This window comes from Micromonospora sp. NPDC048843 (genome assembly GCF_040649965.1).
Lineage (GTDB): Bacteria > Actinomycetota > Actinomycetes > Mycobacteriales > Micromonosporaceae > Micromonospora > Micromonospora hortensis.
The window spans coordinates 1-57,671 of record NZ_JBEZGJ010000002.1 but is presented as its reverse complement, the minus strand read 5'-3'; the positions used below and the strand labels follow the sequence as shown (position 1 = coordinate 57,671).

Below are 57,671 nucleotides of genomic sequence, written 5' to 3'. Positions count from 1 at the left end.
GACGCGCCCCAGATCTGGTCGAGGATGACGTCGCGGCTGACCACGTTGGGCGCCCGCCGGGCCAGGAGCAGGAGCAGTTCGAACTCCTTGCGGGTCAATGGCACGAGTGCGCCGTCGACGGTGACCTCGCGGGTACCGACGCCGATCCGCATCGGGCCGAGGACGAGTGGCTCGTCGGTCTGGCCGGTGGCGCGAGCGGCCCGGGTTCGCCGCAGGACGGCGTCGATCCGGGCGAGCAACTCGGGGACGCCGAACGGTTTGACGATGTAGTCGTCGGCGCCGGCGCGCAGGCCACGAACCCGCTCGTGCTCCTCGGATCGCGCGGTCACCGCGATCACTGCGGTCTGCGGGTGGTCGCGCAACTTGCGGATCACGTCGAGCCCGTCGCCGTCGGGCAGACCCAGGTCGACGAGGACCACGTCGGACGGCGCGGCGCGCTCGGCTTCCGCGGCGGTGGCGACGCGGTGAACCTCGAAGCCCGCCTGGGTCAGGACGGTCACCAGACCCCGCGCCACGCGGTCGTCATCCTCGATGACGGTTATCCGCATACCGGCGAAGTGTACGGCCCGGATCGGTGCTCGTGTCGGCCCGGGTTCTTGGGATTTTTCTGACACCATCCGGGCCCCGACCAGCCGAGACTGGGGGCCACTGACGCGCCGAGGGATGTCCATGCGTTGATGGGGAGGTCGCCATATGCGAACGACCAGCAGATACCGGGCCACCGCGCGGATGATCGCCGCGATCGGTGTCGTCGCGCTCACCGCCGCCTGTTCGGGTAACGGCGGTGCCGCCGGAGGAGGGGACGCCGCGAACTACCCGGACGAGAACATCACGATCGTCGTGCCGTTCAGCGCGGGTGGTCCGACGGACACTGTCACCCGGATGATCGCCGGACCGATGGCCGCGAAGCTCGGTGGCAAGATCGTCGTCCAGAACGTCGAGGGTGCCGGCGGCACGGTCGGCGCCGGCGATGTCGCGCGGGCCAGGCCGGACGGCTACACGGTGCTCATGCACCACATCGGCATGTCGACGGCGCCCGCCCTCTACAAGAGCCTGGGCTACAAGCCCCTGGAGGACTTCGAGACGGTCGGGCTCGTCACCGAGGTGCCGATGACTATCGTCGCGCGTAAGGACTTCGCGCCCGCGACACTCCAGGACCTGGTGACCCACGTGAAGGCGAACGCCAACAAGGTCACGCTGGCCAACGCCGGCATCGGCGCCGCGTCGCACCTGTGCGGTCTGCTGTTCCAGAGCACCACCGGTGTGAAGCTCCAGGAGGTCCCGTACCAGGGCACCGGTCCCGCGCTGACCGACCTCGTCGGCGGCCAGGTCGACTTCATGTGCGACCAGACGACAAACACCAGCGGCCAGATCGCCGCGGGAAAGGTGAAGGCGTACGCGGTCACCACACCCGAGCGCGTGAAGAGCCTTCCCGACCTGCCGACCACCACCGAGGCCGGGCTGCCGCAGCTGACGGTCAGCGTGTGGCACGGTCTCTACGTTCCGGCCGACACGCCGCCGGAGATCGTGCAGAAGCTGTCCGAGGCGTTGAAGGTGGCACTGGCCGACCAGGGGGTCATCGACCAGATGGCCAAGCTGGGCACCGCGCCGGTCCCGGCACAGGACGCGACCCCGGACGCGCACCGGGCGAAGCTCGACGAGCAGCTCGGCACCTGGGCGAAGATCATTGCCGACTCCGGGGTGAAGGTCTCCTGAGGTGGAGCGCCGTCGGTCGTTCCCGGACGTCCTCGCCGGGGGGATCTTCGTCCTGATCGGTGGCGCATTCGTGGTGGGGGCGCTCGGCTACGAGCTGGGCACCCCCACACGGATGGGCCCGGGCGCCTTCCCGCTGCTGGTAGGCGCGGCAGTGGTCGCCCTGGGCCTGGCGATCGCCGGCAAGGGGCTCATCGCCGGTGAGGTGATCGCGTTCGGGCCGGTCCCGTGGCGGGCGGTCGCCGTCATCGTGCTCGCGGTCCTGTTCTTCGGGTTCACCATCCGGCGACTCGGGTTCGTACCGACGACGGCGGTGACCGCACTGCTCACCACCCTGGCCAGCGCACGCGTACGGCTGCTCACCGCGGTGGCCGTGGCCGCCGGGCTGACAGTGGCCAGCACGCTCATCTTCGTCGTCGGACTTCAGCTGCGGATCCCGCTGTGGGGCCCCTGGCTGGGCTTCTGACGCGACAACCGGATTGAGGCATGGAACTCCTCGACAACCTCGCGCTGGGCTTCTCGACGGCCCTGCTGGTCCAGAACGTCCTCTACTGTTTCGTGGGAGTGCTGCTCGGGACCGCAGTCGGCGTGCTGCCCGGCATCGGGCCCACTGCCACCGTGGCGATGCTGCTACCGATCACGTTCAGCTTCGAGCCGGTCACCGCGCTGATCATGCTGGCCGGCATCTACTACGGGGCACAGTACGGCGGCTCGACGACCGCCATCCTGATCAACCTGCCCGGTGAGTCGTCAGCGGCGGTCACCGCGCTGGACGGGCACGAGATGGCCCGCCAGGGCCGGGCCGGCCCCGCCCTGGCGGCCGCGGCGATCGGGTCCTTCGTCGCGGGTACTGTCGCCACCGTCGCGCTGGCCGCCGCGGCCCCGCCCCTGGCCAGTGTCGCGTTGAAGTTCGGCCCTGCCGACTACTTCTCACTCGTGCTGTTCGGCCTGATCGTGTCGATCGCGCTGGCGCGGGGCACGGCGCTCAAGGCGCTGGCGATGATCGCGCTCGGCGTGCTGCTCGGCACCGTCGGCCAGGACATCTACACCGGAACGCCCCGCTTCGTGTTCGAGCAGCGCGAGCTGTACGGCGGCATCGACTTCGTGTCGGTCGCCGTGGGCCTGTTCGGGGTGGCCGAGATCCTGCGCAACCTGGAGAACGAGCAGACCCGCACGGCGATCGTCAGCAAGGTGACCAACCTCTGGCCGACCCGCGAGGACCGGCATCGGATCGTCGCCCCGATCCTGCGGGGCACCGGTCTCGGCGCCGCGCTCGGTGTCCTGCCCGGCGGCGGCCACGTGCTGGCCTCGTTCACCTCGTACGCCGTCGAGAAGCGCATTTCGAAGCGGCCGCAGGAGTTCGGGCGGGGCGCGATCGAGGGCGTCGCCGGCCCCGAGTCGGCGAACAACGCCGCCGCGCAGACGTCGTTCATTCCGCTGCTCACCCTGGGCCTGCCCGCCCACCCGGTGATGGCACTGATGATCGGCGCGTTCATCGTCCACGGCATCACCCCGGGCCCGAACGTCATCAACGACGAGCCGGCGCTGTTCTGGGGCCTGATCGCGTCGATGTGGATCGGCAACGTGCTCCTGCTGCTGCTGAACCTGCCGCTGATCGGCCTCTGGGTGCGCATGCTGCGCATCCCGTACCAGGTGCTCTTCCCGATGATCATCCTGTTCGCCGCGATCGGCACCTACTCGCTGAACTCCAACGCGTACGACGTCTACGCGATCGCGTTCTTCGGGATCCTGGGCTATGTCCTGATCAAGTGCGGGTGCGAGCCGGCGCCTCTGCTGCTCGGCTTCGTCCTCGGCCCGCTGCTGGAGGAGAACCTGCGCCGCGCGCTGATCATCTCCCGCGGCGACCCGTCGGTCTTCGTGACCCGGCCGATCTCCGCGGCGCTGCTGGCCCTGGCGCTCGTCGCGCTCGTCGTCGCCGTCCTGCCGACGATCCGACGGCGCCGCGCCGTCGTCTTCGCTGAGGAGGAGTAGCAATCCGGACCACGTGACGGTCAGGTCGACGAAGATTGTTTCCGTGACGAGCGACAACACGCCCCGGGGCTGGACCAGCCGGACCGTCTGGGACAGGCGGTTCAACGCCCCGCTGCGCTCGTTCCTGCGGACCGAGACCGGCGGCGCGCGGGTGGTGCTGATCGCCGCTGTGGCGGCTCTCGTCTGGGCGAACCTCAGCGCATCGTCGTACGAGTCGGTCTGGAGCACCCCCTTATCGGTCCGGCTCGGCGACTGGCAGGTCGCGCACGACGTGCGTACCTGGATCAACAGCGGCCTGATGACGTTCTTCTTCCTGGTCGCGGGGCTGGAGTTGCGCCGCGAGTTCGACATCGGCGAGCTGCGGGAGCGGCGTCGCCTGGCGTTGCCGATGCTGGCCGGGGTCGGCGGCATGCTCGTGCCGATCGCGATCTACCTCGCCATCAACGCCGGGCACACCACAGCGGCGGGCTGGGGCGCGGTGATGGCCACCGACACGGCGCTCGCGCTCGGCGCGCTGGCCGTCTTCGGGCCACGCTTCTCGGAACGGCTGAGGGGTTTCCTGTTGACCGTCTCCGTCGTCGACGATGTGGTGGCGATCGCGGTGCTGGCCATCGCGTACCCGCATCACCCCTCGCTGACGGCGCTGATCGTCGCGGCGGCGATCTTCGGCGTCGTGCTGCTCGTCCGGGGCTGCGGGGTGCGGTTCGGCCCGGTCTACGCGTTGCTCGGGGTGGCGGCCTGGCTCGCCGTCTCGATGTCCGGTGTCGACCCGGTCGCGGTGGGTCTGGTGATGGGGTTGCTGACCTACGCCTACGCACCCGGCCGAGGCGACCTGCAACGGGCCAGCGACCAGTTCCGCCTCTTCCGGGAACAGCCCACCCCGCAACTGGCCCGGATGGCCCGGGCCGGGCTCACCTCGGCGCTGTCGCCGAACGAACGGTTGCAGACGCTCTACCATCCGTTGGCGAGCTACGTGGTGGTGCCACTCTTCGCGCTGGCCAACGTCGGCATCGTGATCGACGGCGACCTGCTGGCCCGGGCCGTGACCTCTCCGGTCACGGTCGGCGTCGTGGTTGCGTACGTCGTCGGCAAGCCGGCCGGGATCGTGGCCACCGCGTGGTTGGTGACCCGGCTCAGCGGTAACCGGTTCCGGCCGCCCGTCGGGTGGGTCGCCGTCGCGGGGGTCGGCACGATCTCCGGCATCGGGTTCACAGTCGCGCTCCTGATCGCCACCCATGCCCTGGACGGCCCGGCCCTGGACGAGGCGAAGTTCGGCATCCTCGTGGCGACGCTCGGCGCGTCAATGGTCACCTGGCTGGTGTTCCGCTCCGTCGGACGGCTCTCGCCGGCGCGGCGGACCCGTGCGTTGCTGGGCGTCACCGAGGGGATAGTCGACCTGATGCTGCCTGTCGACGCGGATCGCGACCACGTGCGGGGGTCGCTCGATGCGCCGGTGACTGTGGTGGAGTACGGCGACTTCGAGTGCCCCTACTGCGGGCAGGCCGAGCCGGTGGTCCGAGAGTTGCTGGCGGACTTCGCCAACGTCCGGTACGTCTGGCGGCACCTGCCGCTCACCGACGTCCACCCGCATGCTCAACTCGCGGCCGAGGCCGCCGAGGCGGCGGGGGAGCAGGGCGCGTTCTGGGAGATGCACGACCTGCTGCTTGCCCACCAGGACGCTCTCAACCCCGCTGACGTGCTGGGTTACGCCGAACAGCTCGGCTTGGACCTGGACGGGTTCCGGGAGCACATGGTGAAGCGGATGGGCGTGGACCGGATCGCCGAGGATGTCGACTCGGCCGATCTCAGCGGTGTCACCGGCACCCCGACCTTCTTCATCAACGGCCGACGGCACCACGGCGCGTACGACATCGTCGCGCTCTCGGCGGCGGTGAAGGCGGCGTTCGCGAGCGCGAAGCTCCGCCCCGAGTACCACCCTCGGGACCCCGGCCGGCACGAGGCCGGTCCGGCGAGCTGACCGCGCGGCCGTCACCGGGCCAGGCGGTCGACGAGCGCAGCGGTCACCTCCCGCGCCCTCCGGCAGCGGCGGCGGCGCTGGATCAACGGGGTCCGCCGCCGTGACTTCCGATCCCGCCTCTGCGTTGCGGGGTGCGGAGGTGTTGGCCGGCTCCTTTGGAGCTGAATCGTTTGCGGCATCAGCTCCAAAGGCAGCACGCCAACCCATACAGCCCCGCAGCCCGCCGGCCCGCACAGCCCCTCGGGGCCCGCACGCTTAAGCCCTCCAGGCCTCAGCGCCGCCCGCCCCAGCGCCGCCCGCCCCAGCCCCGCCCGCCGGGGGCCCTGCAGCGCGCGCGGCCCCGGGCGCCCCCGGGGCGTTCAGGTGACCGGGAGGGCGGCGAGCCGGTTGGCGCGGCGGCCCGCGACGGCCACGACGACCGCGAGGGCCAGGGCGATCAGGAAGAAGACGTCCGCGCCGGTGAAGGCCGCGTGGAAGCCCGCGGTCGGGTCGGTGGCGGAGCTGGCGCGGGTGTACGCGATGGTGAGGATCGCGATGCCGAGCGAGCCGCCGAGTTGGTGGGCGACGTTGACGAGGCCGGACGCGGCGCCGGCGTCCTGTGGTTCGACTCCGGCGACGCCGCCCTGGGTCATCAGGATGATGGCGATGCCCTGGCCGATTCCGATCACCAGCAGGGGCAGCAGCACGTCCGGGAAGTAACTGGAGCCGGTCGAGATGCGCGACAGCCACGCCATGCCGGCGAGCGCGAGCACGAGGGACGCCACCAGCAGGATGGGGCGGCCGAGCCGGTTCTGCAGGGGCCGGATGGCGTACACCATGGCGAAGAACATGCCAGTGATGGGCACGTACGCGAAGCCGGTCTGCAGGGCGCTGAGGTGCAGCACCTCCTGGAGGTACTGGCTGAGGAAGTAGAAGGTGGAGAAGGTCGCGCCGACGATGAGGATCCGCCCGGCGTACGCCCCGGAGCGCTCCAGGCTGCGGAAGAGTCGCAGTGGGGTGATGGGCTGTGGTGCTCGGTGTTCGATCAGCACGAAGGCGGTCAGCAGGACGGCGCCGAGACCCAATGAGACAACGGTGCCCGGTGCGCTCCAGCCGGCTGCTGCGGCCTGGATGAAGCCGTACACCAGGGCGGTCATGCCACCGGTGGAGGTCAACGCCCCGCCAATGTCGAACGCACCGGCGCGGCGTTCGGTCTCGACCAGGAACCGTGGTGCGAGCAGCGCGATGGCGATGCCGATCGGAACGTTGACGAGCATTCCCCAGCGCCAGGAGAGCAGGTCGGTGAAGACGCCGCCGATGACGATGCCGACGCTCCCGCCGGCGCCGATGACCGCGCTGTAGAGGGCGATCACCCTGGCTCGGGCCCCCGGTTGGGGGTGGTCGGCGACCAGCAGCGCGAGCGTGGAGGGCACCGCGAGCGCGGCGGCGAGACCCTGCACGACGCGGGCGGTGATCAGCCAGCTGCCGCTCGGGGCGAGGCCGGCGGCGAGGGACGCCGCGGTGAACAGTGCGATCCCGGCGAGGAAGACGCGGCGGCGGCCGAGCAGGTCACCGGCTCGGGCGCCGAGCAGGAGCAGGCCGCCGAACGCCAGGACGTAGGCGTTCTGCACCCAGGAGAGCCCGGACTGGGAGAAGCCGAACTGCCGCTGCACGTGCGGCAACGCGGTCGTGATGATCGAGGTGTCCAGCGTCATCATCAGCTGTGAGCCGAGGATGAGCGCCAGGGCGGTCCCGCGACGGGTAGCGGGAGTCGGAGGCATGGTCCGCCTTCTTTCGGGCTAGACTGATAGGAGACCTCCGAATAAGTGGAGGCGCACTATCACTCTAGTGATAGCTGACCTCCGGTTGCTAGCGCTGGGAGACATCGGCATCGTGACGGCCCTCACCCACCTGCGCGTGGCCCGCCCGCACCGGGCCGACGCCGCCCGCAACTACGACGCGATCCTGGCGGCGGCCCGGGTCGCCTTCGCCGAGCAGGGCGCGGATGCTCCGCTGGAGGAGATCGCCCGCCGCGCCGAGGTGGGCATCGCGACGCTCTATCGCAACTTCCCGACGCGGGAGGTGCTGATCGAGAACGTCTACGTCACCGAGGTCGAGGCGGTGTGCGCGACTGCCGGGGAGGCCGAGAGCCTCGCCCCCCGCGACGGGCTGTACGCCTGGCTGCGGCGCTTCGTGGAATACATCGGGGCGAAGCAGCCGCTGGCCGCCGGCCTGAACCGAAAGTCCACTGCCTACCTGGAGTGCCGGCGGGCGCTCTACGCCGCCGGTGGACCACTGCTCGAGCGGGCCCAGCGGGCGCGTGAGGTGCGCGCCGATGTGACCATCGACGACGTCATGCGCCTGACCAGCGCCATTGCCTCCGGGCACTTTCCCCGTGCCGACCAGCGCGATCACGTGCTCACTGTCGCCCTCGACGGGTTGAGCGCGCAGCCGGAGTGACCTCTGTCGTCCCCCCGAGCGGCGATGTCCGAAGTGGAACAGCTGCGGAACGTGTTCGGGGAATCACGATGGACTCGGACCCTTGACTCTCGGGAAACATCGGGCCACCATCTGACAACGTTGTCACAGACCCTCGCCATCTGACAACGTTGTCATGTCTGGAGGCAAGATGTCCGAGCCATCGCCGATTTCCCGGCGTACCTTCCTCTCCGCCGGCGCGACGCTGCTGGCGTCGGTCGGGGTGACCGCGGCCCTCCCGGACGCCCACGCGTCCGCCGCCGGGCCGACGCCGACCGCCAACCCGACCGCCACCGACCTGGCCCGGTACCGCCCGGTGACGGTCTCCTCGACCGACTACGCGCCGACGCCGGCCACCTTCGCCGTGGACGGTCTGCCGCAGGTCGGCGTCCGGGGGAGTGGATGGCGCGCCGCCAAGGGTGATCCACAGTGGATCTCGGTGGACCTCCAGGCGCCGTGCCGGATCGAGGCCGTCTCCCTGGTCTTCGAGGCCACGCTCACCGACGGGCCGTTCGACGGCAACTACACCGACACCGACGGTGACGAGATCCTCTCCAGCGCCGCGACGGCGTACCGGATCGAGGTCTCCACCGACGGCCGTGCCTGGCGGTCGGTGTACGAGACCGGCGAGGGCCAGGGCGGCGCACAGACCATCAAGCTGCCCGAGCCGGTCACCGCCCGGTGGATCCGGATGACCGCCACGAAGCGCTCGAACAGCAACCCGGTGGGCCTCAACGGCTTCCAGGTCTACGGCGTACCGCTAGCCGGCCGGCCGAAGGCCGAGGGCTGGACCAGTTGGGAGGGCGGCAACACCGGCCCGGCCCCCGAGCTGCGGGTCGCCGCCGACGGCACGGTGCCGCTGGAGTCGGGCTGGTCGCTGACGATGGACGACTTCGCTGGCACCACCGACGGCGCCGAACTCTCCCGTGCCGGCGTCGACGTCCGGTCCTGGCTGCCGGCGACGGTACCCGGCACCGTGCTGGGCACTCTGGTGGAGCAGGGACACCTGCCCGACCCGGTGGCCGGCTTCAACAACATGCGCATCCCGGAGGCGCTGTCCCGGCACACCTGGTGGTACCGGCGCGCGCTGCGGCTGCCGCGCGACCTGGACACCTCGGTCGGCCGACGGATCTGGCTGGAGTTCGACGGGATCAACCACGAGGCGACCGCCTGGGTCAACGGGGTGCAGGTCGGCAGCGTCAATCACCCGTTCGCACGGGCTGCCTTCGACATCACCGACGCGTTGGCCGGTCACCGTGGCGAGCACGTCCTCGCCGTCCGGGTCACCCCGATGCCGCACCCGGGCACCCCCGGCGACAAGGGCCCCGACGGCCGTACCTTCCTCCAGTCGGCCCACCACTACCTTGACGCGCCGACCTACCTGGCGGTGTCCGGGTGGGACTGGATGCCTGCCGTCCGCGACCGGGTCACCGGCCTCTGGGACCACGTCCGCCTGCGCAGCACCGGCGCCGTGGTCATCGGCGACCCGCACGTGCAGACCACCCTGCCCGACCTGCCCGGCACCGACACCGCCGAGGTCACCATCCGGGTGCCGGTCCGCAACGCGGCGACCAGCGCGACCACCGTCACCGTCCGCGCGGAGTTCGACAAGGTACGCGTCGAGTCGACAGTGACCGTCCCCGCCGGCGGGAGCACCACAGTCACCTTCGCGCCGGAGCGTTTCCGCGCGCTGCGGCTGCGCAACCCCCGGCTCTGGTGGCCCAACGGCTACGGCGACCCCCACCTGTACGACCTCACGCTCACCGCCACCGTCAAGCGCGCGGTCAGCGACCGGCGTGCGCTCCGCTTCGGTGTCCGCGAGTTCGCCTACGACTGGCACCAGCCGGTCGTCATCTCGCCGCCCGGCAAGCCCGCGCTGGAGTTCGTGGACGGCGCGGCGACCCAGACGGTCACGTTCGACAGGCAGCACGCCCGGCACGTGCGTATCCAGGCCGGCCAGCGTGCCACCGGTTGGGGCATCTCGATGTTCTCGTTGTCGGTGGCCGACGGCACCGGCCCGGATCTCGCCCTGCGCCGCGAGGCCAGCGCGTCGTCCTCGGAGAACGACGGCAACGGGCCCGGCAAGGCCGTCGACGGCGACGCGGCGACCCGCTGGGCCTCGCAGGCCGAGGACGACCAGTGGATCCAGGTCGACCTCGGCGCGGCTGTGGACTTCGACCGGGTCACCATCGTGTGGGAGCAGGCGTACGCGCTGGACTACCGCGTGCAGGTCTCCGCCGACGGGGACGCCTGGAACGACGTGACGTCGGTCAGTAACGACACCCCGCTGGGCAGCCGCGCCACCCAGGTCGAGACGTTCGCGAGCCAGACCGCGCAGCACCTGCGCATCCAGACCGGCGCGCGGGTGACCTCGTGGGGCGTGTCCATGTGGGCGCTCTCGGTGCAGCGGCAGGCCGAGCCGGACGTCGACCTGGCCCTGCGTCGGACCGCCACCGCGTCGTCGTCCGACGGCGACTCGAACGGCCCCGACCGGGCCGTCGACGGCAACCCCCGCACCCGGTGGTCGTCGACCTTCGAGGACAACCAGTGGATCCAGGTGGACCTCGGCGCTCCGGTCAGCTTCGACCAGGTGACAATCGTCTGGGAGCAGGCGTACGCCCGCGACTTCGTCATTCAGGTCTCCGACGACGGGCAGCGCTGGACCGACGTCAAGGCGGTCAGCAACAAGATCACCGAGCTGAAGATCACTGTGAACGGTGTGCCGGTGTTCGCCCGGGGCGGCAACTGGGGCTGGGACGAACTGCTGCGTCGGGTGCTGCCCGACCGGCTGGCCGACACGGTCGAGATGCACCGCGACATGAACTTCACGATGATCCGCAACTGGCTCGGCAGTAGCAACCGGGAGGAGCTCTACCAGGCCTGCGACGAGCAGGGCATCCTGGTGTGGAACGACTTCTGGCAGGCCGGGGCGTTCCTGCCCAACCCGCCCGGCTACGTCGACATCGCCGCCGACACCATCCGGCGGTTCCGCCACCACCCGAGCATCGTCGTCTGGTGCGGCGCGAACGAGGGGGACCCGCCGCCGATCGTCGACGCCGGGCTCAAGCAGGCCGTCGCCACCGAGCACCCGGAGATCCTCTACATCCCCAACTCCGCCAGCGGCATCGTGAGCGGGCGTGGGCCGTACGGCTGGGTCGACCCGACGACCTACACCGACAAGACGATCTACGAGGCGGACTCGTTCGGCTTCCACACCGAGATCGGCATGCCGGTGGTGTCGGTGACCGAAAGCATGCGCAACCTCGTCGGGGACGCGCCGGAGTGGCCGATCGGTGAGGTGTGGAACTACCACGACTGGTCGACAATCGGTAACCAGCGCGTCGGCACGTACCAGGCGGCGATCGACGCGCGGCTCGGGGAGTCCGACTCGCTCGACGAGTTCGCCACCCGGGCACAGTTCGTCAACTACGAGAGCCACCGCGCCATGTTCGAGGCGTGGAACGCCAACCTGTGGCAGGACGCCACCGGTCTGCTGCTGTGGATGTCGCACCCGGCGTGGCACAGCACGGTCTGGCAGACCTACGACTACGACCTCGACGTGAACGGCGCCTACTACGGCGCCCGAAAGGGGTGCGAGCCGGTGCACGTCCAGGCCGACCCGGGCACCTGGCAGGTCCGGGTGGTCAACCACACCGCCGCGCCGTTGAGCGGGGTCACCGTGAGCGCCCGACGGTACGACCTGAACGGCCGGTCGCTGGGCGCGGCCCAGCGTCAGCGGGTGGACGTGGCCCGCTCGGCCACCACGGCGGCCTTCCCACTCGCCGCGCCGGACGGCGGCGGGCTGCACCTGGTACGACTGGAGCTTCGGGACAGCCGCGACCGGCTGCTCACGGAGAACACCTACTGGCGCTACGACAAGGCCGAGCAGTTGCGGGCGCTCAACGACGTGCCGAGCACCCGACTGTCGACGTCGTCGAGCACCGTACGCGTCGTGGACGGACGCAACACCGTCAACACGACGGTCCGCAACCAGGGCCGTACTGTCGCCGCGTTGGTGCGGCTCGCCGTGCGCGACCAGCGCGGTAAGCGGGTCCTGCCGGCCCGCTACGACGACAACTACTTCTGGCTCCTGCCGGGGGAGAGTCGCGAGGTGCGGGTCTCCTGGCCGGCCCGGTCGGGCCTCGCCCGCCAGGTGACGGTGACCGCGCAGGCGTACAACTCCTAGGAGTACGCGGTGGGAGGCGGCGGCGTGCTGCTCCGCCTCCCACCGTGGACCCGTGCGCTGCCACCTGATGCGGGCGTTTAGATCCGTTACCGCACCTCGGCGTGGGACCGAGATTCATGCTGTACGTGTGACACGGTCCGGTTCCACGTCCGGCGCGGTACGGGTCGCGTTCGCGTTCTGGATCACGCTCGTGGGCACCACGGTGCCGACGCCGCTCTACCCGCTCTACGAGCTGGAGTTCGGCTTCTCGTCGTTGACAGTGACGGTGGTCTACGCGCTGTATGCGCTGGGAGTCGTCGTCGGGTTGCTGGTCTTCGGTCGGCTCTCCGACCAGATCGGCCGACGTCCGGTCATCCTCATCGCGCTGCTGCTCTCGGTCGCCGCCGACGCCGTGTTCCTGGCCGCCGTGGACCTGGCGATGATCATCGTGGGTCGGATCCTCGCCGGGCTGTCCGCCGCGCTGATCATCGGTGCCGCGACCGCGGCGTTGGCGGAGCTGATCGACCCTCGGCACCCGAAGCGGGCCGCCACCGTGTCGATCTTCGCGAACCTGGGCGGCCTGGCCGCCGGCACCCTGCTGTCCGGGATCGTGTCGGACGTGGCACCCGATCCGCTCCGGCTGCCCTGGGTGATCGTGCTGATCCTGGCGGTGATCGCGATCATCGCGCTCCGCGGGGTGCCGGAGACGGTCCGGGAACGTTCGCCGGTGACTTTGCGGGTGCAGCGGTTGCACGTGCCGGCGACCATCCGCGGGGCCTTCGTCCGCTCGGCGCTCACCGCCGGCGCGGGCTTCGCCGCCCTCGGGGTGCTCACGTCGGTGAGTGGGCTGTTCCTCGGCATGGTCCTGCACGAGACCTCGCACACCCTTGCCGCGCTGGTGGTCTTCGTGGCGTTCACCGGCGCCGCGTTCGGTCAACTGCTGACCCGCGTGCTGTCCTCGCGCGCCGCGCTGGCCAGCGCCTGCGCCGGCCTCGTCGTGGGGGCGGGCCTGCTCGCGTTCAGCATGTGGATGGCGTTGCTGGCGACGCTCATCGTCAGCGCGGCGATCACCGGTGTCGCGTCCGGGGTGGCGGTCGGCGACGGCATCGCGACGATCACGATGAAGACCGAACCGCAGCACCGGGCCGAGGCGGTGTCGACCTTCTTCGCCATCCTGTTCGCCATGCTCGGTGTGCCAGCGGTCGGGGTCGGTCTGCTGATCCAGACGATCGGCCTGCGCCCGGCCGGCGAGGTCTTCAGCGCGGTGGTGGCGGTGCTCGCGCTGGTCGTCCTGCTCAGCCTGGTCCGGGGCGGCCGGACACGGCCCGCGAGCTGATCACCGGCGCGGCCAGTTCAGGGCAACCGGCGTGCCTGGCGGGCCATTCACTGAGGTCTTGCGGCGGTCATCGTATACAACATACGCTCCCCGAATCGCCCACCTGAGGAGCTCTCCATGACGAACCTCTCCGTCCGCGACACGAACCTGCCCCGCAGCCGGGTGCTCCGGGCCGCCGTGGCGGCGGCCGCCGTCGTCTGCACTGTCGTCGCCTGCTCACCGGTGTCGAACGACGAAGGCGGCGACCCGTCCGGCGGCGACCAGGCGGCAGGCCAGGATTCCTTCGGTACGCCCGCCGACCCCGCCGCCGTCAAGCAGGGCGGCAAGCTGGTCATCGCCCTCTCCGCCGAGCCCGACGCGCTGGACCCGACGCTGTCGAGAAGCCTCTACTCCCGCTACGTCTTCCAGGCGATGTGCCAGAAGCTCTACGACGTCAACGAGCAGGCGCAGGTCGTACCGCAGCTCGCGACGGCCCTGCCCACCACGAGCGGCGACGGCCGGACGGTGACCATTCCGCTGCGGCCCGGCGTGCGCTTCGCGGACGGCACGGCGTTCGACTCGGCCGCGGTGAAGGCCACCCTGCAACGCCACCTCACCAACGCCCGGTCGGCGCGCAAGAGCGAACTCGGCCCCATCGACGGCGTCGACACCCCTGACGCGCAGACAGTCGTCCTGCGGCTGAAGCAGCCGTTCGCACCACTGCTCGGGGCCCTCGCCGACCGGGCCGGCATGATCATGAGTGCGCAGGCGCTGCGGACCAAGGGCGACGACTTCGCCTCGGCGCCGGTCTGCGTCGGCCCCTTCAAGTTCGCGAAGCGGGTGCCGCAGAACTCCATCGAGGTGGTGCGGGACCCCAACTACTACGACGCGAGCAAGGTGCACCTGGACGGCATCTCGTGGCGGATCCTCACCGACGCCAGCATCCGCGCCGCCAACCTGCGCTCCGGTGACGCGCAGGTCGCCGACTCGGTCTCCACCCAGGACGTCGCCTCGCTCCGGCAGGACGCGGCGGTCTCCGTCCTCCAGTCGCAGTCCCTCGGCTACCAGGGCCTGACCATCAACGTCGGCAACGTCGACGGCGTCGGCACCGCAGCCAAGCCCATCAACCGCCCCCTCGCCCAGAACGCCAAGGTGCGACAGGCCTTCGAGCACGCCATCGACCGCAAGGCCCTCGTCGACGCGGTCTTCAACGGTCTGCACGCCGCCGCCTGCTCCCCGATCTCGCCGGCGAGCACGTTCTCGTCCCCCGAGGCGCAGACCTGCCCGGCGCACGACCCCGCCAAGGCCAAGCAGTTGCTGGCCGAAGCCGGCGTGCAGACGCCGTACACGGTCACGATGCTCGCCTCGAACACCCCTGACACGCTGCGTCTCGCGCAGGCGTTGCAGTCCATGGTCAAGGACGGCGGATTCGACCTGAAGATCAACCCGGTGGAGTACTCGTCGCTCCTCGACGAGCAGGACCGCGGCAACTTCGAGCTGCTGCAACTGGGGTGGAGCGGCCGGATCGACCCGGACGCCAACATTACGAACTTCGTCGGCACCGGCGCCAGCCAGAACGTCGCCGGCTACAGCAACCCGCAGCTCGACACAGTGCTGACCCAGGCCCGCCAGGCCGGTGACGTCGAGGAGCGCAGGAAGCTGTACGGGCAGGCGGTCGCACTGCTCCAGCAGGACGACGCCCTGATCTACCTCTACCGGCAGCGCAACCTGACCGCCGTCAGCAAGCAGATCCAGGGCCTCCAGGTCTACCCGGACGGCGTTATCCGGGCCGCCTTCGCCGGCTTCGGCAAGTAGGCCGTCGTGGCCCGATACCTGCTCACCCGCGCCTGGCAGTCGGCGCTGACCCTGCTGTTGTCGACGATCGTGGTCTTCGTCGGCGTACGGGCGCTCCCCGGCGATCCGGCCCTCGCCCTGGCCGGGGAGGACCGGTCGCCGGAGGCCCTGGAGGCCATCCGTCGGCACTACGGGCTGGACCAGCCGCTGCCGGTGCAGTTCGCCCAGTACGTGGAGCGCATGGCGCAGGGCGACTTCGGGGTGTCCATCCGCACCGGCACCCCGGTCTCCTCGATGCTCACGACAGCCCTGCCGGTGACCGTCGAGCTGTCCGTCCTGGCGATCCTCATCGCGGCGGCGCTCGGCGTCGGCGCCGGGGTGCTCGCGGCCGTCCGTCGTGGCCGTCCGGCGGAGTGGCTCGCCAACGGTCTGGCCCTGATCGGCCTGTCCGTGCCGCACTTCTGGCTCGGGCTGCTGGCGATCCTCTACCTGTCCGTGGCGACCGGGCTCTTCCCCGCCTCCGGCTTCGTGCCGATCCTGGAGGACCCGGTGGACAACCTGCACCACATCGTCCTGCCGGCGGTGATCCTCGGCACCGGCCTGGCCGCCATCATCATGCGGCAGACCCGCTCGGCGATGCTGGACTCGCTCTCCTCCGACTACGTACGGACGGCGAAGGCCAAGGGCCTGCGACCGCGCGCCGTCATCACCCGGCACGCCCTGCGGAACAGCCTCATCGTGGTGGTGACCGTCGTGGGTCTCCAACTCGGCGGGCTGATCTCGGGCGCAGTCGTCACCGAACAGATCTTCGGGCTGCCGGGCTTCGGCAAGATGACCATCGACGCGGTGTTCCAGCGGGACTACCCGGTGATCCAGGCCGTCGTCCTGCTCACCGCGGCGGCCTACATCGTGATCAACTTCTTCGTGGACCTGCTCTACTCGGTCATCGATCCACGCATCCGGGTGACGGGAGATCCGGCATGACCGTCCTCACCGTACCGATGGCGGAGACCGGCACCGCCGATATCACCCGGCGTACCCGGGTGTTGCGGCGGCTGCGGCGCAACCCGCTCGCCGTGGTGAGCTTCGTCGTCCTCGCGCTGGCGGGTGTCATAGCGCTGCTCTCGCCCTGGCTCGCGCCCTACTCGGTCGACCAGACCGACTTCGCCCGTACGTTCGCACCTCCCGGCACCGCCGGGCACCTGCTGGGCACCGACGACCTCGGCCGGGACGTCCTCTCCCGCATCATGCTCGGCGCTCGGGCGTCGCTGCAGGTCGGACTCCTGGCGGTGGCCACGTCGCTGGTGATCGGGGTGCCGCTCGGGCTGGCGGCCGGCTACTTCCGGGCCTGGGACGCGGTGATCTCGCGCTTCACCGACCTGCTGCTGGCGTTTCCGTTTCTGATCATGGCGGTGGGGTTGGCCGCCATCCGGGGCGCGAGTCTCGGCAACGCCGCGGTGGCCATCGGCATCGCCCAGATCCCCGGGGTGATCAGGGTCGTCCGCTCGGACACGCTGCGCCTCAAGTCGCTGGACTTCGTCGCGGCGGCGGTCGTGGACGGCGCGAGTGACCTGTGGGTGCTTGCCCGGCACATCCTGCCGAACGCGACCTCGGTGATCCTGGTGCAGGCCACTGTCGCCATCCCGGCCGCGATCCTCGGCGAGGCGGTGCTGTCCTTCCTCGGTCTCGGCATCCAGCCCCCGGCGCCCAGCCTCGGCACCATGCTGGCGACCGCCCAGCAGTTCGCCGCCCGCGCACCGTGGGCCGCCGTCTTCCCCGGCGTGGTGATCATGGGTCTGGCGCTGGCGTTCAACGTCTTCGGTGACGCCCTGCGCGACGCCCTCGACCCGAAGGGAGACCGGCGATGACCACCGCCTCCGCGCCCGTGCTGGAGATCCGCGACCTGTCGGTGTCGTTTCCGACCGAGACCGGCACCGTCTCGGCGGTCGACGGAGTCAGCCTGGACCTCGCAGCCGGAGAGATCGTCGGGATGGTGGGCGAGTCGGGGTGCGGAAAGAGCGTCACCGCGATGAGTCTCGCCGGGCTGCTCCCGGGCAGCGCCCGGGTCACCGGATCGGTGCGCCTGGACGGCACCCAGTTGGTCGGGGCCCGTGAGTCGGCCCTGCGGCGGGTCCGGGGCCGGGAGATCGCCTACATCTTCCAGGAACCGATGACGTCGTTGAACCCGGTCCTCACCGTCGGACGGCAGATCGGCGAGGTGCTCCAGGTCCACGAACGGATGTCCCGGCGGGCGGCGCGGGCCCGCGCCGTCGAGCTGTTGACGCTCGTCGGGATCCCGTCCGCCGCCCAGCGGGTCGACAACTATCCGCACCAACTCTCCGGCGGCATGCGGCAGCGCGTGATGATCGCGATGGCGGTGGCCTGCGGTCCGAAGGTGCTCGTGGCCGACGAGCCGACCACCGCGCTGGACGTCACCGTCCAGGCCGGCATCCTCCAGGTGCTGCGGGACCTGCGCGACCGGCTCGGCACGAGCGTCCTCATCATCACCCACGACCTCGGCGTGATCGCCGACATCGCGGACCGCGTCGTCGTCATGTACGCGGGCCGGGTGGTGGAACGGGCGCCGGTGGACGACCTGTTCGCCCACCCACGGCACCGGTACACGGCCGGGCTCCTGTCGGCGTCACCGCAGCCGGGCAGGCACGCCGGCACCGACCGGTTGACCGAGATCCCCGGGCTGGTGCCCGTCCTGGCCAGCCAACCCGACGCCTGCACCTTCGCGGACCGGTGCCCGGCCGCCGACGAGCAGTGCCGGGCGGCAGCCCCGCCGTTGGAGGATGTCGGTGGCACCGACCACGTCGCTGCCTGTTGGCACCCCTGCAGCACAGCACCGACGGCAGCTCAGGAGGCGAACCGATGACGCCGCAGCCGAACGCCCTGGAGATCGCGGACCTGGTGATGCACTTCGGCCCGGTGCGTGCCGTGGACGGGGTGTCCCTGACCATCCCGCGGGGCCGGGTCACGGCCCTGGTGGGGGAGAGCGGTTCCGGGAAGTCCACAGTGGGCCGATGCGTGGTGCGGCTCGTCGAACCGACAGCGGGAACTGTCCGGATCGCTGGCACCGACGTCACCCACCTCTCCCGACGGCGACTGCGTCCCCATCGCGGCGCGGTGTCGATCGTCTTCCAGGACCCGGCCGCGTCACTGGACCCGCGCATGCTGGTGGGCGAGATCGTGGCCGAACCGCTGCGGCTGGCCGGCAAGCGGATCTCCCGGCGCGAGCGGGACGCCCGCGTCGCCCCCCAACTCGAACGGGTGGGCCTGCGCGCCGAGGTGGCCCGTCGCTACCCCCACGAGTTGTCCGGCGGGCAACGCCAACGGGTCAGCATCGCGCGGGCCCTGATCTCCGAGCCCATGCTGCTCATCGCTGACGAACCCACCAGCGCACTCGACGTGTCAGTGCAGGCGTCGGTGCTCAACCTCCTCGCCGACCTGCAACGCGACATCGGGTTCGCCTGTCTCTTCATCACCCACGACCTCTCCGCCGTCGAGTACCTGGCCGACGACATCGCTGTCATGTACCTGGGTCAACTCGTCGAGACCGGCAGCCGCGAGCGGATCTTCGCCCGGCCCGCCCACCCGTACACGCAGGCACTGCTCTCCGCCGCGCCGGTGGCCGACCCGGTGCGTCAGCGCCTCCGTCAGCCGGTGCTGCTCGGCGACGACCTGCCGTCCGCGCTCGACCCGCCGTCCGGCTGCCGGTTCCGGACCCGGTGCCCGCTCGCCTTCGACAGGTGCGCGACGGAGGTGCCGGCGCAGACCGCCATCGCCGACGGGATGGCCGCGTGCCACCTGGTCCGGTCGGACGGCACCGGTCCCGACGTTCGTACCGCAGATCCCAGTGAGGTGTTGTCATGACGTTCACCACCCGACCCACGTTGCAGGGCACCTTCGGCATGGTGTCCTCCACCCACTGGCTCGCCAGCCAGTCGGCGATGGGCATCCTGGAGCGCGGGGGCAACGCCTTCGACGCCGCTGTCACCGCCGGTTTCGTCCTGCACGTCGTCGAGCCGCACCTGAACGGGCCGGGCGGCGAGGTGCCGGCCATCGTGGCCACCGCACGGGATCCCCGACCGAAGGTGCTGTGCGGGCAGGGACCGGCACCGGCCGGCGCCACCATCGCGCACTTCCGGTCCCTCGGGATGGACCTCATCCCGGGCGCCGGGCCGCTCGCGGCGGCCGTACCCGGCGCGGTGGACGCCTGGCTCCTGCTGCTGCGCGAGCACGGCACGCTCACCCTCGCTGAGGTGTTGGAGCCGGCGATCGGCTACGCCGGCGCCGGGCACCCGTTGGTGGGCCGGGTCGGTGACACGGTGGCGGCCGTCCGGTCGTTGTTCGAGGAACACTGGCCCACCTCGGCAGCGCTCTGGCTGCGCGGCGGCCGGCCACCGGCCGCGGGGGAGTTGGTCACCAACCCGGCGTACGCGGACACCCTGCGCCGACTCGTCGAGGCGGGACGGGCGGCCGGCGTCGATCGGGAGGCCCAGATCGAAGCCGCACGTCGGGCCTGGAGCACGGGTTTCGTCGCCGAGGCGATCGACGCGTTCAGCCGGCTACCGTTCCAGGACTCCAGTGGCAGCCCGCACGCCGGGCTGGTCACCGGCGACGACCTGGCCGCGTACTCGGCGAGCTGGGAGCCGCCCGCCACCCTTGACTGGCAGGGCTACTCGGTGGCGAAGACCGGTTTCTGGGGCCAGGGCCCGGTGCTGCTGGAGTCACTGGCCACCCTGGATGCCCTCGACGACCCGGGCGCGTACGACCCGACGACCGCGGCGGGTGTGCACGCCCAGGTCGAGGCGCTCAAGCTCGCCTTCGCCGACCGGGAGGCCTGGTACGGCGACGGGGCCGACGTGCCCGCCAAGGCGCTGCTCTCGCCGCAGTACGCGCGGGAGCGGGCCGCCCTGATCGGCGAACGCGCGTCGGCGGAGTTGCGGCCGGGGCGTCCGGACGGGGCGCAGCCGCGCCTGCCGGCGCACGTCCGACAGGGTGCCGGGCGGCGTACCGGGCCGACGGATGCCACAACGGGAGAGCCGACGGTGCAGTCGGACGGGGTGACCCGGGGCGACACGTGTCACGTGGACGTGGTCGACCGCTGGGGCAACATGATCTCCGCGACGCCCAGCGGTGGCTGGTTGCAGAGTTCTCCGACGATTCCGGAGCTGGGCTTTCCGCTGGGCAGCAGGTTGCAGATGTTCTGGCTGGAGGAGGGGCTCGCCTCGTCGCTGGCGCCGGGCCGCCGCCCGCGTACGACGTTGAGCCCGACGATGGTGCACCGCGACGGCGAGCCGGTGCTGGCCTGCGGCACCCCCGGTGGCGACCAGCAGGACCAGTGGCAGTTGCCGTTCCTGCTGCGGCACCTCGTCGGTGGGCAGAGCCTTCAGGAGGCCATCGACGCGCCGGCGTGGCACACGGTCAGCCTGCCGGGGTCGTTCTATCCCCGCGACATGGAGCCCGGTGTCCTGGTGGTGGAGGAACGGCTCGACGAGGGCGTGCTGGCGGCCCTGCGGGCGTACGGGCACGAGGTGCGGGTCACCGACGGGTGGAGCCTCGGTCGGCTCTGCGCGGTGACCCGTGACCCGGCGACGGGAGTGCTGGCGGCCGGTGCGAACCCCCGGGGGATGCAGGGCTACGCGTGCGGCCGGTAGTGGGTGCCGCAGCCGCACGCCCGTCAGCGGGTGCCGTAGCCGCCTTCGGCGTTCTCGTACGCCGCGGCGGAAGCCGCGCCGAGGTGGTCGAGCGCGGCCCGCTCGGCGCGGTCACCGTCGCCCGACTCGATGGCGTCGACGAGTTGGATGTGCTCGGCCCAGGAGTGTGGCGCGCGTTCGGCCGCCCCGAGCCGGAAGACCCACTGGACATGGAGGTAGAGCGACTTGGCGATCGACGACAGCCAGGGGTTTCCGCTGATCTGGAGGATGCGCAGGTGCAGCGTGCTGTTCAGTTCGGCGACCCGGGCCAGGTCGTGGCGCTGTGTCGCCTCGCGGCCCTGGTCGAGCAGGGCACGCAGGGACGCCACGTCGGCAGCAGTGGCCCGCTCGGCGGCCAGCCGGGCGGCCAGCGTCTCCAGGCGCTCGCGCACGGCGAACATGTCGGTGATGGTCCCGCTGCTCGGTGAGGCGACCACCGCTCCCCGGCGGGGGAGGATCACGACGAACCCCTCCGCCTCGGCGACGCGCAGCGCCTCCCGGACGGGGTTGCGGGAGACGCCGAAGTCCTCGGCGAGCCGGTCCTCGGTCAGCCGTTCCCCGGGCAGGTAGTCGCCGTCGATGATGGCGGTCCGCAGCGCGCCGAGGACCTGATCGCGCAGCGGCAGGTGTTGCGCGCCGAGCTTGTCCCGTAGGTCTTCAGCCACCTGGTCGCCTCTCCGTGAACGTGTCCGGACAAAGTGTATACGAAGAACAATTACTGGAAGGTGGCCGACAGTGTCGAGCACAGCGCCCCGCGTCACCCGCCCCCGCGCCGCCCCGCGCCGAAACGAGCGCCTGCTGCGGCGACGGCAGGCGCTCGTCGTCGTCCTCACCTTCCTCACCGGGAGCGCCGACGCTCTCGGGTTCCTCGCCCTCGGCGGCGCCTTCGCCAGCGTGATGACCGGCAACATGGTCCTGCTCGGGCTCTCGGCCGGCCGGGGCGAGGCCGACCTGGCGCTGACGTCGGGCTGCGCCATCGTCAGCTTCATCGTCGGTGTCCTCGCCGGCGCCCGCGTCGTCGGCTCGGCACAGCCCGACGATCCGGTCTGGCCCCGGCGGGTCACCTGGGCGCTGGTCCTGGAGCTGTCGGTGTTCGTCGTGTTCGCCGTCGTCTGGGAGATCACGCTGCACACGCCCGACGCGGGTGTCCACCTGGCGCTGCTGATGCTGTCAGCTGTCGCGCTGGGCGTGCAGAGCAGTGCCATCCAACGCTTCGGCGTGTCCGGCCTGTCCTCCACGTACCTGACCGGCACGCTCACCAGCCTGATCGCCGGGGTCGCCGCGCGCAGCCCGTGGGCCAGCCTGCGCCCCAAGGCCCAGGTGCTGTTGGCCCTCATGGTCGGCGCGGCGGTCGGCGCCCTTGTCGCCCTGCACCTGCCTGTCGTCGCCCCGGCCCTGCTGATCGTGCCGCTGGTGCTCGTCATCGCCGTGTCCGCCCGGATGCGGGCCTGAGCGTCAGACGCCGCGAGCGAACAGGGCCAGGCGTACCCGGTTGGGGCTGTCGGTCTTGGCCATCAGGCTGGTGATGTGGGTCTTGACGGTGGTGACACCGATGTGGAGCTGGTCGGCGATCTCGGTGTTGGACAGGCCCTCGGCGACCAGGTCGAGCACGTCGCGTTCCCGGGCGGTCAGGCCCGGCAGCGTCGGTGGTGACCCGGGGCGGGCGTGCACCGCGCGCTGCACGAGGCGGCGCAGCACCTCCGGGCTGAACGGGCTGTCACCGACGGCGGCCCTGCGGATGCCGTCCAGCAGCTCGGTCGGCGGCGCGTCCTTGAGCAGGAACCCGCACGCTCCGGCGGTCAGCGCGGGGTAGAGGTGGTCGTCATCGCCGAACGTGGTCAGCACAAGGACGCGCGTGGCGGGGCGGTCGGCGAGGATCCGGCTGGTCGCGGTGATCCCGTCGACACCGGGCATCCGCAGGTCCATGACGACGACGTCGGGAAGGAGCCGCCCGGCCAGCGGGATCGCCTCACGACCGTTGTCGGCCTCCCCGACGACCTCGATGTCGGGTTGGGCGTCGCAGAGCATGCGCAGCCCGGCACGGATGAGGTGCTGGTCGTCGACCAGCAGCACCCGGATCACGCCGGCTCCGGCGCGGGCGACCCGGCCGGGGCCTCCCGCTCGCGGGGCACCGATCCGACCGGCGCGTCGGCGGGCGCGGCGGCCACTGCCGGAAGGACGGTACGCACCCGCCACCCGGTGCCGGTCGGGCCCGCCTCCAACCGGCCGCCGAGGACCTCGACACGTTCGCGCATCCCGGTGATGCCGTGCCCGCCACCGGCCGGCACGCCCGCCGGCACCCCGCCGCGCCCGTTGTCGGTGACCTCCCAGTACACGCAGCCGTCCCGGACGGCCACCACGAGGTGCGCGAGCGCGGACGTCCCCGCGTGTTTGGCCACGTTGGTCAGCGCCTCCTGGGTCAGTCGCAGCACCGCCATGCCGCGCACCGCGTCGAGTGAACCGATCGCCGGGTCGAGGTCGGCCTCCACAGTGACACCCGCCTGCCGGGCCCGGTCGATGGACGCGCCGATCGCCGCCGGCAGCGCGGACGGTTCGATAGCGGTCAGCGCCGCGTCGCCGCGTACCCCGTCGGGGTTGCGCAGCACCGCGACCAGCCGGCGCAGCTCCGCGAGGGCCGAGGTGCCGGTGCCGTGCACGTCGTCGAAGACCTCGCCCACCCGGGGGTCCAGGTCGGTGAGCACGTGCCGGGCGACGCCGACCCGCAGGACCATCGACGCCACGTGGTGCGCGACGACGTCGTGCAGCTCGCGGGCGATGGCGCCGCGTTCGTCGGCGCGGGCCGCACGACTCTCCGACTCGTGCTGGCGTTGCTCGGCCACCGCCCGCTCCACGGCCTGCCGACTCAGCTCCCGGTTGGTGCGGATCACGAGGCCGAGCAGCACCGGCACACCGACCTCCAGGGCCAACCCGACGAGGCCCGAGGCGACCTGGCCGACCGGGTCGCCAACCGAGTCGGTCAGGTCGACCACTACCAGTAGCGCGGCGGACAGCCAGATGGTCCGGGGGCGGCGCGCCCGCATGGTGATCTCGAGCAGGGCCCAACTCGCGCCCACCTGGTTGATGGTGAAGTCGTCGACCAGGCGGATCGCGACCGTCAACAGGGCGGCCTGCGCCAGCAGGTTGACCACGGGCCAGCGGTGCACCGCCAGCCCGACTGTGAACGCGAGGATCGCGAGGATCCACTGTGTCGTCGTGGGCGTGCTGGCGGAGTGCGGGACGACGAGCAGGTAGCCCAGCCCGGCGAGGTCGAGCAGCACCATCCGCACGAGCGTTTCCCGCATGTCGAACAGTCGCCCCGGCCAGCTCACGGTGGTCAGCCTAGGTGCTGCGGGCCGGTGGCGACGGCTGCCGGCCGCCGCCACCGGGTCCGGACCGCGAGGTACGCGGCCAAACCGAGCGGTCCGAGCAGGATGGTCAGCAGCAGCACCGGAGCCATCACCAGCGCCGGCACCCCCCGATCGCGGCTGTCCAACCACGCCCACCGCCCGACGAACAGATCGAACGCGATCATGTGCGCCCAACCCGCCGCGGCCCCGGCGGAGGTGCCGAGCAGGTCGCGCACCCCGGCCAGGGTCGGCGACGCCACTGCCGGCAGCACGTCGCCGAACGCCGGGAGCACCAGCAGCGCGTAGATCACCACGACCGGCAGCACGATCAGCGGCGAGGCGATGATCCGGGCGGTCCACGACCAGCGCGGCAGCAGGATCATCAGCGCCCAGAACGGCGCGGCCACGGCGAACGTCAGGGAGAACAGCGTCGCTGTCACGCGGCCAGCGCCAGTTCCGGGCGACGTCGGCGGGCCAGCACCAGGCCGGTCGCGGTCGCCGTCGCGACCACCAGGGCCGCGACCGCGGCGAGCGTGACCGCGTCGGGCCGCAGCAGCGGCTGCTCGCGCAGGGCCTGCCAGGTCAACAACACGGTGAGTACGCCGTACGCGCCGCCCGCGACGACCAGCAGCCGGGCGCGGGTGCGCTCGTCCCACCGCGCCGCGAACCGGCTCAGCAGGATCGCCAGGATCGGCAACGCCTGGAGGGCGTGCAGCCCCACGAAGTGCCCGATCCGCAGGTCACCGCCGGTGGTGCTCCAGCCGACGATCGGCAACCCCGGCCCACCGTCGGGCACGCCGACGCTGTGCGCCCCACCGATCCCCTCGATCCCCGGGTCCTGCGTCGGCAGCGCCATCGGCACCGCCGCGAGCATGCCCAGCAGGGACAGGCCGAGCCCCCACCCGACGGCGGTCGCGGCGACCCGATCGGGGATCCGCTGGATCAGGACCACGATCCCGATGACGAGGTGCGCGAAGAACAGCACCATGATGGCCGCGCCCATCGCCGCGAACAGCGCGGTGTTCAGCGGGGTGCTGTCGTTGAAGTGGCTGGCCTGCCCGCGTATCACCTGACCAACGATCCACGCGTTCTCGACGACCGCCACCGCGACGATGACGACGACAGCCCTCTCGACGGCCCGGCTGCGTCGCGGCAGCAGGGAGAGCATCCAGGCGAGCGTCGCGCCGTACAGCACGAACGACACAGCGAACTTGAACGGCTTGAGCCAGATCGGCGCCCCGATGAGGACGCGCGGGTCGGCGAGGATGCCGACGACGGCGACGACGCCGAGCACCGCCATCACGGATACCAGGACCATCAGTGGGCGGTTCCAGCGCGTCGCCCGGCGCACAACGGTAGTCATGTCTGTAGATGTTCGTGGCCGCGCCCGCCGATCGCGTCCGACCGCGAGCCCCGGTTGCGGCCGGTGGTCGGAGTGCGCCTCCTCCCTGGGTAGGAGACAAAAGTGGTCGAGGCCGCTCGGTGGTGCTGGCACAATGGCCGGCCTGCCGACCGGACCGGGAGTGACGATGACGACCAACGAGGACCGTGTCCGACCGAACGAGACCACGGTGCCGCTGTTGCACTGCGCGGCCCCGGAGGAGACCCTGGCGTTCTGGCGAGCCCTCGGGTTCGAGGTGGCTTATGAACAACTCAGGCCATATGTGTACCTGGCCCTCACTTGGAGTGGGTTCCAGCTGCACTACGGCCCGGCGCCCAAAGACCTGGACCCGGCGAAGGAGCACTCCGGCGGCTGCCTGGTGATGGTGGACGCGGTGGCGCCGTACCACGCGGCGTTCGCCCAGGCGATGCGCCGCAGCTACGGCAAGGTGCTGGTCAAGGGTCTACCCCGGATGACCCGCTACCGCGCCGGGTCGTCGCGGTTCAGCATCGTCGACCCGTCGGGCAACTCCATCGTCTTCATCCAGCGGGACGAGCCGGAGGACGTGGAGTACGGCGGGTCGAAGGAGCTTGACGGGCTGGCCCGGGTGCTCGACAACGCGCGGATCCTGCGCGAGTTCAAGATGGACGACAGGGCGGCCTACCGGGCGCTCGACTCGGGGATGCGCCGCCGCGCCGAGGACGCCCCGGTGGTCGAGCAGGCGATGGCGCTGGCCGGCCTGATCGAGCTGGCCACCGCGTTGGACAAGGCCGACCGGGTGCCCGAGTGGGGCGCCCGACTCCAGGCGCTGTCCCTGACCCCTGAGCAGCGGACGCAGGTGGCGCAGTACGTCGCCGACCCCACCCTCCTCGAACCGTGGTGGCCCGACCCACGCTGACCCCGGACCTCCCCGCGCCTCATCGGGCTTGCGGCGCTGCGCTGTGGCGGAACAGCGCCGCCACGCCGGCGAGCATGACCAGTAGCAACCCGGTGAACCAGTTCATCGCCGTGCCGGCGGTGACGGCCTGGGTGGCGACGCCGATGCCGACGGACGGCAGGATCATCCCCAGGTAGCCGATGAGGAACAGCCCGGCCAGGGCCTCGCCGCGCTGGGCGGGTGCGGCCATCGCCGCGACGGCGCCGACTGCGGCCTTGAAGAGCACGCCGGCGCCGATGCCGGCGACCACCCCGCCGACCAGGAACACCGGGAGGCTGGCGGTGTGCATCCCCACCAGCAGGACGGGCACGCCGAAGGCCTGGGCGAGCAGCCCCAGGCGCACCTTCGCCGGGGCGGCCAGCCGGCTGGTGAGGGTCTGCGCCACTGCCGCACCGCCGAACACGGCGAACACGATCGCGCCGGCCAGGGCCCGCGACGGAAGGTGCAGGGCACCCGCGACGAAACCCGGGGCGACAGAGGTGAACAGGCCGAACACGGCGAAGGAGGCGAACCCGGCGGCTGCCGCGGCCAGGTAGCCGGCCCGGTCCCCGTGGTCGGCGCTGATCCGCTGGGGCCGGTAGGTGGGCTTGACCAGCCGCTCCTCGACGGTCTCCGGGGTCAGGGCGACCGCCACGATGCTCGCCGCCAACAGGACGGCGAACACCAGGTACGGCGTACGCAGCGGCGCGTCGACGTACTGGGCGAGGACGCCGGCGACCAACGCGCCCACGCCCAGCCCGCCGATGTTGGCGGCGGTGGAGACCATCTCGAAGCGCTGGCGGGACGAGCCGGGCCGGTGTGCGGCGTGCAGCTCCTGGAGGTATGCGGTGGCGGTCGCGGTGATCAGGCCGATGCCCAGCCCGCTCACCAGCCGGGCGACCAGCAGCACCGGCAGGGACGGGTCACCCAGGAACAGGGCGGCGGCCACCAGCTCCAACGCCAACGCGGGAATGAGGATCTTCTTGCGGCCGACCCAGTCCGAGACGTGACCGGCGAGCAGCAGGCTGATCACCACGCCCACCGCGTAGACCGCGAAGACGATGGTGCCCATGAACGTGGAGAAACCGTCCCGCGCCATGTAGAGCGGGTAGAGCGGGGCAGGCACTGTGCAGAACGCCATAGCGGTCAGGAACGCCAGGGCGATCGCCCAGAAGCCACGGCCGTGCCGGCGGGACGAGCCGTCGCGGTGGTCGGACGTGGTGGGGCGGGGTGTCAGTGTCGACAAGGACATGAGCCCACTCTTGCCTCGCCCAAGCATCAGGTCCAACGAAAGTTGATGTTCGCGACGATCGCGATCGGTGATACTTGGTGGTGTGGAGCTCCGCCAACTTGAGTACTTCGTCGCCGTGGCCGAGGAACAGAACTTCACCCGCGCCGCCGCCCGCCTGCACGTCGTCCAGTCCGCCGTCTCCGCCGCGGTCAAGACCCTCGAACGCGAACTGGGCGCGTCACTGCTGGACCGCAACTCCAAGCGCGTACGCCTCACCGACGCCGGTGCCGCTCTCCTGCCGCGCGCCCGGATCGCCCTCGACGCGGCCCGCGATGCCCGCGACGCGGTCGCCGAGGTGCACGGCGGCCTGCGCGGCACCCTGCGCATCGGCACGATGACCTCGATCAGACTCCTTCACCTGCCGGCCCTGCTCGGCGAGTTCCACCGCCGGCACCCCGGAGTGCTGCTGCACACCAGCGTCGCCCCGCACGGCTCCCAGGGGCTCATCGACGCCCTCGCGGAACGCCGCCTCGACCTCGCGTTCGTCTCGCTGCCCGGCACACCTCCTGCGGAGATCCACCTCACCGAGCTGGCCAGCTCGGTCCTCGATCTCGTCGTCCCGGACGACCACCCGCTGGCGACCCGCGAGGCGGTCACCCTCGCCGACATCGCCGGGTTGGACTTCATCGACTCCCCGGTCGGCTACGGCAACCGGGCCGTTACCGACAGGGCGTTCGCGGCCGCCGGTCTGTCCCGGCGCGTCACGATCGAGATCCCCGACATCGCCACCGGCGCCGACCACGTGCGGCACGGGCTCGGCATCGCGCTGCTGCCCCGCTTCGCCGTCGCCGACGACCACGGGGTGCGCCTACTGAGCGTCACCGGCGCCGACCTGAACTGGACAGCCTCGCTTGCCACCCCGGTGGACCGCCCGGTCGGGGCCGCCGCCCGTGCGCTGATCAGCCTGACCGCCGAGTTCCTGCCCTGACGACCTGCTCGGCTGGCCTGGCTGGTCGATGTCCGGGTCCTCGGCAACGAGCAACCGAACCAACTCCGGAGTCCGGTAGCGCACCGCCTGGGACGTCGGTTCGGACATCGTCACGAGGTGTGCGTCGGCGAGCTGTTCGAGCACCAGCTCCACACCGGTTTCGGCCAGCCCCAGCGGTCGGGCGAGCGGTCCGGCCGGGATCCCCGCCGCGCCGGCCGCGCTGACCAGGTGCAGGGCTCGTCGTTGCAGCGCACCCACCGCGCGGTAGGACACCGCGACGCGCGCACGGACCGACAGGTCGTCAAGCACCAGTTCGTCGAGGTGCCGGCGCTCGTCGCGCAGCGCGAGCGCGAGTCTGCGGATCATGGCCGGTGGGCGTCCGGCCAGGCGGCCGGCGGTGATCAGCAGCGCCAGCGGCAGACCCGCGCAGGACGCGACAACCGAACGGGTCGACTCGTCAGCGCTGACCAGACCGGTCCTGGTGCGGAACATCAGCTCGGCTGCGACCGGATCAAGCGGGCCGAGGTCGACGCGGTGCACGTCCGTGAGCCCGGCCAGTCGATGAAGGCTGGTCACGATGACAGTGCACGCCGCGTCGCCCGGCAGCAACGCCCGGATCTGCGCCAGGTCGGTCGCGTCGTCCAGGATGAGCAGCGCGCGACTCTCGGCGAGACAGCCGCGCAGCAACGCGTGCCGGTCGGCGGGCAGTACGGGGAGCCGCTCCCCGGTCACCCCGAAGGCGTGCAGCAGACGGATCACCACCGGGTCCAGCGCATCGGCGACGGTGTCCTGCGGTGGCCGAGGCGATGCCGGCACCGGTCCACCAAGGTCGACGAAGAGGTGGGCACCGTGCCCGGCCGGGCGTAGCAGGTGGGCGAGGTGGATCGCGAGGGCGGTCTTGCCGACACCGGCCGGTCCCACGACGACCGCGACCCGACAGCGGCCGGGGACCACCGGCGAATGGCTCAGCGCGTCGAGCAGCCCGCGTACCGTCGTTTCCCGACCGAACAGCACGGGCAGGTCGGCCGGTAGTTGCCGCAGCGGGCCGGCCGGTCCGACGACCGACACCCGTTCACGCCTCGCTGTGGACTCGTGCGGCGGGGTCATCTCCGGCTCGCGCCGCAGCACCGCCCGGTACAGGGCGGTCAGGTCGGCGCCCGGCTCCATGCCGAACCCCTCCACCAACGCCGTCCGGGCCGCGCGGTAGGTCGCGACCGCGCCGGTGGTGTCCCCGCCGCGAGCACAGGCGGCCATCAGCTGGCCCCAGGCCCGCTCCCGTCCCGGATGCTGCCCGACGAAACCCTGGAGTAGCTCCCGGACCGCGCCGAACCGCTCGGTTCGCAGCAGGACCTCGGCGTACCCCTCGGTCGCCTCCACCCACCGGTTGTGCAGGAGCACCGCCCAGCCGGACAGCACCGGCCCCTGCGGCACGTTCAGCAGAGGAACGCCCCGGTAGGCCTGCGTCGCGTGGTGCAGATGCCATGTCGCCGACGCCAGATCGGCGTCGGTCAGTGCCCGAAGGCCAGCCGCCACGTCCCGTTCGAAGGTCACCACGTCGAGTGCCAGCGGTGTGTCGTCCACCAGCCGCAGCGCCCACCCGGCCCCGTTGCGGACCAGCTGACCGCCCGCGCCGGTGACCCGGGCCAGCCAGCTCCGCAACCCCCACGCGTAGGTTCGCAGGTTCACCGCGGCGGACTGGGGTGGGGCGCTCGGCCACAACTCCGCCATCACCCGGTCCCGGCTGACCATCCGCTTCCCGTCCATCAGCAGCAGGGCCAGCAGGGAGCGTTGCCGCCCGGACGGCAGCACCACCGCCTCGCCATCGACAACCACCCGCATCGTGCCGAGCAACTCGACCGACAGACCCATTACCCCACCCGCCCCCGTGCCTCCCCGGCCGCGAGGCGACGGACTGCCGCCTCACACCCACGCCGGAGATCGTTGGGCCCAGTCTCAGTGCGAGGAGCTCGACGGTCACCGCACCGGGCAGTGCGGAACAGACCCGAACGCCGCGGACGCGCGACTCCCGGCGCATGGGCGGGGCGGCGCGGCCCGGCGCACGGGCACCACGAGTACGGCGACGTGTACGGCCCGTCGTACGGCGGTCAGCGAGCGTTCCAGCGAGCCGACCGTCGGCCAACTCGTCACTTTGGAGTCTTCGTGACCGATCGATCGAGACCCGGACGTCTACGTCGCGGGGTCCTGCTGCTGCTAGCGGTGGTGGTGGCCGTGCCCGGGAGCGCGGTGGCGCCGCTGTCGCCACCGAAACCGGCCTCAGCGGCCCCGTTCCGCCCGGCCGGGGACGCGGTACCGACCAGCGCGGTGCCGACCCGACCCCGCCCCGCCGACCGTACTCCGCTGGTCACCAAGGCGCCCAGCACTACCTGGCCGAAGGCCGAGGTGGCTGTGGTGAACCCGCCCTCTCCGGAGGATCGCGCCGCGGCCAGGGCCGATCGCGCGCTGACCGCGCCGAGCCTGCGTCGGGCCGGCAAGACTCCGGTCTCGGTGGCCGCGGACAGCCCGGTACGGGTGGAGGTGCTGGACCGTTCCGCCGTCGCCCGGCGAGGCCCGGCGGGTCTGCTGCTGCGCCTCAGCCACACGGATCAGAAGACGCGTGACCTCGGCGTCAGTGTGGACTACTCCGGGTTCCGCAGTGCTTTCGGCGGTGACTACGGCGCACGACTGCGCCTGGTCCGGGTGCCGGAGTGCGCCGCCACCGAGGGCGTCGGGTGCGGCCGGGCGCAATCGGTGGCGACCCGCAACAACGCCCGGGCGGGCACCGTCAGCGCCCAGGTCACCGACGGCCTCTACGCGCTGACCGCCGGAGCGGCGGGCTCGACCGGCAGCTACGGGCCCACCTCGTTGGCGCCGTCGGCGACCTGGCAGGTGGGCCTGCAGTCCGGCGACTTCACCTGGTCGTACCCGATGCAGGTGCCGTCGGTGCCGGGCATCGAGCCGGACCTCGGCCTGAGCTACTCGTCGGGAGCGGTGGACGGGAAGACCGCCTCCACCAACAACCAGCCCTCCTGGATCGGCGAGGGCTTCGACCTGCAACCCGGCTTCATCGAGCGGTCCTACAAGGCGTGCGCCGAGGACGGACAGACCGGGGTCAACGACCAGTGCTGGGAGACGGAGAACGCGGTGGTGTCACTGCCGGGTGTCTCCGGCGAGCTGGTCCGCGACCAGACCACCGGCGTCTGGCGTGCCGAGGAGGACGACGGCTGGCGGATCGAGCGGCTGACCGGCGCCGTCAACGGCGACGAGGGCTCGGCCACCCCGAACGACCGCGGTGAGCACTGGAAGCTGACCGCCCAGGACGGCACGCAGTACTTCTTCGGCCTGAACCGGCTGCCCGGCTGGTCCTCGGGTCGCGGCGAGACCAACTCCACCTACACGATGCCGGTCTTCGGCAACGAGGCGAACGAGCCCTGCCACGGGGCGACGTTCGCCGAGTCGTGGTGCCAGCAGGCGTACCGGTGGAACCTCGACTACGTGGTCGACCCGCACGGCGACGCGATGGCGTACTACTACGACCGGGAGATCAACCAGTACGGGCGGAACAAGACCCCGACGGCGCCGACGCCGTACGTCCGCGCCGGCTACCTCAACCGCATCGAGTACGGGCTGCGCGCGTCGAGCGTCTACACAGTGCCGGCGAGCGCCCGGGTGCTCTTCACCACCGCGCCCCGCTGCCTGCCCGGTTCGGCGTGCCAGACCGGTCAGCCGGCGGACTTCCCGGACGTACCCCTCGACCAGTCCTGCTCCGGTGGGACCTGTGCGCTGGCAGCCCCGACGTTCTGGAGCACCAAGCGGTTGGCGAAGGTGACCACTCAGGTCAACCACGGCGGCTTCCAGGACGTCGAGTCGTGGAGCCTGAACCACACCTTCCCCGACCCGAAGGACGATTCCAGCGCCTCGCTCTGGCTGGAGTCGATCGCCCAGAGCGGACATGTCGGCGGCAGCGCCACCCTGCCGCTGATCGACTTCGACCCGGCGACCACCGCCGAGGGTGAGGGCACGCCCAACCGGGTCGACGGCCTGGACACCCAGCCGGCGATGAACAAGTTCCGGGTCGGCACAGTCAACAACGAGACCGGCGGGCAGATCCTGGTCAAGTACGCGCCAACCGGCTGCGTACGGACGGCCCTGCCGACGGCGCAGTCGAACACGTCGCGCTGCTTCCCCGGCTACTACGCCCAGGAGTTCGAGACCCCGACGATCGACTGGTTCCAGAAGTACGTGGTCACCGAGGTGGTCGAGAACGACCTGGTCGGTGGCGGCGTACCGGAGGTGTCCCGCTACGAGTACGGCACCGACGGCGCCTGGCACTTCGATGACGCCGAGCTGACCCCGGAACGGTTCAAGACCTGGGGGCAGTGGCGGGGCTTCCAGAAGGTCCGCGAGATCAGCGGCAACGGCACGGACGCGCCGCACACGGTGACCGAGCACGTGTTCCTGCGCGGCATGGACGGCGACCGGGCGTCACCCACCGGCGGCACGAAACTGGTCAAGGTGGACGGGCTCGACGACCTGAACATCAGGCGCGGCTTCGCCCGGGAGACCTCGGTCTACAACGGCGTCGGAGGCGCCCTGGTCTCCCGCACTGTCAGTGAACCCCTGGAGATCAGGAACACCGCCACCCGACCCCGGTCGACCGGCACGAATCTGGCCGCCTGGGTGACCGCTGAGCGTTCCGAGCGCAGCACCGAGACCCTGGCCGCCGGTGGCAGCCGGACCACCGAGGTGCTGTACCGCTACGACGACGACGGACTGCCGATCGAGGTGCACGACCGAGGCGACATCGACGTCGCCGACGACGACGAGTGCACGACCACTACGTACGTGAAGAACCGCACCGACTGGATCATCGACACCGCGTCCCGGTCCACCACGGTGCTGGTGCCCTGCGGCACCACGGCGAACTATCCGGCGGACCTGCTCAGCGACGAGCGGGTCTACTACGACGGACAGTCCGTCTGGGGCGCCCTGCCGACCCGTGGTGACGTGACGAAGGCCGAGGAGGCCAAGGACTGGTCGAACGGGCCGGTCTGGCAGACCATCGGCAGTGCCGCCATGGACGAGCACGGTCGGACGACGTCGAGCACCGACGCCCTCGGCCAGACCAGCACGACGGCCTTCACACCGACAGTCGGTGGTCCGCTCACGTCGATAGTGAGCACCAATCCGCTCGGGCACACGGTGACCACGACCCTCGCGCCGCTGACCGAGGACCCGCTCACCATGGTCGACGTCAACGGTCGGCAGACCGACGTGAGCTACGACCCGCTGGGCCGGGTGACCAAGGTGTGGCTGCCCGGTCGGGCGAAGGCGACCACGACGCCGAACCTGGAGTACACCTACGACGTCCGCCGCACCGCCCCGACGGTGCTCGGCACCCGGACCCTGTTGGGCACCGGAACCGTGTACGCCACGTCGTACCAGTTGCTCGACGGTTTCCTGCGCGAGCGGCAGACCCAGGAACAGTCACCGAACACGTCGGGGCGGATCGTCACCGACACCTTCTACGACTCACACGGGCGGGAGTGGAAGGAGAACGCCGACTACTACGCCGCCGGCCTACCGGCCAAGGCACTGGTCGGTGTGGCCGACACGGCGGTGCCGTCGCAGACCCGGACGATCTACGACGGAGCCGACCGCGAGGTCGCGGAGGTCCTCTACGGCCGCAACGTGGAGAAGTGGCGGACCACCACCGCGTACGACGGTGACCGGGTCTCGGTCACCCCGCCCGCCGGGGACACCGCCACCACGACGATCTTCGACGCGCACGACCGGATCATGGAACTGCGCCAGCACGTCGCCGGCATCACGAGCGGGTACGACAGCACCCGCTACGGCTACGACCGGGCCGGACGGCTGAGCACCGTCACCGACCCGGCCGGCAACGTCTGGCGACACTTCTACGACCTGCGCGGCCGCAAGATCCGTACCGAGGACCCGGATGCCGGCGTCCAGCGGATCGGCTACGACGAGGCGGACCGACCGGTCACCACCACCGATGGTCGCAACCGCACGTTGGTCACGCTCTACGACGACCTGGACCGGCGAAAGGCGGTGCACGAGACCTCGTCCACCGGGCCGAAGCTGGCCGAGTGGACCTACGACACCCTGCCCGGCGGCAAGGGGTTGGCCACCGCCTCGAAGCGGTACGTCGGCTCCGCCGTGTACGAGAACCAGGTGTTGGGCTACGACCCGAGCGGTCTGCCCACCGGCGTATCGGTGGTCATCCCGGCGGCCGAGGGGGGTCTGGCGCGCTCATACGACACCACGTTCCGGTACAACGCCGCTGGCCAGGTGGTCGACACCAACCTGCCGTCCGCCGGCGACCTCACCGCCGAGACGGTGAAGTCCTTCTACACCTCGCTGGGCCTGCCCAGCTCGCTGGCGTCCACCGGCAACACCTATGTCGCCAGCACCGGCTACAGCAACACCGGGGAGCTGGGCCGGTTCGTGCTCGGTGCGAGCGGCAAGCAGGTCACCCGGGACTTCGGCTACGACGATGCGACCGGGCGGCTGACCCGGGCCCAGACCCAGGCGCCGGGCACCACACCGGTCTCCGACGTCACCTACTCCTACGATCCGGCCGGCAACCTCCTGCGGGTCGGTGACTCCGTCACCAACGACACCCAGTGCTTCGGGTACGACCAGTTGCGGCGACTGACCGAGGCATGGACCCCGTCCGGGGGTGACTGCGCTGCGGCACGCAGCGCGGCGGCGCTCGGTGGTCCGGCGGCCTACTGGCAGAGCTGGACCTTCGACAAGGTCGGTAACCGGCTGAGCGAGGTCCGGCACGCCACCGCCGGGGACACCACAGCGAGCTACACCTACCCGGCAGCGGGCGCGGCCCAACCGCACACCCTGAAGTCGGTGCGGACCGCCGGCCCGGCGGGGACCAGGACCGACAGCTACACCTACGACGCCGGCGGCAACACCACCGGTCGCACTGTCAACGGTGTGGCGCAGGTCCTGGACTGGGACGCCGAGGGGAACGTCTCCACCATCACGGAGAACGGAAAGACCACCTCGTTCGTCTACGACGCCGACGGCAACCGGCTGCTGCGCCGCGACGCCACCGGCACCACTCTCTACCTGGGGCACACCGAGGTGCACCAGCCGGCCAGTGGCACGGCGACGGCCACCCGCTACTACGCGTACCAGGGCCAGCCGGTCGCCATACGCAAGGGCGGACACGTGTCCTGGCTGACGTCCGACCACCACGGCACCGGCGAAATCGCCATCGACTCGTCCACCCTGGCGGTGACGCGACGACTGCTCACCCCGTACGGCACGGCGCGTGGCGGCACCGGCACCTGGCCGGGGGAGCGAGGCTTCGTCGGCGGCAACATCGACCCGGGCACCGGTCTGACCCATCTGGGTGCGCGGGAGTACGACCCGGGTACCGGTCGCTTCATCTCGGTCGACCCGATCATCGACATCGACGATCCACAGCAGATGCACGGATACGCCTACTCCAGCAACAACCCGACGTCGTTCAGCGACCCGGACGGGTTGGTGCTGATGGCGGACAACAGCGGAGGCGGCAAGGCCAAGCCGAAGGCGAAGAAGCCAGCGGTCACCAAGAAGGCAGCGCCGAAGAAGGCCGCCCCGAAGAAGGCATCCCCGAAGAAGGCCGCGCCGAAGAAGGCATCCCCGAAGAAGTCAGGACCGGCCTGTAACGCGGCGTGCAAGCGCGACAACGCCGCCAACAAGGCCAAGAAGTCGTCGCCCACCAAGAAGGCCGCCCCGAAGAAGCCGGGCCCGACGTGCAACGCGGCCTGCAAACGCGACAACGCCGCCAACAAGACCAAGAAGGCGGCAGCCAACCGGAAGAGCCACGACGACGACGGCCCGGACGTAGGCGCCGGAGGCCCGACGAACAGAGGCCGAGGAGGCAAGACGAACAAGGGGCCGAGTGATCTGAAGGGGATCAACGACAAGGACACCCTGCGTGAGATGTACGACGAGGCCAGGAAGAACAGAAACTTCGAGCGTGCGAAGCAGATCAAGCAGAGGCAGAAGGAGTTGAACCAGCGCAGGAGCAGTCAGTCAGACCGAACTCGTCCCAGGGCGACGGCGACGCCGACACCGAGGCCTAACCCGCGCACGAACCAGCGCCCCTCACAATCCACTGACTACAGCGGTCTTCGCGACGCCTTCGTGGTGATCGGGACCGGACTTGCCCTCGTGGTCGGATTCGTGGGCTGCGGTCTCAGTGGAGGGGCGTCGTGTTCCACCAGCTGAGCCGATACTGACGACCGTCGGTCATACCCCGGCATGTACGGGGTGCTGTACGCCGACCTCGCACGCTGAGCCCGGCCCGTCCTTCACGACGGGTCGGGCTCAGTCGTCGCGGAGGTTGGCATGCGCGTTGTCCACAGAGGGCTGCTGGTGGCGGCACTTGTCGTCGCGGGGCTGCCGGTGCTCGGGTCACCGGCCCATTCCGCCGCCCCGCCGACCGACCGGCCCGGGGCTCTGGTGCCCGTCGCGCCGCGGGGTGAGGACGTCTCCCGCAAGCTCGCCGCCCGCGCCGTACCGCCGGTGGTCTGGCCCGAGGCGGGGCGAGCCGACATCGACCGCGGGGCGTCCCCGGTCCGGGCCGGCCGACTGCCGGTCCGGGTGTCCGCGGCGGACGGCCGGGCAGGTCGGGTCGGGGTCGAGGTGCTGGACCGGGCGGCCACCAACCGGGCGCAGGTACACGGACTGGTGATCAAGGTCCGGCACGCGGCCACCGACGAGGACCGCACCCCCCGCCGCTCGACTGTCGACATCGACTACGCCGGCTTCCGGGGCGCGTTCGGCGGCGACTACGCGGCCCGGCTGCGCTTGGTGAAGCTGCCCGACTGTGCCCCGAGCGCCGGCCCGGGCTGCGGGCCGAGCCAGCCGGTCGCCGCGACGAACGACAAGCGCGCCAACCGGGTCTCGGCCCGGATCACCGACGGCACGTACGCGCTGACCGCCGGTGCGAGCGGAGCGGCCGGCAGCTTCCGGCCGACCTCCCTGTCGCCGTCGGCGAGCTGGCAGGTCGGCCCGCAGTCCGGTGACTTCCAGTGGTCGTATCCGCTGCGGACGCCGCAGCTGCCCGGTGGTGCCCCGGAGCTGGCGCTGGACTACTCGTCCGGGCGGGTCGACGGCCGCACGGCCGCCACCAACAACCAGCCGTCCTGGGCGGGTGAGGGCTTCGAGCTGCAACCGGGCTTCATCGAGCGGTCGTACCAGCCCTGCGTCGAGGACGGTCAGGCCGGCGTCGGCGACCTCTGCTGGACGACGAACGGTGCCGGCAAGCTGGTGCAGAGTGCCACGATCTCGTTGCCCGGTCTCAACAGCGAGCTGGTCCGTGACGACGCCACCGGGGCCTGGCGGGCCGAGCAGGACGAGGGCTGGCGCACCGAACTGCTGACCGGCGCGGTAAACGGTGACGAGGGTTCGACCAGCCCGGACGACCGGGGCGAGTACTGGCGGCTGACCGCGCCGGACGGCACCCAGTACCACTTCGGCCGCAACCGGATGCCGGGCTGGACGGCCGGCGCGGCAGAGACCAACTCGACCCTCACAGTGCCGGTCTTCGGTAACCACGCGAACGAGCCGTGCAAGGGCAGCTCCTTCGCGACGTCGTGGTGCCAGCAGGCGTACCGGTGGATGTTGGACTTCGTGGTCACCCCGCACGGCGACGTGACGACGTACCACTACGACCGCGAGACGAACAGCTACGGCCGTAACGCCACCCCCGGCAACCCGACGCCGTACGTCCGGGCCGCGAACGTCTCCCGGATCGAGTACGGGCAGCGCCTGGAGACGCTCTACACCACGCCGGCGGGGGCGCGGGTGCTGTTCGGCAGCGCCGAGCGGTGCCGTCCCGGGTCACCCTGTCAGCAGTCGCAGCCGGCGGACTTCCCGGACACCCCGCTGGACCAGGCGTGCGCCTCGTCATGTCCACTGTCGACCCCGACGTTCTGGAGCACCCGCCGGCTCGCGAAGGTGAGCACCCAGGTCAACGACGGCGGTTTCCGGGACGTCGACTCCTGGAGCCTGACCCACACCTTCCCGGCCACCGGCGACGATTCGGCGGCCAGCCTGTGGCTGGAGTCGATAGTGCACACCGGTCACGTCCGCGGCACCGCGAGCATGCCCGCCGTCGACTTCGACCCGGGTACCACTGCCGAGGGGGAGGGCACCCCGAACCGGATCGATACCCAGGGCGACACCCAGCCCGCGATGCGCAAGTTCCGGCTCGGCACGATCCGCAACGAGACCGGCGGCCGGACTGAGATCAGCTACGCCGCGTCCGACTGCCAGCCGAGCGCGCTGCCGACGCCGGACCGCAACACGGCCCGCTGCTTCCCGGTCTACTGGTCGACCGAGTTCGCCACCCCGACCCGGGACTGGTTCGCCAAGTATCTGGTCACCCGGGTCACCGAGACCGACCTGGTCGGCGGGGAGAGCGCCAACCCCAAGATCACCGAGTACGAGTACGACGGGTCGGCCGCCTGGCACCACGACGACGCCGAACTCGTCCCCGACCGGTACAAGTCGTGGGGGCAGTGGCGCGGCTACCAGCGGGTCCGCATTCGCGCCGGTTCTCCGGGCGACGGCCCCCGCACCCTGACCGAGCACGTCTACCTGCGGGGCATGCACGGCGACCGCAACGCCGACGGCACCACAAAGAACGTGACGATCGAGGGGCTCGCCGACGAGGCGCCGCTGCGGGGGTTCGCCCGGCAGACAACTGTCTTCGACGGCGACAGCGCGACAGTGCTCTCCCGTACCGTGGCGCAGCCGATGCAGTTGCCGGTCAGCGCGACCCGCGACCGCGCCGGCACCCCGCTGCGTGCCCGGGTCACCCAGATCAAGTCCAGCACCACCACTACCACACTGGCCACCGGCAGCCGGGTCACCGAGCAGCGCTACGGCTACAACGGCTCCGGGCTGCTCACCGAGACGCACGATCTCGGTGACGTGGCGCTCCCCGGTGACGACACCTGCGAGGTGCAGACCTACGCCGTCAACGAGGCGAGCTGGATCCTGAACGCGCGGTCCCGGCAGGTCACCGTCGCCGGAGACTGCCAGAGCACCCAGGTGCTGACCGACCGCCGGTTCGTCCACGACGGGGCCGAGGGGTGGGGGAGCCCGCCGTCCAAGGGCGATGTCACCCGGGTCGAGGAGGGCACCGAGTCCGGCTACCAGGTGACCGAGCGCGCCACGTTCGACGTGCACGGCCGTCCGTTGGACCGGCGCGACGCCTCCGGCGACCTGACCCGTACCTCGTACAGCCCGGCGGTCGGCGGGCCGTTGACCGGCACGGTGGTGATCGACCCGGCCGGGTTCGCAGTGACCACCACCATCGACCCGCTGCTCGGGCAGCCGGTGTCGACCCGGGACGCCAACGGGGGCGTGACGACGAACGGATACGACCCGCTCGGCCGGCTGACCTCGGTGTGGCTGCCCGGCCGGGCGATCACAGCGACACCGAACCACCGCTACTCCTACCTGGTCCCGGGCAACGGCCCGAGCGCGGTCACCAGCCAACAACTGATCGGCACCGGCGCTGCCTACCGGACCAGCACCGAACTCTTCGACGGGTTCCTGCGGTCCCGCCAGGTGCAGCAGCCGGCGCCCGGTGGCGGCCGGATCCTGACCGACACCCGATACGACTCGCATGGCCGGGTTTCCCGCACGTCGGCACCGCGGTTCGACAGCGGAGCACCCGGCACCGGCCTGGTCGCCCAGCCGGCCGTGCTGCCGGCGGAGACGCGGCTCGGCTACGACGGCGCCGGCCGGCAGAACGCCGAGGTGCTCTACGGCCAGGGCGTGGAGAAATGGCGAACCAGCACCAGCCACGGCGGCGACCGGGTCTCGGTCGACCCGCCGGCCGGGGGCACCGCCACAGTGGAGATCCGCGACGCCCGAAACCGCACAGTGGAGCTGCGCCAGTTCCTCTCCGGCGCACCGAGCGGGACGTACCAGGCGACCCGGTACACGTACACGTTGGCCGGGCAACTCGCCTCGACCACCGACCACGCCGGCAACGTGTGGCGCTACGGCTACGACCGGCGGGGTAGGCAGGTGCGTGCCGAGACGCCGAACTCGGGCACCCGTTCGACCAGCTACGACGCCGAGGGGCGGGTGCTGACCAGCACCGACGGCAACGGCCGGACCGTTGGCTACGACTACGACCAGTTGGGCCGCCGCACGGCCGTGCGTGAGGGCGCCACAGTGCTCGCCACCTGGGCGTACGACACCGCGACCAACGGTAGGGGCCGGCTGGCCAGCAGCACCCGGCACGCCGCCGGCGGCGACATCGTCACCGGTGTGAGCGGCTACGACCTGCGCGGTCGGATCACCGGTACGGCGCTCACAGTGACCGAGCCGGGGCTGGCCGGCACCTACCGGACCGGGCACGTCTGGTACGAGGACGACCAGCCGTACACCGCCATGCTGACCCTGCCGGTCGCGAACCTGGGCGGGTTGGCGACGACCGAGACGCTGCGGCACGGCTACGAGGCGAGCGGACTGCCGAGCACCCTGCTGGGTCAGAGCAGCTACGTCGCGGCCACCACCTACACCCGCACCGGCGAGGTGGACTCCTACCAGCTCGGCGCCTCCGGTCGGCAGGTCACCCGGGCGTTCGGGTACGACCCGGTGACCCGGCGGCTGACCCGCGCCGAGACCCGCCGGCAGGGCCAGAGCGCTGCCGCCGACGTCTCCTACGCCTACGACCAGGTGGGCGGGGTGACCCGGATCGCCGACGCCACGAACGCGGACACCCAGTGCCTGCGCTACGACGGCCTACGCCGGCTCGTCGAAGGCTGGACACCGGCCGGTGGCGACTGCGCGACAGCGCCGAGCGTCGCCGGGTTGGGCGGACCGGCCCGCTACTGGGACTCGTGGAGTTTCGACGACTCGGGCAACCGGGCCGCCGAGATCCGGCGCGGCGCCGCCGGTCAGAGCACCCGCACCTACTCCTACCCGGCCCCGGGCGGCGCGCAGCCGCACACGCTGCGCTCGGTCCGCACCGAGGGGCCGGGCGGCACCCGGACCGACACGTTCAGCTACGACGCTGACGGCAACACGGTGACCCGGCCCGGTCAACAGCTCGGCTGGGACGCCGAGGGCCGGCTCGCCACTGTCACCGCCGGCGGCCGGACGTCTTCCTTCGGGTACGACGCGGACGGCAACCGGGTGCTGCGTCGTGACGCCAGCGGCACCACGCTCTACCTGGGTGACACCGAACTGCACCGTGACCCGGCCGGGGTGGTGACCGGTACGCGTTACTACCGGCACAACGGTGCCACTGTGGCGCTGCGCCGGGGCGGCACTGTGAGCTGGCTCGCCACCGACCACCACGGAACGGCGGAGACCCTGCTCGACTCGACCACGCTGGCCGCGACCAGTCGGCTGCTCGGCCCGTACGGCCAGCCGCGGGCCACCGTCGCCGGCTGGGTCGGTGACCGGGGCTTCGTCGGTGGCAACGCCGACCCGGACAGCGGGCTGGTGCAGCTCGGCGCCCGACAGTACGACCCGGACACCGGGCGGTTCGTCTCGGTCGACCCGATCACCGACGTGGCCGATCCGCAGCAACTGGGCGGCTACGCGTACGCGAACCACAACCCGGTCACCTTCACCGACCCGGACGGGCTGCTGACCAAGAAGAAGGCCGTGGAGCACTCGCTGATCCGCACCAGCCAGAAGATCGACAAGCCGGCCAAGGCCTCGTCGTCGCAGAGCATCAGCATCGGCGCGACCGCCACCCGGAGCACCCAGCCGCTGATCAGCGGGAGCAAGCAACGGCTGTCCGAGGTGATCGATTACCTCTCGGGCAGCTACGACGACTGGGAGTACGAGGAGGTTTATACCTGGGAGGACACGCCCAGCGGTGCCAGCAGCGGTGTCTACATCGACGGCTACAGCCGGGACGACGACTACTACACCATCGACGACTACTACGACGACTACTACGAGGACGACTACTACGAGGAGCCGGTCGTGGAGTACGAGGAGCGGTCCTGCGTGGGTTGGAACCAGTGCCTCTATCCGCGGCCGATCGAGCAGAGCGTGGTGTGGGAATCGGCCGCCGCACTGGACTCCGTCACGCAGTACCGCTCCGTGCCGACCGTGCCGGCGCCGATGACGTACCGCGTCACCGAACCGTCCGGCTGGGCGAGCCCGGTCTCCTGGCTCAGCCTGCCCGCGGAGCACCGGCTCGACCTGCCGACGTTCTCCTGGCGGCGGTCGTGACCCGCCGGCGGCTCGGGCCGCTGTGCGGGCTGGTGTTCGTGGTCGTCGCCGGGCTGACGTTTCCCGGGTCGCCATCGGGCACCGCGTCGGCCAGCGGCGTTCCGGCCGTCACCGTGGCGGCACCGGCCGAGGAGTCCGCCAGGGTCCGCGCCGCCCGCAGCGGCACCCGGGTGGCGCTGCCCGAACGGACGACAGCGACCAAGCAGGTCTTCGTGAACCCGGACGGCACCCTCACCGCGGAGATCAGCCAGCGCCCCGAGCGGGTCCGGCGGGGCGAGGAGTGGGTGTCGGTGGACACCCGTCTGCGCGCCCGGCCGGACGGCACCATCGCACCCCTGGCGGCGGCGGGACTGACCCTCTCGGGCGGCGGAAAGACGCCGTTGGCGACAGTGGTCACGGGTGGCGGCCGGCTCGAGCTGAGCTGGCCGACGCCGCTGCCCACGCCGGTGTTGGCCGGCGAGACCGCCAGCTACACCGACGTACTGCCCGGTGTGGACCTGCGGGTGCGGGCCACCGCGACCGGGTTCTCCCAGGTGCTGGTGGTCAAGACCGCCGAGGCGGCGCGCCAGCCGGCGCTGCGCCGGTACACCTTCGGACTGCGCACGACGAAGCTGACCGCCACCCGCAACGACGCCGGCGGCCTGCGGGTCACCGACCGGGCCGGAAAGACCGTCCTCAGCTCGGGTAGCGCCTGGATGTGGGACTCGGCGAGCCGCGACGGGTCGGACCGACACGCCCGGCGGGCACCGATCGGGCTGGAGGTGACCAGGGATCGACTGACCCTCGTCCCCGACCCGGCTCTGCTGCTCGACCCGGCCGCCCAGTTCCCGCTCTACCTCGACCCGGACCTCACCGGTGACCAGCAGCACTGGCTCATGGTGCAGAAGGACCTGCCGAACCAGAACTGGTGGGACAGCACGCAGTTCCGCCCGCAGGTCGGCCGTGACCCACGGGAGTCAAGCACGGACCGGTTCCGGTCCTACTTCGAGCTGGACACGTCCGGGGTGGCCGGCAAGAGCATCATCCGGGCGCAGCTGCGGATCCCGCAGACCTGGTCGTGGTCGTGCACCGCCGAGCCGCTGCACCTCTACCACACCGCGCCGATCACGTCGGCTATGAACTGGAGCACCGCTCCGCCGCTGCTCGCCAACCGGAAGCTGAGCACCATCACCGAGGCGTACGGCGGTGAGGGCACCGGCACCTCCTGCCAGATCCCGAACGACGCGGAACTCACCGCCACGGCGGCGGTGGCCGAAGCGGCCGCCGTCCGGGCACCCACCCTGACCCTCGGGCTCGCCTCGGACGAGTCGACCAGCGCCAACGGCGCCAAGGAGTTCCTCCCGAAGGCGAAGCTCGTGATCACCTACAACACGGTGCCCGAGCCCCCCGAGCTCGACGGCTGCACCGACAACTCGGCCGGTTACCTGACCAGCGACCAACCGACAGTGACCGCCGTGCCACTCGACGCCGACCAGGACGACCAGTTCCTGTCGGTGGCCTTCCAGTGGGCGGACAGCACCGGTCGGGTGCTGGGCGATGCGCCGGGGGACCAGAGCGTCTTCTCCGGCAATCCCGTGCACGCACGGATCAGCACAGTGCTCACCGAGGGCGCGACGTACCAGTGGCGGGCACGTACCCAGGACGCCAAGACCACGGGACCGTGGAGTGCCTGGTGCCGGTTCGTCCTCGACGCCCAGCCGCCGACTGTCGCGCCGACGGTGACCTCGCCGGTCTTCGTGGCCGACGGCGTCGCCGGCCGGCCGTACGAGGCGGGTGAGGTCCGCTTCGACGCCAACGGCGCCACCGACGTGGTGGCGTTCCGCTACTGGGTCAACGAGAAGGAGCAGCCCGACGTGCCGGCCACCGGTGGGCAGGCACGGGTGCAGGTGACGCCGACCCGCGGCTACAACACGGTGCTGGTGCGCGGGGTGGACCGGGCCGGGCTGACCGGCCCGGAGACCCGCTTCGACTTCGTGACCGACACCGAACACCTGACGCCACCCATCGCCGAGTGGACGATGGAGGACTACGGCAGCGAGGCGTGGGACACGGGCAGCAACCTGCACCACGCCACGCTGACCGGGGCGGCCGTCTTCGGCGCTGGTCGAGGCTCCGGCGGTCTGGAGTTGGACGCCTCCGAGCAGACCTACGCCCGTACCACTGGTCCGGTCATCCGCACCGACGCCAGCTTCACCGCCATGGCCTGGGTCAAGCTGACCAGGGACGACGACTGGTTCACCGCGCTGGGTCAGTCCGGCCTGCGGTTCCCCGGCTTCGAGCTGGAGTACGGCCTCTGGCCGCGGGGCTGGGTCTTCGAGATGGCCACCGCCGACAGCACCGAGGGTCAGGTGTCGGTGAACGCCGCCGCGGCCAGTGGGATCACCGCCCAGTTGGACGTCTGGACCCACCTGGCCGGCGTGTACGACCACCAGGCCGGGCAGCTGCGGCTCTACGTCAACGGCGCGCTGGCCGGTACGGCGGCGCACCGCAGCACCTGGAACGCGACGGGGCCGGTCAACATCGGCAGCGGCTTCTGGCACGGCACGCACCCGGCTCGTTGGCCGGGCAGCCTGGACGACGTACGGATCTTCGATCGGGTGACCAGCGAGGCCGAGATCCGCGAGGTGATGGCCGGGGAGCCGTGGGGTCCGGAGGCGCGCTGGCAGTTGGAGGAGACCGAGGGGCGCACCGCTGTCGACGAGACCGGCAACACCCACACCCTCGCCGTGTCCTCCAGTGGGCAGCCATGGGGGCCGGGCCGTAACGGCGGCGGTCTGCACCTCGACGGTGACGGCGACATGGCCTGGGCCCCCGGCCCGGTGGTCCGTACCGATCGGAGCTTCACCGCCGCCGCCTGGGTGAAGCTGGCCCGTGACACCACCACCGGCACCGTGCTGAGTCAGGACGGCCGAACCTCCAGCGGCTTCACCCTGCGCTACGACGCCGGGTCGCGGCGCTGGTCCTTCGCGATGGCCCGGGCCGACGCGGCGGACGGACGAGACTGGCCGGCAGTGCACTCGACTGTCGCGCCGGTGCTCGGCGAGTGGACCCACCTGGCCGGGGTGTACGACCACGACCGGGGCCAGCTGCGCCTCTATGTGAACGGGGTGCTCTCGGGCACTGTCGCGCACCTCAGCACCTGGAGCGCCACGGGGCAGTCGCTGGTCGGGCGGGGCCGCAACAACGGCTGGTACGTGGAGTGGTGGTCCGGGGTGGTCGATGAGCCCGTGCTGACCAGCGGGGCGCTGACCCAGGGCCAGATCGCTGGGCTGATCGGCGACAACCTGGAGGGCTCGGGTGGTGAGTGGGACTTCGAGCCCGAGCCGACCGGTCCGATGACCCTGGCCCGGGTGGACCGCACCGGCAACCGGCACAGCATCACCATCGGCCCGGGGGTGGACCGCACCGTCGCCGGTTACGGCACGAGCGGCAAGGGCCTCGGGTTCGACGGCACCGGCGGGTACGCGAGCACTGCCGGTCCGGTCGTGCGGACCACGGGAAGCTTCACAGTCGCCGCCTGGGTCAAGCTGACCGACACCGGGGTACGCCGGGTCGCGGTGAGTCAACAGGCGACTCAGACGAGCGGTTTCAGCCTGGAGTACAGCCGCGAGCGCAACCGGTGGGCGTTCGTCGTCCCGCACGACGACCGGAGCACGACGAGCGGGGAGCGGGTTTCGACTGTGGTCTCCGCCGGTGCTCCGCAGGTGAACACCTGGACTCATCTGACCGGTGTCTACGACGCCGCGGCCAGCGAGCTACGGCTCTACGTCAACGGTCGGTTCGCCAACGTGGTCACCCACCGCCGGCCCTGGTCGGCCCGAGGGCCCTTGCAGATCGGCCGGGCCTGGTGGGGCGGTGTCTGGCAGGCGCCCTGGAAGGGGGTCGTCGACCAGGTCCGGGTGCTTGACCGGGCCGCGGTCATCGACGAGGTGCGCGCCCTCGCCGGCATCGCCGCGCCGCCGGAACCCGGACCGCTGCGCCTCTTCGCCCAGCATGCCAACCTCTGCCTGGGCGAGAACCCCCTGGACACCGTCGGTCACCTCTTCCTGACCGCCTGCCGGGAGGCCATCCCCGACCTGTCGTTCCAGCTTGCCGGCGACGACCTGTACCGGATCATGACCGCGCATCCACAGCACGGGACGGGCTGCACCGGCGTGGCGGGCAACTCCACGGCGGTCGGCGCCCGACTCGAGAACGACTACTGCGTCGACCGCAAGCCGGAGCGGTTGACCCGGTTCCGACTGATCCCGGTCTTCGGCCCCACGTTGCACGGGCACCAGATCAAGGCCGAGCACAGTGGACTGTGCGTCGGCGTCGCCGGTAACGCGACAGCGCCCGGGTCCGTCGCCGTGCAGCTGACCTGCGATCCGACCGCCCCGGGCCAGGTCTTCGACCTGCAACGCGTACCCGACGACGGCATGCCGGCTCCGGGCGCCACCCAGATTCGGTCGGCGCACTCCGGGCTCTGCGTGGGTGAGGTCCCCGGCGATCCGAACCACCTTCTGCAGCAGGCATCGTGCGCCACCGCGTCTCCGCCGATGCGGGTCGAGGCGGCCGGGCAGGGCCGGTATTGGATCAAGAGCACGCACCCGGTCAACGGGGTGGGCTGCACCCTGGTGCTGAACCCCGTCGTCGCCGTCGGCAGCGCGGTCGCCGACGGTGCCTGCCCGGCCGACGCCGGCGCGGCGCACCGGTTCCGACTGGAGCCGGTCAGCGCGCCGCTCACCGGCTATCTGATCCGCCCGTTGCAGAGCGGGCACTGTCTGGGCATCGTGGGCAGCTCCACGACGGCCGGCGCCCGTCTGGTGCAGCAGGCGTGCGACCCGACCGCCCGGGGACAGGTGTTCGATTTTCGGCCACCGGGCACCACGCCCTGAGCGCGCTCATGTCGGTGGCGCCGCGTCTGCCGATTCACCAGAACGGCACGAAATTACCGCTTTAGGGTAAGTGAGGCGAACGCACCTAGCTGCTCCGATAGCTTTCTAAGGAGAGGAAAACTCGTATTCCTCCCTTCGGGTGCATAAGGAGTCAGTGATGAAGCGCAGTGTCGCGCTCGCGGCAGCCCTCCTGGCAGGTCTGACCAGCATCGGATCGATCCCCGGGGCCGCCTTCGCCGATGGCGGTGGCCCCGGGTACCACGACGACCGCAAGGGGGGTGATCACCACCACGGCGACGAGGGCGCGGTCTTCGTCCAGACCAACAAGGCCGAGGGCAACACCATCAAGGTGTACGACCGCGACGAGGACGGCCGTCTCACCAAGGCGGGCGAGTACGAGACCGGCGGGCTGGGCGGCTTCACCATCGGCGCGCCGCTCGACGCGCTGGCCTCGCAGGGCTCCCTGACCTACCACCGCGGACTGCTCTTCGCCGTGAACGCCGGCAGCAACACCGTGACGGTCTTCCGCGTCGAGGGCACCAAGCTGCACAAGCTCCAGGTCATCTGGTCCGGCGGTCTGCTGCCGGTCAGCGTCGCGGCCCGTGGCGACCTCGTCTACGTCCTCAACGCCGGTGGTGAGGGCTCGGTGCAGGGCTTCGAGCTGCACAAGGGGCGCCTGTCGCGGATCGAGGACGCCAACCGCTCGCTCGGGCTGCACAACGGCAACCCGCCGGCGTTCGGAACCGCGCCGGCCCAGGTCAAGATCGACCCGGACGGCGAGTTCGTCCTGGTGTCGACCAAGGGCGCCAACGTCATGTTCAGCTACGAGATCGGCCGCGACGGCAAACTGTCCCGCAACCCCGTCATCAGCGACGCGGGCAACACCCCGTTCGGCTTCACCTTCGACACCGAGGACTCGCTGCTGGTCACCGAGTCGGGCGCCAACGCGGTCAGCCGCTTCGAGTTGGAGGACGACGGCGCCCTCGACCAGGTCGGCCCGTCGGTGCCCAACGGCCAGCAGGCGCCCTGCTGGATCCAGCGCGTCGGCGACTACTTCTTCGTCGCCAACGCCGGCAGCTCCACCATCAGCTCCTACCGGGTCAACGACGACGGCAAGCTCGAAATCGTCAGGAACGTCGCCGCCGACACCAACGGCGGGTCGATCGACATGACCACCAGCGACGGCTTCCTGTACGTGCAGAACGCCACCGCCGGCAACGTGCAGGGCTACAAGGTGCACGAGGACGGGTCCCTGAACCTCGTGACCACTGTCGAGGGTCTGCCGAAGTTCACCGACGGCATCGGCATGGAGGGCATCGCCGCCTCCTGAGCACACCACCCGCTGGTCCCGGTCGTTCGTCGACCGGGACCAGCTCGCCGTGTCACGAGGCTGAGGCCCACTCGCGCGGTTCGGGGTCACTGCATCCTGCCCGGGGGCCGCTACTCGAGGCTGGCCAACTCCTCCGGCGACAGGACCAGCGCCCCGGCGGCCAGGTTCTCGACCAGGTGATCGGGGTTGCCGGTACCGGGGATGGCCAGTAGGTGCGGGCCGCGACTGAGGGTCCAGGCGATCCGCACCTGTGCCGGCGTCGCGCCGTGCGTGCGCGCGATGGCCTCCACTGCCGCGTTGGCGGCCACGCCGCCGGCCTCACGTCGGTCGCCGGCGATAGCGAAGAACGGCACGAATGCGACGTTCTGTTCACCGCAGGTACGCACGAGCTGATCCTGCGTACGTCGGGTGTCGACACCGTACGTGTTCTGCACGCAGACCACCGGGGCGATCGCCTGCGCCTGCGCGAGGTGGTGCGGACGAATGTTGGACAGGCCGAGATGCCGGATGAGTCCGGCGTCACGTAGCTCGGCCAGCGCGCCGAAGTGCTCCGCCACCGATTCCAGTCCGTCTTGGCGCAGGTTCACGACATCCAGCTGGTCGCGGCCGAGTTGGCGCAGGTTCTCCTCGACCTGTCCACGTAGCTGATCCGGCCGGGCCAGCGGCAGCCACTCTCCCGAGGGATCGCGGCCCGGTCCGACCTTCGTGGTGATGACCAGGTCATCGGCGTACGGCGACAGCGCAGTGTTGATCAACTCGTTGGCCGACCGGAGCGGCGAGAAGTAGAACGCCGCCGTGTCGATGTGGTTCACACCGAGGTCGACCGCTTGGCGTAGCACTCCGATGACCCGCGCGCGGTCGCTCGCCGCGCTGCCGTTACCCGTCAGGCGCATCGCGCCGAATCCGATCCGATTGACGCTCAGGTCGCCGAGCGTCCAGGTACCTGCGGATTCCGCACTGATCACGTTGGTGGGCATTGGGCGAACGTAGCCACCGCCACTGACCTGCGCAGTCGGGCGTCTGCCCGATACCGATCGGGAAGAACCACTGTTAGGTTATTTATCGTGGGAAGCGCGTTGCCGGCAGTGCAGTGACAGCCCGCAGATCATTCGGGTCCTGACCGCGTTCGCGTTTCGCGCCGGCGACAGACCGCCGCGCGCTAGGACGCCAACCGCTCGCGCGCGGTGCGTGTCGGCCGGGGGAGCTCGGCGCTGCCGTCCGACGTGTTGATCTCCGACCAGACAGCGTCGAGGGAGAGGCCGAGGACGTCGGCGATCGCCGCGATGGTCGGAAAGGCGGGGGTGGCTATCCGGCCGGACTCGATCTTTCGAAGGGTCTCTGGCGAGACGCCCGCGTCCAGCGCGGTGAGGAGCATCGAACGCTCTCCACGGGCGCGACGCAGGAGCGCGCCGAGGCGCTGTCCGCGTTCGAGCTCTTCGGGAGTGAGCGGCAACCTGACCATGCCCCGATTCTAGTACCGGGATAATATGGCCGGGATACTTATTGGTGGTCCGAGGAAGGCGCTGCATGATCGAGATCCTGAGCCCCACCGACGTGCTGCGAGCGAAGGACACCGGCGCGCTGGTCGCTGGCATCCTGCAGACGCTGAAGAGCCGCTGCGTGGTCGGCACCAACCTCCTGGACATCGACCGGTGGGCGCAGGTCATGATCACCGAGGCCGGGGCGCAGTCCTGCTACGTCGACTACGAGCCGTCCTTCGGGCGTGGGCCGTTCGGCCACTACATCTGCACGTCGGTGAATGACGCCGTGCTGCACGGGTTGCCGTACGACTACCCGCTCGCCGACGGCGATCTGCTCTCGCTCGACCTCGCCGTCTCGCACTGTGGAGTCGTCGCGGACTCGGCCATCAGCTTCATCGTGGGTGACGTGCGACCTCCGGAGAGTCTCGCGCTGATCGACGCGACCGAGCGCGCGTTGCAGGCGGGGATCGCCGCCGCCGGCCCCGGCGTTCCCATCGGTGACATCTCCCACGCGATCGGCTCGGTCCTCAAGGCGGCGGGATTCTCGGTCAACACGGAGTTCGGCGGCCACGGCGTCGGCTCGACGATGCACCAGGACCCGCACGTCTCCAACACCGGGCGCCCCGGTCGCGGCTACCGGCTACGCCCGGGGCTGCTGCTGGCGCTGGAGCCGTGGGTGATGGCGGACACCGCCACGCTCGTCACCGATGCCGACGGCTGGACCCTCCGCAGCGCGACGGGCTGCCGGACGGCGCACAGCGAGCACACCATCGCCATCACCGACGATGGCGCGGACGTGCTCACCCTGCCGACGCCCTGACCCGTAGGAGACGATCGACGCCTCATCGGTCAGCCGACGACCGGCCCACGATGGACGATTAACCGCCCGCCGAAGGGGCACGTCCCTCCGTGGCACCCTGCCGGGTCGCGTTCAGAATGAACCGATCGGTCATATTTTCCGTGATGACGGTCAGGGTCACCCACCAGAGTCACGGAGGCACGATGTCAACGGTTCGAACTGGTCCGGTCATCGGACTGCTCGTGCAGATCGTCCTGCTGGCGGTGCTGGCGGAGACTGTCGGTCTGGGCGCGGCGGGCTGGGTGGCGGGGCTGGCGTACGGGGTGGTCCTGTGCGCCCTGCTCAGCCGGGGGATGTCCCGCTCGGGCGTGGGTGCGCTCAGCCCGGCCGACCGGGTGACCCTGAGCCGGGCGATCCTCGTCGGCGGCGTGACGGCCCTGGCCGCCGACTCGTTCGGCCGGTCGGCGCCGATCACACTGATGGTCGTCCTCACCAGCGTGGCGTTGGCCCTCGACGCCGTGGACGGGTACACGGCCCGCCGCACCGGGACCACCAGCGAGCTCGGCGCGCGCTTCGACATGGAGATCGACTCCTTCCTGGTCCTGGTGCTCTGCCTGCACGTGGCCCCCACTGTGGGTGGCTGGGTGCTCGTGATCGGCGCGATGCGCTACCTCTTCGGCGCCGCTACCTGGGTGTTGGAGTGGATGCGGGGATCCGCGCCGCCGCGGTACTGGAGCAAGGTCGTCGCCGCGATCCAGGGCGTGGCGTTGACGGTGGCGATGGCCGACGTGCTGCCCGCGCCGCTGACGACAGTGGTGCTGGTGGTGTCGGTGGCGCTGCTGGTCGAGTCGTTCGGGCGTGACGTCGCCTGGCTCTGGAAGACCCGGCGCCTCCGCCACACCGTCATCCCCGGCGCCCGGGTGCGATGGTCCAGCCGGCCAGCTCGGTGAGCCACAGCGCCCCGAGCGCCGGAGCGGGGCTGGCCGACCTGACCCCGGGTACTACCGATGGTCTGCCGTGGTCGGACCGTCCCACTGTCGCAGTGGCCCGACGCGGGATCGCCCGCGTCTGAGTCGCCCGGATGCCGCGCCCAACAAGGATCATGGAAGGATGCCCGGGTTGTCGCTCTTGACGCGTGTACGTCAGCTGCCGAGCCAGGGACGGAGGGCGATGAGGGCCGAGGTCTCGGACGGGACCGCCGACGGCACCGACGTCGAGGATCGGCCGAGACGTTCCATCGCCGCCCGGCTGACGACAGTACTGGCCGCGCTGCTCGTGCTGCTCGTCCTCACCGTGCCGTACGACTTCGGCCGGCTCAGCCCGGCGGCGTTCGCGCGGATCCCCCTGGAGGCGCTGCTTGTCGTGGCCCTCCTGCTCGCCCTGCCGTCTCGCGGCAGCCGACTGGTCGCGACGCTGGCCGGCGTGGCCCTCGGCCTGCTCGGCCTGTTGAAGCTGTTCGACCTGGGGTTCACCGCCTCGCTGAGCCGGGCGTTCGACCCGGTGCTCGACTGGGCACTCCTCGACGAGGGTTTCGCCTTCCTCAGCGAGTCGTACGGTCGACCCGCCGCCATCGGCGTCGCCATCACACTGGCGGTGGTGCTCGTGGGCCTGCCCACACTGGTCACGCTGTCGATGCGGCGACTGCGGCGGCTGGTGGTCCGGCACCGCACCGGGAGCACCCGGATCGTGGCCGCGCTGGTGGTCGTCTGGGTGGCCTGCGCCGCGTTCAACGTGCGGGTGGTCGAGGGCGTGCCGGTCGCCGACACGTCCGCCACCACACTGGCCAACGGGCACGGCTTCCAGGTGCGCCTGCGCCTCGACGACCGCGAGACGTTCGGCGCGCTGATCGAGGCCGACAGGTTCGGCGACACCCCGGGTGACCAGCTACTGACCGCGCTACGCGGCAAGAACGTGGTGGTCGCCTTCGTGGAGAGCTACGGCCGGGACGCCGTCGAGGACCCGGAGTTCGCGCCGCAGGTCGGTGCGGTCCTCGACCGCGGCACCAGCGAGCTGGGCGCTGCGGGTTTCGCCGCGCAGAGCGGCTTCCTCACCTCGCCGACATTCGGTGGCGGCAGTTGGCTCGCGCACGACACGCTGCTCTCCGGCCTCTGGATCGACAACGACCAGCGGCACCGCACCCTGCTGGCCAGTGACCGGATGACCCTCAACGGCGCCTTCCGACGGGCGAACTGGCAGACCGTCGGCGTGATGCCCGCCGTCACCAGGGCGTGGCCGGAGGGTTCCTTCTTCGGCTACGACCGGTTCTACGACGCCAAGGCGCTCGCGTACCGTGGCCCGAAGTTCAGCTTCGGCACCCCGCCCGACCAGTACACACTGGCGAGCTGGCAGCGCCTGGAGCAGGCGAAGCGTGACGGCAACGTGATGACCGAGCTGGCTCTGGTGTCGAGTCACGCGCCCTGGACGCCTGTCCCGCCGCTGCTCGACTGGGCCGACGTCGGCGACGGCGCGGTCTACAGTGGGGCCGGCGCGGGCCGGTCGGACGACAAGCGCCGCAACACCGGCCAGATCCGGGCGGACTACCGGAAGTCCATCGAGTACACCCTCGGCACGCTCATCTCCTACGTGCGGACCTACGGAGACGACGACCTCGTGTTCATCGTCCTCGGTGACCACCAACCCGCCGCTGTCATCACCGGCGAGAACGCCAGCCACGACGTGCCGATCTCGATCATCACCCGTGATCGGGCCGTGTTGGACCGGATCTCCGGGTGGGGCTGGCAGGACGGGCTGAAGCCCGGGCCGCAGGCGCCGGTCTGGCGGATGGACGCCTTCCGGGACCGGTTCCTGACCGCCTTCGGACCGTAACCCGGCCACCTCTCTCACGGACTGGACCCCAGACAGATGACGGCTACCACCGACACCAGGATCGCCGCGCTCCGGACCGACCCGGCCCTGTCCCTGCTGCACCGGTCGCTGGACGTCTACTACGGCGATCCCGCGCGGGACGCGAGGATGGACGCGTTCTACTCCCGCTTCGTCAGGAGTGGGGACCTCGTCTTCGACATCGGCTCCCACGTGGGCGACCACATCGCCAGCTTCCGCCGTCTCGGCGCCCGGGTCGTCGCCGTGGAACCGCAGCCGCTGTGTCTGCGCGCCCTGCGGGCGATCTACGCCGACGACGACCGGGTGACAGTGGTCGACGCGGCGTGCGGCGCGCTCCCCGGGCGTACCCGGTTGCACGTCAACTCCGCCAACCCCACGGTCTCGACCGCCTCACCGGAATTCGTTCGGGCGGCGAAGGGCGCAGGCGGGTGGGAGGGCCAGGTGTGGGACGCCGACATCGAGGTCCCGGTGGTCACAGTCGACGCGCTGATCGAGACGTACGGCGTGCCGACCTTCACCAAGATCGACGTTGAGGGCTTCGAGGACGAGGTGCTGGCCGGCCTGAGCCGCCCACTACCCGCGCTGTCGTTCGAGTTCACCACAATCGCGCGGGCGGTCGCCGCCCGGTGTCTCGAGCGCCTGACCGCCCTGGGCTTCGACGGCTTCGACGTCGCGGTGGGCGACGACAAGTCGATGACGTTCCGACGGTGGATGTCCGCGAGCGACCTGGCGACGCACCTGCACGACCTGCCGCACGCCGCGAACTCCGGCGACGTGTACTGCGTGTCCGGAACCCAGGGGGCAACCACCGACAGCTGACGGAGCACTCGTCACCGCTTCGGTCCACGGTGAGCGGCACCGGGTCCGACGATCAGATGATCGGCCGCTGGCGGTGGGACGGACCAGCGCGGGATGATCGACGTTCGTCTCGACGCCGAGCCGAGCCACGCGATCGCGGGGAAGAGGGTGACGCCGATGACCCCGACACAGCTGCGCGCGTACGTCACCGTGGTCCGGCTGGGCTCGGTCAAACAGGCCGCCGCGGAGCTTCGGGTCTCCGAGTCGGCGGTGTCGCTGCACATCGCCCAACTGCGCAAGGAGTTCGGCGACAAGCTCTTTGCCCGCACGGCGGCTGGCCTCGCGTTCACCCCGGGTGGGCTGCGGCTGGCCAGTCGCGCGGCGGAACTGCTGGGCCTCCAGGACCGCACCATCCTTGAGGTCAGCGCCGCGACGCGCGGGCGACGGATGCTGCGGGTCGCCGCGTCGAGCCTGTTCGCCGAGTTCGCCGCGCCGGGGCTGATCGAACTCTTCGCGAAGCGGGCCGCCGACCTCGACGTCGAGCTGAGCGTGCGCAACCCGGGATCGTTCGGGTCGCTGCTGTTGACCCGCGCTGCGGACATCGCGATCGGGCCGCAGCCGTCGGTCGTCGACAGCGCCATCGGCTGCCGGCCGGTGATGAACTACCGGCTCGTGATCGCCGTCGGTCCGGAGCATCCACTGGCCGGCCTGGCGGCGTCCCCGGGGCAGCTGCGGGAGCAGACCTGGTTGCTCGGGCCGTCGGCCGCCACCGAGTGGGGCGCTGTCCCGGCGCTGCTGCGTCGGCTTGCCGTGCCGGACGAGCGGCAGCAGATCTTCCAGAGCCACGCGGCCGCGCTGGGGGAGGCCAAGCGGGGCAAGGGGGTGGCGCCGGCCCTCGCGTTCACCGTCGCGCCGGACATCCGTCAGGGCCAGCTCGGGCAGGTGGTGGGGCCGCACGCGACGATGGAGGCGGTGTGGCACGCGCAGGTCCTCGCCACCCCGGGTTCGATGTCGGCGGCCGAGGAGCTGTCGCGCTTCTCGTCGACGCCGAGGGCGATTCAGGCGATGATGCGCGGCGCGGGCGTGAGCGTCGGCCATTTCCGGCCGTCGGTGCACGTGACGCTCTGGAGTTGACGGGCGACGACCAGCAGGTCCTGGAAGGTGCCGGCCGGCAGCATCCGGTCGCAGTAGGGGAGTGCGGCGGCCATCCCGCCGACGCGGGGGGCGAAGCCGGGTGCGCCGGCGCGGGGATTCAACCAGACGATCCGGTACGCCCGGCGGCTCAGCCGGGCCATCACCGCTGCCAGGTCGACGGGCGGATCGCTGTCCCAACCGTCCGACCCGATCACCACCACCGCCCCGCGTACGGCCTCCGCGTGGTGAGAGGCGAGCAGGGCGCGCAGGTTCGTGGCGATGCGGGTGCCCCCGTACCGGTCGGTCACGGCGGCGCTGGCCTGCGCGACCGCCTCGGCCGCCGAGGTGTGCCGGAGCACCACTGTGAGCCGGGTCAGCGTCGTGGCGAACGCGAACACCTCCGCGTCGGCGACCACAGCGAACGCCCGCATCAGATGCAGGTACGCGGTCGCCTGCGCCCGCATCGACTCGCTGACGTCACAGAGCAGCACGACCCGGCGTGGCCGCCGTACCGGGCGCGCGCGGACGACCTCGACGGGCTCCCAGCCGGTACGCCGGGCTCGGGCGATGGTGGCCCGCAACGCGATCCGGGCACCGGACGAGCCGACGGTGTGCCGCCGGGTGCGGCGGGTCGGCCAGTCGGCGACGGCCGCGCGCAGGGCGTCGCCGAGCTGCGTGACCTGTGCGGCGTCGAGTTCGTCGAACGGACGGTCGGCGAGCCTGGTGTGGGCGCTCGGGCGACGCTCGGGCAGTCGCAGCTCGCTGTCGTGTTCCGGTGTCTCGGCGACCGTCGGCGGCAGTGTCGCCCACGGCAGCCCGCCGCCCGGCCCCGCGTCGTCGGTGTCGGCCGGCACCCGGACGTACACGTCGTCGGGCCCGTCGGTCGGGGGTGCGGACCGCTGCGGTCGGGGCAACGGTGGAGGGTCCGCGAAGATCGCCGCGAAGACCCGGTCGAACGCGGGGACGTCGGTGTGCCGTCGCACCAGGCTGATCCGGGCGGTCCAGTAGAGCGACGACATCGAGTCGGGTGGGCTGGCGGCGAGCGCCCGGACGAAGTCGTCGACGGTGGTCAGCCCGGCCGGGACGCCGGCTCGGCGCAGGCGCCCGGCCAGCGCCACAGCGAACGCGGCCCGGTCGACGCCGCGCAGCACGCCCTTGCTCACCGGCGCGCGACCA

At 71.2% G+C, this 57,671-nt stretch carries 36 protein-coding genes and 1 pseudogene (1 of these 37 running past the window's edge); 25 read left to right on the top strand and 12 right to left on the bottom strand.

From position 1 onward, the window contains the following. Nucleotides 1-548 carry the 5' portion of a response regulator transcription factor gene (locus tag AB0C20_RS00880; RefSeq protein ID WP_357179914.1) on the bottom strand. 136 nt of this gene lie to the left of the window's left edge, so the window shows 548 of its 684 coding nt (coding positions 1-548); it begins with the start codon at nucleotides 546-548; its stop codon lies beyond the left edge, outside the window. A gap of 145 nt (nucleotides 549-693) precedes the next feature. Between AB0C20_RS00880 and AB0C20_RS00875 the strand changes: the two genes are divergently transcribed. Genes AB0C20_RS00875 through AB0C20_RS00860 form a run of 4 tightly spaced genes read left to right on the top strand, consistent with a single transcriptional unit; the run spans nucleotide 694 to nucleotide 5,683 of the window. Then, the gene (locus AB0C20_RS00875; protein ID WP_357566936.1) at nucleotides 694-1,716 is read left to right on the top strand and encodes a tripartite tricarboxylate transporter substrate-binding protein; all 1,023 of its coding nucleotides are present in this window, start codon (nucleotides 694-696) and stop codon (nucleotides 1,714-1,716) included. Nucleotide 1,717: 1 nt separating this feature from the next. Then, a complete protein-coding gene (locus tag AB0C20_RS00870; protein ID WP_357179920.1) occupies nucleotides 1,718-2,179 on the top strand; it encodes a tripartite tricarboxylate transporter TctB family protein in 462 nt (153 codons plus the stop codon). A gap of 20 nt (nucleotides 2,180-2,199) precedes the next feature. Further along, entirely contained in the window at nucleotides 2,200-3,705 is a 1,506-nt protein-coding gene (locus AB0C20_RS00865) for a tripartite tricarboxylate transporter permease (protein ID WP_357566935.1), read from the top strand. Between the two features lie 43 nt (nucleotides 3,706-3,748). Beyond that, nucleotides 3,749-5,683, top strand: coding sequence for a Na+/H+ antiporter NhaA (locus tag AB0C20_RS00860; protein WP_357566934.1), 1,935 nt, complete (start codon nucleotides 3,749-3,751; stop codon nucleotides 5,681-5,683). Between the two features lie 359 nt (nucleotides 5,684-6,042). On the opposite strand, the gene AB0C20_RS00855 is transcribed toward AB0C20_RS00860, so the two are convergent. Next, a complete protein-coding gene (locus AB0C20_RS00855; protein ID WP_357566933.1) occupies nucleotides 6,043-7,443 on the bottom strand; it encodes an MFS transporter in 1,401 nt (466 codons plus the stop codon). A 67-nt stretch (nucleotides 7,444-7,510) separates the two neighbouring features. On the opposite strand from AB0C20_RS00855, the gene AB0C20_RS00850 reads away from it, so the two are divergent. The 9 genes from AB0C20_RS00850 to AB0C20_RS00810 all read left to right on the top strand — a co-directional run bounded on the left by AB0C20_RS00850 (nucleotide 7,511) and on the right by AB0C20_RS00810 (nucleotide 21,080). After that, a complete protein-coding gene (locus AB0C20_RS00850; RefSeq protein WP_357566932.1) occupies nucleotides 7,511-8,122 on the top strand; it encodes a helix-turn-helix domain-containing protein in 612 nt (203 codons plus the stop codon). A gap of 169 nt (nucleotides 8,123-8,291) precedes the next feature. Beyond that, nucleotides 8,292-12,326, top strand: a complete 4,035-nt coding sequence (locus AB0C20_RS00845) for a discoidin domain-containing protein (RefSeq protein ID WP_357566931.1) — start codon at nucleotides 8,292-8,294, stop codon at nucleotides 12,324-12,326. A 127-nt stretch (nucleotides 12,327-12,453) separates the two neighbouring features. Next, nucleotides 12,454-13,641 (top strand): MFS transporter, encoded by a 1,188-nt coding sequence (locus AB0C20_RS00840; protein WP_238682599.1) that lies wholly within the window; start codon nucleotides 12,454-12,456, stop codon nucleotides 13,639-13,641. A gap of 117 nt (nucleotides 13,642-13,758) precedes the next feature. Next, nucleotides 13,759-15,435, top strand: coding sequence for an ABC transporter substrate-binding protein (locus tag AB0C20_RS00835; RefSeq protein WP_357566930.1), 1,677 nt, complete (start codon nucleotides 13,759-13,761; stop codon nucleotides 15,433-15,435). A gap of 6 nt (nucleotides 15,436-15,441) precedes the next feature. Continuing rightward, the gene (locus tag AB0C20_RS00830) at nucleotides 15,442-16,398 is read left to right on the top strand and encodes an ABC transporter permease (RefSeq protein WP_091399352.1); all 957 of its coding nucleotides are present in this window, start codon (nucleotides 15,442-15,444) and stop codon (nucleotides 16,396-16,398) included. Continuing rightward, entirely contained in the window at nucleotides 16,395-17,282 is an 888-nt protein-coding gene (locus tag AB0C20_RS00825; RefSeq protein ID WP_357566929.1) for an ABC transporter permease, read from the top strand. Before AB0C20_RS00830 ends, AB0C20_RS00825 begins: the two co-directional genes overlap by 4 nt. Continuing rightward, nucleotides 17,279-18,295: an ABC transporter ATP-binding protein gene (locus AB0C20_RS00820; RefSeq protein ID WP_357179948.1), complete on the top strand. Its 1,017-nt coding sequence runs from the start codon at nucleotides 17,279-17,281 to the stop codon at nucleotides 18,293-18,295. The genes AB0C20_RS00825 and AB0C20_RS00820 overlap by 4 nt, the downstream gene beginning before the upstream one ends. Further along, nucleotides 18,292-19,293: an oligopeptide/dipeptide ABC transporter ATP-binding protein gene (locus tag AB0C20_RS00815; RefSeq protein ID WP_357179951.1), complete on the top strand. Its 1,002-nt coding sequence runs from the start codon at nucleotides 18,292-18,294 to the stop codon at nucleotides 19,291-19,293. Before AB0C20_RS00820 ends, AB0C20_RS00815 begins: the two co-directional genes overlap by 4 nt. Further along, a complete protein-coding gene (locus AB0C20_RS00810; RefSeq protein ID WP_357566928.1) occupies nucleotides 19,290-21,080 on the top strand; it encodes a gamma-glutamyltransferase family protein in 1,791 nt (596 codons plus the stop codon). The genes AB0C20_RS00815 and AB0C20_RS00810 overlap by 4 nt, the downstream gene beginning before the upstream one ends. Nucleotides 21,081-21,103: 23 nt before the next feature. Here the strand turns inward: AB0C20_RS00810 and AB0C20_RS00805 are convergent, their stop codons facing one another. Next, the gene (locus AB0C20_RS00805; RefSeq protein WP_357179957.1) at nucleotides 21,104-21,784 is read right to left on the bottom strand and encodes a GntR family transcriptional regulator; all 681 of its coding nucleotides are present in this window, start codon (nucleotides 21,782-21,784) and stop codon (nucleotides 21,104-21,106) included. A 70-nt stretch (nucleotides 21,785-21,854) separates the two neighbouring features. On the opposite strand from AB0C20_RS00805, the gene AB0C20_RS00800 reads away from it, so the two are divergent. Then, nucleotides 21,855-22,571 (top strand): YoaK family protein, encoded by a 717-nt coding sequence (locus AB0C20_RS00800; protein ID WP_357566927.1) that lies wholly within the window; start codon nucleotides 21,855-21,857, stop codon nucleotides 22,569-22,571. Nucleotides 22,572-22,574: 3 nt separating this feature from the next. Here the strand turns inward: AB0C20_RS00800 and AB0C20_RS00795 are convergent, their stop codons facing one another. From AB0C20_RS00795 to AB0C20_RS00780, 4 genes are read right to left on the bottom strand one after another with little or no spacing between them, the layout of a single operon-like run. Then, on the bottom strand, nucleotides 22,575-23,201 hold the full coding sequence (locus AB0C20_RS00795; RefSeq protein ID WP_357179963.1) for a response regulator transcription factor: 627 nt from the start codon (nucleotides 23,199-23,201) through the stop codon (nucleotides 22,575-22,577). Next, nucleotides 23,198-24,448, bottom strand: coding sequence for a histidine kinase (locus tag AB0C20_RS00790; protein ID WP_357179966.1), 1,251 nt, complete (start codon nucleotides 24,446-24,448; stop codon nucleotides 23,198-23,200). The genes AB0C20_RS00795 and AB0C20_RS00790 overlap by 4 nt, the downstream gene beginning before the upstream one ends. Before the next feature lie 5 nt (nucleotides 24,449-24,453). Continuing rightward, complete coding sequence (locus AB0C20_RS00785; RefSeq protein ID WP_357179968.1) at nucleotides 24,454-24,906, bottom strand: ABA4-like family protein; 453 nt, start codon at nucleotides 24,904-24,906, stop codon at nucleotides 24,454-24,456. Further along, nucleotides 24,903-25,829 carry a hypothetical protein gene (locus AB0C20_RS00780; RefSeq protein ID WP_357566926.1) on the bottom strand — a complete coding sequence of 309 codons (927 nt, stop codon included), beginning with the start codon at nucleotides 25,827-25,829 and terminating at the stop codon, nucleotides 24,903-24,905. The genes AB0C20_RS00785 and AB0C20_RS00780 overlap by 4 nt, the downstream gene beginning before the upstream one ends. Before the next feature lie 166 nt (nucleotides 25,830-25,995). Here AB0C20_RS00780 and AB0C20_RS00775 point away from each other — a divergent pair, with 166 nt between their 5' ends. Next, entirely contained in the window at nucleotides 25,996-26,745 is a 750-nt protein-coding gene (locus AB0C20_RS00775; protein ID WP_357179974.1) for a glyoxalase, read from the top strand. Between the two features lie 19 nt (nucleotides 26,746-26,764). Here the strand turns inward: AB0C20_RS00775 and AB0C20_RS00770 are convergent, their stop codons facing one another. Further along, nucleotides 26,765-28,015 carry an MFS transporter gene (locus tag AB0C20_RS00770; RefSeq protein WP_357566925.1) on the bottom strand — a complete coding sequence of 417 codons (1,251 nt, stop codon included), beginning with the start codon at nucleotides 28,013-28,015 and terminating at the stop codon, nucleotides 26,765-26,767. Between the two features lie 82 nt (nucleotides 28,016-28,097). Between AB0C20_RS00770 and AB0C20_RS00765 the strand changes: the two genes are divergently transcribed. Then, nucleotides 28,098-28,982 (top strand): LysR family transcriptional regulator, encoded by an 885-nt coding sequence (locus AB0C20_RS00765; RefSeq protein ID WP_357179980.1) that lies wholly within the window; start codon nucleotides 28,098-28,100, stop codon nucleotides 28,980-28,982. Here the strand turns inward: AB0C20_RS00765 and AB0C20_RS00760 are convergent. Then, a complete protein-coding gene (locus AB0C20_RS00760; protein WP_357566924.1) occupies nucleotides 28,863-30,851 on the bottom strand; it encodes a BTAD domain-containing putative transcriptional regulator in 1,989 nt (662 codons plus the stop codon). The genes AB0C20_RS00765 and AB0C20_RS00760 overlap by 120 nt on opposite strands. Before the next feature lie 291 nt (nucleotides 30,852-31,142). Between AB0C20_RS00760 and AB0C20_RS00755 the strand changes: the two genes are divergently transcribed. The 4 genes from AB0C20_RS00755 to AB0C20_RS00740 all read left to right on the top strand — a co-directional run bounded on the left by AB0C20_RS00755 (nucleotide 31,143) and on the right by AB0C20_RS00740 (nucleotide 49,439). Beyond that, a complete protein-coding gene (locus tag AB0C20_RS00755; protein WP_357566923.1) occupies nucleotides 31,143-37,241 on the top strand; it encodes an RHS repeat-associated core domain-containing protein in 6,099 nt (2,032 codons plus the stop codon). A gap of 120 nt (nucleotides 37,242-37,361) precedes the next feature. Further along, nucleotides 37,362-43,232 carry an RHS repeat-associated core domain-containing protein gene (locus tag AB0C20_RS00750; protein ID WP_357566922.1) on the top strand — a complete coding sequence of 1,957 codons (5,871 nt, stop codon included), beginning with the start codon at nucleotides 37,362-37,364 and terminating at the stop codon, nucleotides 43,230-43,232. After that, a complete protein-coding gene (locus tag AB0C20_RS00745; RefSeq protein ID WP_357566921.1) occupies nucleotides 43,229-48,109 on the top strand; it encodes a LamG-like jellyroll fold domain-containing protein in 4,881 nt (1,626 codons plus the stop codon). The genes AB0C20_RS00750 and AB0C20_RS00745 overlap by 4 nt, the downstream gene beginning before the upstream one ends. Nucleotides 48,110-48,266: 157 nt before the next feature. After that, nucleotides 48,267-49,439 (top strand): beta-propeller fold lactonase family protein, encoded by a 1,173-nt coding sequence (locus AB0C20_RS00740; RefSeq protein WP_357566920.1) that lies wholly within the window; start codon nucleotides 48,267-48,269, stop codon nucleotides 49,437-49,439. A 110-nt stretch (nucleotides 49,440-49,549) separates the two neighbouring features. Here the strand turns inward: AB0C20_RS00740 and AB0C20_RS00735 are convergent, their stop codons facing one another. Then, complete coding sequence (locus tag AB0C20_RS00735; RefSeq protein ID WP_357566919.1) at nucleotides 49,550-50,416, bottom strand: aldo/keto reductase; 867 nt, start codon at nucleotides 50,414-50,416, stop codon at nucleotides 49,550-49,552. A 182-nt stretch (nucleotides 50,417-50,598) separates the two neighbouring features. Beyond that, on the bottom strand, nucleotides 50,599-50,901 hold the full coding sequence (locus tag AB0C20_RS00730) for a helix-turn-helix transcriptional regulator (protein WP_210785397.1): 303 nt from the start codon (nucleotides 50,899-50,901) through the stop codon (nucleotides 50,599-50,601). 65 nt (nucleotides 50,902-50,966) lie between these two features. Between AB0C20_RS00730 and map the strand changes: the two genes are divergently transcribed. From map to AB0C20_RS00705, 5 genes and pseudogenes are all read left to right on the top strand, one after another. Then, nucleotides 50,967-51,740 (top strand): type I methionyl aminopeptidase, encoded by a 774-nt coding sequence (map, locus tag AB0C20_RS00725; protein ID WP_357566918.1) that lies wholly within the window; start codon nucleotides 50,967-50,969, stop codon nucleotides 51,738-51,740. Between the two features lie 182 nt (nucleotides 51,741-51,922). Further along, nucleotides 51,923-52,606, top strand: a pseudogene (locus AB0C20_RS00720) (CDP-alcohol phosphatidyltransferase family protein); the annotation flags it as partial. A gap of 283 nt (nucleotides 52,607-52,889) precedes the next feature. Next, complete coding sequence (locus AB0C20_RS00715; protein WP_357566917.1) at nucleotides 52,890-54,545, top strand: sulfatase-like hydrolase/transferase; 1,656 nt, start codon at nucleotides 52,890-52,892, stop codon at nucleotides 54,543-54,545. 36 nt (nucleotides 54,546-54,581) lie between these two features. Continuing rightward, on the top strand, nucleotides 54,582-55,382 hold the full coding sequence (locus tag AB0C20_RS00710; RefSeq protein ID WP_357566916.1) for an FkbM family methyltransferase: 801 nt from the start codon (nucleotides 54,582-54,584) through the stop codon (nucleotides 55,380-55,382). 156 nt (nucleotides 55,383-55,538) lie between these two features. Beyond that, nucleotides 55,539-56,495 carry a LysR family transcriptional regulator gene (locus AB0C20_RS00705; RefSeq protein ID WP_357180009.1) on the top strand — a complete coding sequence of 319 codons (957 nt, stop codon included), beginning with the start codon at nucleotides 55,539-55,541 and terminating at the stop codon, nucleotides 56,493-56,495. Here AB0C20_RS00705 and AB0C20_RS00700 read toward each other — a convergent pair. Next, nucleotides 56,420-57,671 (bottom strand): VWA domain-containing protein (locus AB0C20_RS00700; RefSeq protein WP_357566915.1); only part of this gene is annotated, 1,252 nt, incomplete at its 5' end. The two genes, AB0C20_RS00705 and AB0C20_RS00700, sit on opposite strands and share 76 nt — an antisense overlap.

Coding starts and splice junctions, on each gene's coding strand:
- AB0C20_RS00875 (WP_357566936.1), top strand. CDS start 694: ATGCGAACGACCAGCAGATACCGGGCCACCGCGCGGATGATCGCCGCG.
- AB0C20_RS00865 (WP_357566935.1), top strand. CDS start 2,200: ATGGAACTCCTCGACAACCTCGCGCTGGGCTTCTCGACGGCCCTGCTG.
- AB0C20_RS00855 (WP_357566933.1), bottom strand. CDS start 7,443: ATGCCTCCGACTCCCGCTACCCGTCGCGGGACCGCCCTGGCGCTCATC.
- AB0C20_RS00845 (WP_357566931.1), top strand. CDS start 8,292: ATGTCCGAGCCATCGCCGATTTCCCGGCGTACCTTCCTCTCCGCCGGC.
- AB0C20_RS00835 (WP_357566930.1), top strand. CDS start 13,759: ATGACGAACCTCTCCGTCCGCGACACGAACCTGCCCCGCAGCCGGGTG.
- AB0C20_RS00825 (WP_357566929.1), top strand. CDS start 16,395: ATGACCGTCCTCACCGTACCGATGGCGGAGACCGGCACCGCCGATATC.
- AB0C20_RS00820 (WP_357179948.1), top strand. CDS start 17,279: ATGACCACCGCCTCCGCGCCCGTGCTGGAGATCCGCGACCTGTCGGTG.
- AB0C20_RS00815 (WP_357179951.1), top strand. CDS start 18,292: ATGACGCCGCAGCCGAACGCCCTGGAGATCGCGGACCTGGTGATGCAC.
- AB0C20_RS00810 (WP_357566928.1), top strand. CDS start 19,290: ATGACGTTCACCACCCGACCCACGTTGCAGGGCACCTTCGGCATGGTG.
- AB0C20_RS00780 (WP_357566926.1), bottom strand. CDS start 25,829: ATGACTACCGTTGTGCGCCGGGCGACGCGCTGGAACCGCCCACTGATG.
- AB0C20_RS00775 (WP_357179974.1), top strand. CDS start 25,996: ATGACGACCAACGAGGACCGTGTCCGACCGAACGAGACCACGGTGCCG.
- AB0C20_RS00770 (WP_357566925.1), bottom strand. CDS start 28,015: ATGTCCTTGTCGACACTGACACCCCGCCCCACCACGTCCGACCACCGC.
- AB0C20_RS00760 (WP_357566924.1), bottom strand. CDS start 30,851: ATGGGTCTGTCGGTCGAGTTGCTCGGCACGATGCGGGTGGTTGTCGAT.
- AB0C20_RS00750 (WP_357566922.1), top strand. CDS start 37,362: ATGCGCGTTGTCCACAGAGGGCTGCTGGTGGCGGCACTTGTCGTCGCG.
- AB0C20_RS00740 (WP_357566920.1), top strand. CDS start 48,267: ATGAAGCGCAGTGTCGCGCTCGCGGCAGCCCTCCTGGCAGGTCTGACC.
- AB0C20_RS00735 (WP_357566919.1), bottom strand. CDS start 50,416: ATGCCCACCAACGTGATCAGTGCGGAATCCGCAGGTACCTGGACGCTC.
- AB0C20_RS00730 (WP_210785397.1), bottom strand. CDS start 50,901: ATGGTCAGGTTGCCGCTCACTCCCGAAGAGCTCGAACGCGGACAGCGC.
- map (WP_357566918.1), top strand. CDS start 50,967: ATGATCGAGATCCTGAGCCCCACCGACGTGCTGCGAGCGAAGGACACC.
- AB0C20_RS00715 (WP_357566917.1), top strand. CDS start 52,890: ATGAGGGCCGAGGTCTCGGACGGGACCGCCGACGGCACCGACGTCGAG.
- AB0C20_RS00710 (WP_357566916.1), top strand. CDS start 54,582: ATGACGGCTACCACCGACACCAGGATCGCCGCGCTCCGGACCGACCCG.
- AB0C20_RS00705 (WP_357180009.1), top strand. CDS start 55,539: ATGACCCCGACACAGCTGCGCGCGTACGTCACCGTGGTCCGGCTGGGC.